This window comes from Bradyrhizobium sp. Ce-3 (assembly GCF_022835695.1).
Classification (GTDB): Bacteria; Pseudomonadota; Alphaproteobacteria; order Rhizobiales; family Xanthobacteraceae; genus Bradyrhizobium.
On record NZ_BQUV01000008.1, the window covers coordinates 391,300 to 438,573 of the forward strand.

The 47,274-nt window shown below is 65.2% G+C and carries 40 protein-coding genes (1 of these 40 only partly in view); 18 read left to right on the plus strand and 22 right to left on the minus strand.

Annotation, left to right across the window (positions count from 1 at the left end):
• From BRSPCE3_RS27410 to BRSPCE3_RS27420, 3 genes are all read left to right on the plus strand, one after another.
• Positions 1-1,784: the 3' portion of an exopolysaccharide transport family protein gene (locus tag BRSPCE3_RS27410; protein ID WP_244069441.1), read on the plus strand. The gene continues 535 nt to the left of window position 1, outside the view; 1,784 of the gene's 2,319 nt are visible here — the last part of the coding sequence; the start codon falls outside the window, past its left edge; its stop codon occupies positions 1,782-1,784.
• Between the two features lie 64 nt (positions 1,785-1,848).
• A complete protein-coding gene (locus BRSPCE3_RS27415; RefSeq protein ID WP_244069442.1) occupies positions 1,849-2,955 on the plus strand; it encodes a glycoside hydrolase family 5 protein in 1,107 nt (368 codons plus the stop codon).
• Between the two features lie 140 nt (positions 2,956-3,095).
• Positions 3,096-4,562 (plus strand): hypothetical protein, encoded by a 1,467-nt coding sequence (locus tag BRSPCE3_RS27420; RefSeq protein WP_244069443.1) that lies wholly within the window; start codon positions 3,096-3,098, stop codon positions 4,560-4,562.
• A gap of 52 nt (positions 4,563-4,614) precedes the next feature.
• Here the strand turns inward: BRSPCE3_RS27420 and BRSPCE3_RS27425 are convergent, their stop codons facing one another.
• A complete protein-coding gene (locus BRSPCE3_RS27425; RefSeq protein WP_244069444.1) occupies positions 4,615-5,730 on the minus strand; it encodes an acyltransferase in 1,116 nt (371 codons plus the stop codon).
• Positions 5,731-6,083: 353 nt separating this feature from the next.
• The gene (locus tag BRSPCE3_RS27430; RefSeq protein ID WP_375709966.1) at positions 6,084-6,683 is read right to left on the minus strand and encodes a DUF1080 domain-containing protein; all 600 of its coding nucleotides are present in this window, start codon (positions 6,681-6,683) and stop codon (positions 6,084-6,086) included.
• Positions 6,684-6,895: 212 nt separating this feature from the next.
• Between BRSPCE3_RS27430 and BRSPCE3_RS27435 the strand changes: the two genes are divergently transcribed.
• The 3 genes from BRSPCE3_RS27435 to BRSPCE3_RS27445 all read left to right on the plus strand — a co-directional run bounded on the left by BRSPCE3_RS27435 (position 6,896) and on the right by BRSPCE3_RS27445 (position 8,076).
• Positions 6,896-7,366: a cupin domain-containing protein gene (locus BRSPCE3_RS27435; RefSeq protein WP_244069446.1), complete on the plus strand. Its 471-nt coding sequence runs from the start codon at positions 6,896-6,898 to the stop codon at positions 7,364-7,366.
• A gap of 72 nt (positions 7,367-7,438) precedes the next feature.
• The gene (locus BRSPCE3_RS27440) at positions 7,439-7,678 is read left to right on the plus strand and encodes a DUF2171 domain-containing protein (RefSeq protein WP_244069447.1); all 240 of its coding nucleotides are present in this window, start codon (positions 7,439-7,441) and stop codon (positions 7,676-7,678) included.
• Between the two features lie 56 nt (positions 7,679-7,734).
• Complete coding sequence (locus BRSPCE3_RS27445; RefSeq protein WP_244069448.1) at positions 7,735-8,076, plus strand: hypothetical protein; 342 nt, start codon at positions 7,735-7,737, stop codon at positions 8,074-8,076.
• Here BRSPCE3_RS27445 and BRSPCE3_RS27450 read toward each other — a convergent pair.
• On the minus strand, positions 8,050-12,165 hold the full coding sequence (locus BRSPCE3_RS27450; protein ID WP_244069449.1) for a GAF domain-containing protein: 4,116 nt from the start codon (positions 12,163-12,165) through the stop codon (positions 8,050-8,052). The genes BRSPCE3_RS27445 and BRSPCE3_RS27450 overlap by 27 nt on opposite strands.
• A gap of 402 nt (positions 12,166-12,567) precedes the next feature.
• On the opposite strand from BRSPCE3_RS27450, the gene BRSPCE3_RS27455 reads away from it, so the two are divergent.
• The 3 genes from BRSPCE3_RS27455 to BRSPCE3_RS27465 are packed head-to-tail and all read left to right on the plus strand — an operon-like array spanning position 12,568 to position 15,807.
• Positions 12,568-13,620 carry an Ldh family oxidoreductase gene (locus tag BRSPCE3_RS27455; RefSeq protein WP_244069450.1) on the plus strand — a complete coding sequence of 351 codons (1,053 nt, stop codon included), beginning with the start codon at positions 12,568-12,570 and terminating at the stop codon, positions 13,618-13,620.
• 24 nt (positions 13,621-13,644) lie between these two features.
• Positions 13,645-15,009, plus strand: a complete 1,365-nt coding sequence (locus BRSPCE3_RS27460) for an LLM class flavin-dependent oxidoreductase (protein WP_244069451.1) — start codon at positions 13,645-13,647, stop codon at positions 15,007-15,009.
• Between the two features lie 12 nt (positions 15,010-15,021).
• Positions 15,022-15,807, plus strand: a complete 786-nt coding sequence (locus tag BRSPCE3_RS27465) for a fumarylacetoacetate hydrolase family protein (RefSeq protein WP_244069452.1) — start codon at positions 15,022-15,024, stop codon at positions 15,805-15,807.
• A 252-nt stretch (positions 15,808-16,059) separates the two neighbouring features.
• Here BRSPCE3_RS27465 and BRSPCE3_RS27470 read toward each other — a convergent pair whose 3' ends face one another.
• Positions 16,060-16,983 (minus strand): LysR family transcriptional regulator, encoded by a 924-nt coding sequence (locus BRSPCE3_RS27470; protein WP_244069453.1) that lies wholly within the window; start codon positions 16,981-16,983, stop codon positions 16,060-16,062.
• A gap of 192 nt (positions 16,984-17,175) precedes the next feature.
• Between BRSPCE3_RS27470 and BRSPCE3_RS27475 the strand changes: the two genes are divergently transcribed.
• Positions 17,176-17,523, plus strand: coding sequence for a hypothetical protein (locus BRSPCE3_RS27475; RefSeq protein ID WP_244069454.1), 348 nt, complete (start codon positions 17,176-17,178; stop codon positions 17,521-17,523).
• Positions 17,524-17,608: 85 nt separating this feature from the next.
• Positions 17,609-18,106 carry a hypothetical protein gene (locus BRSPCE3_RS27480; protein WP_244069455.1) on the plus strand — a complete coding sequence of 166 codons (498 nt, stop codon included), beginning with the start codon at positions 17,609-17,611 and terminating at the stop codon, positions 18,104-18,106.
• A gap of 140 nt (positions 18,107-18,246) precedes the next feature.
• Here the strand turns inward: BRSPCE3_RS27480 and BRSPCE3_RS27485 are convergent, their stop codons facing one another.
• Positions 18,247-18,702 (minus strand): Lrp/AsnC family transcriptional regulator, encoded by a 456-nt coding sequence (locus BRSPCE3_RS27485; protein ID WP_244069456.1) that lies wholly within the window; start codon positions 18,700-18,702, stop codon positions 18,247-18,249.
• A gap of 156 nt (positions 18,703-18,858) precedes the next feature.
• Between BRSPCE3_RS27485 and BRSPCE3_RS27490 the strand changes: the two genes are divergently transcribed.
• On the plus strand, positions 18,859-22,335 hold the full coding sequence (locus tag BRSPCE3_RS27490) for an indolepyruvate ferredoxin oxidoreductase family protein (protein WP_244069457.1): 3,477 nt from the start codon (positions 18,859-18,861) through the stop codon (positions 22,333-22,335).
• Here BRSPCE3_RS27490 and mctP read toward each other — a convergent pair.
• The 4 genes from mctP to BRSPCE3_RS27510 form a co-directional block, all read right to left on the minus strand.
• Positions 22,306-23,796, minus strand: a complete 1,491-nt coding sequence (mctP, locus tag BRSPCE3_RS27495) for a monocarboxylate uptake permease MctP (protein ID WP_244069458.1) — start codon at positions 23,794-23,796, stop codon at positions 22,306-22,308. The genes BRSPCE3_RS27490 and mctP overlap by 30 nt on opposite strands.
• Before the next feature lie 10 nt (positions 23,797-23,806).
• Positions 23,807-23,992, minus strand: coding sequence for a DUF3311 domain-containing protein (locus BRSPCE3_RS27500; protein ID WP_244069459.1), 186 nt, complete (start codon positions 23,990-23,992; stop codon positions 23,807-23,809).
• A gap of 146 nt (positions 23,993-24,138) precedes the next feature.
• On the minus strand, positions 24,139-25,110 hold the full coding sequence (locus BRSPCE3_RS27505; protein WP_244069460.1) for a tripartite tricarboxylate transporter substrate binding protein: 972 nt from the start codon (positions 25,108-25,110) through the stop codon (positions 24,139-24,141).
• A gap of 177 nt (positions 25,111-25,287) precedes the next feature.
• Positions 25,288-26,199 carry a LysR family transcriptional regulator gene (locus BRSPCE3_RS27510; RefSeq protein WP_244069461.1) on the minus strand — a complete coding sequence of 304 codons (912 nt, stop codon included), beginning with the start codon at positions 26,197-26,199 and terminating at the stop codon, positions 25,288-25,290.
• 143 nt (positions 26,200-26,342) lie between these two features.
• Here BRSPCE3_RS27510 and BRSPCE3_RS27515 point away from each other — a divergent pair, with 143 nt between their 5' ends.
• The 3 genes from BRSPCE3_RS27515 to BRSPCE3_RS27525 all read left to right on the plus strand — a co-directional run bounded on the left by BRSPCE3_RS27515 (position 26,343) and on the right by BRSPCE3_RS27525 (position 30,085).
• Positions 26,343-27,491 carry an HlyD family secretion protein gene (locus BRSPCE3_RS27515; protein ID WP_244069462.1) on the plus strand — a complete coding sequence of 383 codons (1,149 nt, stop codon included), beginning with the start codon at positions 26,343-26,345 and terminating at the stop codon, positions 27,489-27,491.
• A 495-nt stretch (positions 27,492-27,986) separates the two neighbouring features.
• The gene (locus BRSPCE3_RS27520; RefSeq protein WP_244069463.1) at positions 27,987-29,591 is read left to right on the plus strand and encodes an MDR family MFS transporter; all 1,605 of its coding nucleotides are present in this window, start codon (positions 27,987-27,989) and stop codon (positions 29,589-29,591) included.
• A gap of 35 nt (positions 29,592-29,626) precedes the next feature.
• Positions 29,627-30,085, plus strand: coding sequence for a carboxymuconolactone decarboxylase family protein (locus BRSPCE3_RS27525; RefSeq protein WP_244069464.1), 459 nt, complete (start codon positions 29,627-29,629; stop codon positions 30,083-30,085).
• 143 nt (positions 30,086-30,228) lie between these two features.
• Here BRSPCE3_RS27525 and BRSPCE3_RS27530 read toward each other — a convergent pair whose 3' ends face one another.
• The 7 genes from BRSPCE3_RS27530 to BRSPCE3_RS27560 form a co-directional block, all read right to left on the minus strand.
• Positions 30,229-31,089, minus strand: a complete 861-nt coding sequence (locus tag BRSPCE3_RS27530; protein ID WP_244069465.1) for a D-amino-acid transaminase — start codon at positions 31,087-31,089, stop codon at positions 30,229-30,231.
• 207 nt (positions 31,090-31,296) lie between these two features.
• The gene (locus BRSPCE3_RS27535) at positions 31,297-32,028 is read right to left on the minus strand and encodes an amino acid ABC transporter ATP-binding protein (RefSeq protein WP_244069466.1); all 732 of its coding nucleotides are present in this window, start codon (positions 32,026-32,028) and stop codon (positions 31,297-31,299) included.
• Positions 32,029-32,047: 19 nt separating this feature from the next.
• Positions 32,048-32,740: an amino acid ABC transporter permease gene (locus BRSPCE3_RS27540; RefSeq protein WP_244069467.1), complete on the minus strand. Its 693-nt coding sequence runs from the start codon at positions 32,738-32,740 to the stop codon at positions 32,048-32,050.
• A 2-nt stretch (positions 32,741-32,742) separates the two neighbouring features.
• Positions 32,743-33,474, minus strand: coding sequence for an amino acid ABC transporter permease (locus BRSPCE3_RS27545; protein WP_244069468.1), 732 nt, complete (start codon positions 33,472-33,474; stop codon positions 32,743-32,745).
• 149 nt (positions 33,475-33,623) lie between these two features.
• Positions 33,624-34,541: an amino acid ABC transporter substrate-binding protein gene (locus BRSPCE3_RS27550; protein ID WP_244069469.1), complete on the minus strand. Its 918-nt coding sequence runs from the start codon at positions 34,539-34,541 to the stop codon at positions 33,624-33,626.
• A gap of 28 nt (positions 34,542-34,569) precedes the next feature.
• Positions 34,570-35,433 carry an alpha/beta fold hydrolase gene (locus tag BRSPCE3_RS27555; RefSeq protein WP_244069470.1) on the minus strand — a complete coding sequence of 288 codons (864 nt, stop codon included), beginning with the start codon at positions 35,431-35,433 and terminating at the stop codon, positions 34,570-34,572.
• On the minus strand, positions 35,430-35,846 hold the full coding sequence (locus tag BRSPCE3_RS27560; RefSeq protein WP_244069471.1) for a hypothetical protein: 417 nt from the start codon (positions 35,844-35,846) through the stop codon (positions 35,430-35,432). Before BRSPCE3_RS27560 ends, BRSPCE3_RS27555 begins: the two co-directional genes overlap by 4 nt.
• A 230-nt stretch (positions 35,847-36,076) precedes the next feature.
• On the opposite strand from BRSPCE3_RS27560, the gene BRSPCE3_RS27565 reads away from it, so the two are divergent.
• Complete coding sequence (locus BRSPCE3_RS27565) at positions 36,077-36,973, plus strand: glutathione S-transferase family protein (protein ID WP_244069472.1); 897 nt, start codon at positions 36,077-36,079, stop codon at positions 36,971-36,973.
• 242 nt (positions 36,974-37,215) lie between these two features.
• Here BRSPCE3_RS27565 and BRSPCE3_RS27570 read toward each other — a convergent pair whose 3' ends face one another.
• From BRSPCE3_RS27570 to BRSPCE3_RS27580, 3 genes are all read right to left on the minus strand, one after another.
• Positions 37,216-38,061 (minus strand): IclR family transcriptional regulator, encoded by an 846-nt coding sequence (locus BRSPCE3_RS27570; protein WP_244069473.1) that lies wholly within the window; start codon positions 38,059-38,061, stop codon positions 37,216-37,218.
• A 188-nt stretch (positions 38,062-38,249) separates the two neighbouring features.
• A complete protein-coding gene (locus BRSPCE3_RS27575) occupies positions 38,250-39,539 on the minus strand; it encodes an MFS transporter (protein ID WP_244069474.1) in 1,290 nt (429 codons plus the stop codon).
• A gap of 208 nt (positions 39,540-39,747) precedes the next feature.
• Positions 39,748-41,127 carry a M20 family metallopeptidase gene (locus BRSPCE3_RS27580; protein WP_244069475.1) on the minus strand — a complete coding sequence of 460 codons (1,380 nt, stop codon included), beginning with the start codon at positions 41,125-41,127 and terminating at the stop codon, positions 39,748-39,750.
• Positions 41,128-41,366: 239 nt separating this feature from the next.
• Here BRSPCE3_RS27580 and BRSPCE3_RS27585 point away from each other — a divergent pair, with 239 nt between their 5' ends.
• Positions 41,367-42,749 (plus strand): LLM class flavin-dependent oxidoreductase, encoded by a 1,383-nt coding sequence (locus BRSPCE3_RS27585; RefSeq protein ID WP_244069476.1) that lies wholly within the window; start codon positions 41,367-41,369, stop codon positions 42,747-42,749.
• Between the two features lie 82 nt (positions 42,750-42,831).
• Here the strand turns inward: BRSPCE3_RS27585 and BRSPCE3_RS27590 are convergent, their stop codons facing one another.
• The 3 genes from BRSPCE3_RS27590 to BRSPCE3_RS27600 all read right to left on the minus strand — a co-directional run bounded on the left by BRSPCE3_RS27590 (position 42,832) and on the right by BRSPCE3_RS27600 (position 46,398).
• Positions 42,832-44,496 carry a thiamine pyrophosphate-binding protein gene (locus BRSPCE3_RS27590; RefSeq protein ID WP_244069477.1) on the minus strand — a complete coding sequence of 555 codons (1,665 nt, stop codon included), beginning with the start codon at positions 44,494-44,496 and terminating at the stop codon, positions 42,832-42,834.
• 126 nt (positions 44,497-44,622) lie between these two features.
• The gene (locus BRSPCE3_RS27595) at positions 44,623-45,138 is read right to left on the minus strand and encodes a GFA family protein (RefSeq protein WP_244069478.1); all 516 of its coding nucleotides are present in this window, start codon (positions 45,136-45,138) and stop codon (positions 44,623-44,625) included.
• Between the two features lie 132 nt (positions 45,139-45,270).
• Positions 45,271-46,398: an alkene reductase gene (locus tag BRSPCE3_RS27600; protein ID WP_244069479.1), complete on the minus strand. Its 1,128-nt coding sequence runs from the start codon at positions 46,396-46,398 to the stop codon at positions 45,271-45,273.
• 102 nt (positions 46,399-46,500) lie between these two features.
• Between BRSPCE3_RS27600 and BRSPCE3_RS27605 the strand changes: the two genes are divergently transcribed.
• Positions 46,501-46,884 carry a winged helix-turn-helix domain-containing protein gene (locus BRSPCE3_RS27605; RefSeq protein ID WP_244069480.1) on the plus strand — a complete coding sequence of 128 codons (384 nt, stop codon included), beginning with the start codon at positions 46,501-46,503 and terminating at the stop codon, positions 46,882-46,884.
• The last annotated feature ends 390 nt before the right edge of the window (positions 46,885-47,274 follow it).

Sequence of the window (47,274 nt, forward strand, 5' to 3'; positions counted from 1 at the left end):
ACATCGATGTGTGGTCGCACGATCCGGTCAAGGCGGCGATGCTCGCCAATGCGATCGCCAAGGCTTATCTCACCGAATCCAAGCAGTCGCAGGCCGAAGCGGCGCGGCGCGCCACCCGCGACCTGTCCGGCCGGCTGAAGGAGTTGCAGCAGCGCCTGCGCAACGCCGAGGAGACGCTCGCGACCTACAAGGCGCAAAACAATTTCGTCGGCTCGCAGGACAATCTGCTCACCGACCAGCAGCTCTCGGTCGGCAACCAGCGGCTCGCCGCGGCACGCGCGCTGACGCTCGATGCCCAGGCCAAGTACGACCAGATCGAGGCCAGCCGCAAAGGGGCGATGGACCCGGGCGCGATGTCCGAAGCGCTGCAGTCGCCGACCATCGCCAATCTGCGCTCGCAATACGCCGATGCGAAGAAGCGGCAGGCGGAATTGCAGGGCGAGCTCGGTCCCCGCCATCCGGCGTTGCGTCAGATCGAGCAGCAGGTCGAAGATCTGCGCCGCACCATCAAGGAAGAGATCGACCGTGTCGCGCTGTCGGCGAAGAACGATCTGACCCGGGCGCGCGACTATGAGACGTCGCTCAACAAGGCGCTGGACGTGCAGAAGCACCAGAGCGTGCAGATGAGCCAAGCCTCGGTGCGCTTGCGCGAGCTCGAGCGCGAGGTCGACGCCAGCCGCGACGTCTACCAGTCCTTCCTCAAGCGCTCGCGCGAGACCGAGGAGCAGGAGAGCCTCAACACCTCGAGCGCGCGGGTAATCGGCGATGCCACGATCCCGCAGCAGCGCACCTTCCCGCCGGCGATGAGCCTGCTCGCGATGATCGGCTTCATGTTCGGCGGGCTCGCCGCGGCGGGCTGGATCGTTGCCGCCAGCCAGCTGGCGCCGGGCGCGGGTCCAATCCGTCCGAATATCCAGCCGAAACAGGACGACACCGTGGAACGGCAGCCCGTGATCGCCAAGGCGAAGCCACCCGTGCAGCCGCCGCCTGCGATCCAGCCGGCCGCCGGCATCATCGACAGGCCAGTGATTGACAAGCCGCTGATCGCCGAGCTGCAGGAATCCGACGTCATGCGCACGCTGGGCGGAATCCTGACCGGCGACGGTCCCGCCGACGTCACGCGGTTCGGCTGGCCGACACTGCGCACCAGTTCGGCGCTCGGGCCGTTCTCCAACACGATGCGGCAGATCCATGCCGCGCTGGCGACGGGGGCCGCGGCCAAGGCCGTTCCCGTGCTGGCCGTGATCGGCACGGCGGACGATCCCGATCGCAGCATCGTCGCGCTCAACATCGCGCTGGTCGCCGCGCGCGATGGCGCCCGGGTCCTGCTGATCGACGCGGACCCCACCGTCCACGCCTTGACCGACAGGATCGGGCATCCGGTCCAGAGCAAGCCAAGCCGGCTCGACTGGCTCACCATCGGCAGCAAGGCATCCCGCGCCATCAATACGGCAAACGGCATCGCGATCCTGCCGGCGATCACCGGCAATCCGGCCAGGGCCAGTGAAGCGATCCAGAAGGCGGTCGCGCAGGCGCGCTCCGCCGGCGGTCATGACCTCGTGATCCTGGACGGGCCACCGATGCCGTGGAGTGCGGATGAACGCCGGCTGTTCGACGTGACTGACGGGCTGATCGCGGCGCTGCCGGTGGATCGCGACATCAACGCGTCGATGGAGGACATCATCACCGCACTCGGCGGCGCCGAACGCAAGCTCGCCGGTGTTGTTCTCAACGAACTCCGATCCACCGTCGCCAATCAGCGGCACGACAAGCAGTATGCCTGAGCGGCGCGCTGCCGCGCCGGCGCGTGCGCGGCTGACGGGACCGCACTCATGAATTGATCATCCAATGGCCCGGCTATCGATCCCCGCCGTCTTCGCCGCAGCTTCGATTCTGCTGTCGGGCACCGCACGGGCGTGCCCCGCCCTGATCGACGGCGTTGCCGCGGATCGGCTCAACGCGCTGTCACGCGGCGTCAATGCCGACGGCTGGATCGCCGATCCGCGGTCGGCACCGCCCCGCAGCCTGCTGCTCGAACTGCGCAAGGCCGGCTTGACCCACATCCGGCTGCCGGTACCCGCCGACTTCGTCATGCCGCGCTTCGCCACCAAGGCGGAGATCGACGGCCGCCTGCAAACCGTCGATACCGCGCTGAAGACCCTGCTCGCGCTCGGCTATGCCGTATCGATCGACCTGCATTCAGGCGAGCAATTCAACGCCCTGCACAAGGACGATCCGCCCGGCGCGATGATCGAAATGAAGAGCGCCTGGACCGGGCTCGCGCGAGTCATGCAGCGCCATCCCTCCGATCGCGTCTTTGCGGAACTTCTGAACGAGCCGGATGTCGACGCTGCGCAATGGCAGAGCGAGGTCCGGGAGCTGGCCGGCTTCATCCGCCGGCAGCTTCCGCAGACCACGCTGATCACGGGCCCGGTCAACTGGCAGCGCGCGGACTCGCTACCTGGCTTCACGCCGCTCGACGATCCCAACGTCGTCTATGCCATTCATTTCTACGATCCGATGGTGTTCACCCATCAGGCCCATTGGGATCCGAATGAGCCGCTGCACGACGTCACCGGATTGCCCTATCCGATCCGCGCCGACGATCCCGGGGTCTTGCAGTTGCGCGAGCAGCTCACCGCGCTCGACAAACGCAAGGCGCAGGCGATGGTCGACCGCGCCATCCCCGACCGCGGCATCGACAAATGGCTGGAACCCGCGGCCGTGTGGCAGCAACAATATTCGCGTCCGATCATCATCAATGAATTCGGCGTGCTGAAGGCCGGCGCCCCGCGCGACAGCCGGCTGCGCTGGCTCGGCGGCGTCACCGCCTACGCCCGGCAACAATGCTGGGGCTGGACCCATTGGGAGCTGTCGCAGGGCTTTGGCCTCACCGACGCCGTCACCGGCAAGGTCGACCGCGCGGCGCTGCGGGCGCTGCTCGGGACGCGCTAAGCCGACCTGCTTAACCCGTTCTTACACAATGAGCGGCTAGATCGGCGATGGGTGTGGTAGGCCCATACTTCCGGTCACTTAGGTCAGAGCCTGTGCGAGCAGACGCAGACATAGCCCCCCCGGCCCTGTTGCCTGGCGACTTGATCCCTGCACTCGCCATCGCGGTGGCATCGATCGCGTTCGCGCCGATCATGCAGGCAGCCAATGCCGGGGTCGCGGTCGCCGTCGAGAGCCTGATCGGCTGCGCCATCGTGCTCGCGGCGCCGGCCTATGCGCCGTCGATCGCCATCTTCATTATCTTCTTCCAGAATCTGTTCGTCTCGATCCTGTCGTCGTATGTGGCGGGCGAGCAGGAGATGGAGTTCGTCAAGGGCTACAACTTCCTCGTCTGCGCGGTGATGTGGCTGGTCACGCTGGCGCTCTATGCGCTGCGCGATCGCGCACATTCACCCGAGATCGACCGGATCATGAAGTGGGGGTTGATCACGCTCGCGGTCGTGACGGCGTACTTCCTGCTCGGCGCCACACAGGATGCGCGCCCGGCGCTCGTCTACCTGCGCAACATCGCGCTGCCGCTGTTCCTGTTTCAGCTGTCGCTGCTGACAGCGGCAACCTTCGAGATCCGCATCACGCCGTTTCTGGTGACCATTGCGGCGCTCCTGATCGTCTGCGGATATGTCGAACTGCTGTTCCGCGATTTCTGGCTCGATATCACCAACGGCTACACGTTCTGGGGGTTCGACGAACTCAAGGCGACGCGGACCGGAGCCTGGGAAGCCGACATGCGCGCGACCGGCAACGTGCCGGTAGATCTGATCGACCGCTTCCGCTTCAGCTTTCTCAACAGCCCGTTGTTCGAGGATCTCGGCCTGTCGTCGTTGCTGCGCATCTTCGGGCCAAACATGAGCCCGATCAGCTTCGGTTACGGCATTGCCTTCTCGATCCTGTTCCTGTTCTCGGTCGGCTATCGCTGGCTGGCCCTGGCTGCGATACCGCTGCTGGTTCTATGCAGCGTAAAGGGCGCGCTCATCCTGGTCATCTTCGTGGCGCTGGCCTGGACGTCGACCTGGCTGCTTGGCGCGGTCGTCACCCTCGTCGCCGGGCTCGTCGCGCTGGTGCTGTATGTCATCATCGCCATTCATATCGGGCTGCAGATCGGCGACTTTCACGTGATCGGCTTCATGGGGGGCTGGAACGGCTTCTTGCAGAACCCGCTCGGCCGCGGATTGGGCGTCGGCGGCAATTTCGGCGAAGGCTATTTTTCGATCGACTGGAGTGCCGCACAACAGGCCGGCACTGTCGAGGGCGCGGTGGAAAGCGCGGTCGGCGTCCTGCTCTACCAGATGGGCATCGGGTCACTGGTGCCGCTGGGCTTCTTCCTGGCGATGGCGCTGAAGGCATGGCGCCTCTACGCGTCCTCCGGAATACTCACCCAAGGGCTCGCCGCGTTCGGCACGATCGTCATCGTCGTCAACGGCATCTTCCAGGAGGAAGCCCTGTTCGCCCCGCCCGCGCTCGGACTGATGCTGTGCCTGACCGGGCTTGTGATCGGCCATCACCTGCGTACCCAGATCAACGATCGCGCCGTTGGCGATCGCGATCGCTAGCAGGTCGTCTCCGGCGGCAGGCAGGCGGCCGGCGTGGTTGTCGGGGCCGCCATTACGTTTCTGCAGTGTCTCGCCAAACTGTCGGGCGCACCGGCTGCATTCTAACGGCCGGCTCGGCCCGTGCTGCGGGGCGACGGACGAACCGCTTCGCTACCGTCCGGCCGACTTCAATCAGCGGCTTTTCGACGATGCGATGGAGCACATAGGCGACTGCGATCGCGGTCGGGTAGCACAGGACAAAATTTGTCAGCCAGGACGTCGGCAGGTGCAACTTCGCCAATGCCAGCAGAACCACATTCATGACCAGAACATGGGTGAGATAGACCGCATAGGTCAGGCGGCCCGCCGCAGTGAGCGGGGGCAAGGAAAGCATCCGGCTGAGCCAGCCCCCTTCTCCCAGCCACAGATTTCCGATCAGACCTGCCGCGAAGAAGGCGACGCCGACGTTCCACATGAACGGATGGGGCCAGGCCAGCGAACACAGATAGGCGCCCGCAATTCCAGCCAGCGCGAGGTAGGCCGTCCGCTTCGATCGGAGCAGGCTTGTCAGGCTGCCCGATTGCGAAGCGGCCACAGCCAAGGCTGCGCCAAAGCTCAGCCCGGCATAGCCGCGGATCAGAAGTTCCGGATTTTGCCCCAGCCAGATCAGCGACACAATGGCGCCCACCAGCGCGGCGCCGGCGATAGCGCGCGAATCCCACAACGCCACCATGATGAACGGCCAGATGATGTAGAATTTTTCCTCGATCCCCAGCGTCCAGGAATGGCCGAACAGCGTTCCGGTTTCCTGATGCATGTATTCGCCGTTGAACGTCGCGAGCCAGGGCAGGCCGTCACGAAAATTGACGACCTCCTCGCCATTTCCCATCAGGAGCTTGAGCGTCAGCGCCGCCAGGCCGTAGAGGATGACGGTGAGCGCATAGAGCGGTACGATGCGAAAGACACGGCGGGTATAGTATGAAGCGAGCTTCGACGCCTTGCCTTCAATGGTATCGTGAAGCAGCAACCAGGTAATCAGCCACCCGCTCAGGGCAAAGAAGATATCGACACCGACCGAGCCGTTGATGAACCACAGCGTACCCGGGACATGGTTCGCCACGGTGAACAGGATGCAGATCGCGCGAACCCCGTCGAGTTCCGGTCGATAGGACGTGCTTGTTTGGGGCATGGTTGTTGTTTAGCTCCGCCTCGGCGTTCGGATTGGCGGAGCCCGCTCGGCGAACCTGCAGTTCTTCAGGTTCCCGCGTCCGCAGCGCAATGCTTGTCGGCAGGTCGTTGAAGGCACGCAAATGCCGACCAGCTTCTCAACTGGAGAAGAATATTCGGGTCGGCATCTGGATGCGAAGAGAGCAGCATTTGACGCTGCACGCCATCCCCCGGCGCGGCAGACTTCCTGTTTACCTTAAGCGTTAATTGTATTGATCGTGGACCCGACGAAAGTCGGAGTGTCGCAACGAAAGCCGACGTCGTCTGGCCAGCCGGCGGCCCCATCGGCCGCCGGGCTCGTTCGCGAAGACGCCGTCAGAGCGGCTTGATCTGCACCTTGCGGAACTTGACCACGCCAGACCCATACTGGAGCGCGATATAGCCGTTGGCGTGCTTGGAGTCCTGGGCGTCGACGGTCTTCTGGCCGTTCAGTGTCACGACGAAATGGGGCCCGTGCGCCGTGATCTCGTAGACGTTCCACTTGCCGGCCGCCTTCGGCATCGGATCGACCTTGCCGACATCGACGATGGCGCCGGTGCCGTAGGTCGGGTCCGGCCGCTTGTCGAAGATGTTGACTTCGTAGCAGACCTTGGAGTCGATCACCTTGTTGCCTTCGCAGCGGATGAACACGCCGCTGTTGGCGTCCTCGTCGGTCCAGAACTCGGCGCGGATCTGGAAGTCCTTGTATTGGGTCTTGCTGACGAGATAGGAGAGGTCCTTGCCGTCGAGCTTGTCGGCGACCAGCGCGCCGTCCTTCATTTCCCAATTGGCCTTGCCGACCTCGTCCCAGTCGCCCTTCTTGGAGCTGTCGAGCAGCGTGACCCAGCCGTCATCGCTCGATGCGGCAGTGGGAAATTGCAGCGCGGCCGCACCGATCACGAGTCCGGCCGCCAGTATCGACAGATGCTTCTTCAAGGTCATCCTCCCGTTTTTGGTTGGCGCGCAACCTATCATCGTCTGCAGCGGCGTAAATCGTTTTTCATGTTGCAACTGCGTTGTGTCACGCACCGTTGTCGCAATCTTGAGGTCAGACATGCACGGAGGCGTCTTGCCCCGCGCAAGCGAGGGCGATTAGCATCGTGCGACATACGGGCGCTGCAGTCGCCCGAGCAATCCGGAGCATACCGATGACGGCGTCGAACCGACCTTGGCGATACCTGACGTTGGCGCTGGCCCTTGCCGGCATGCTGAGCGTCAGCTCCGCGGCCGAGCTCAATCCGGCCGCCGTCACCTACAAGCTACCGGACCAGATTCCCTGGAGCCCGGTCGACGCGCGCGGCGCGCAGAATGCGGTCGTGGTCGGCGATCCCTCGAAGCCGGGCTTCTACATGGTCTACACCAAATGGACCAAGGGCAATCACTTCAGCCGCCCGCACTTCCATCCCAACGACCGCTATATCGTCGTGCTCAAGGGCACCTGGTGGGTCGGCTCGGGGCCGAAGTTCGATCCCGATCACGGCACCGTGGCGATGCCGGCCGGAAGCTTCGTGACCCATTTCGGCAAGCAGGTGCATTGGGACGGCGCCAAGGACGAGGACGCCGTGCTGCTGATCATGGGCGAAGGCCCGGCCACCGCGACCGAGGTGGAGCAGAAGTAGCCGGAAGCGGCTAGCAACCTTTGCATCCACCCAGCGTTTCATCCCCTCATCATCATGACGAGGAGAGAACGCATGGCAACAGCAGCCGACATTCGGGAACATATGGACGTGATCTCGTCGGACAAGAAAACGGTCGGCAAGGTCGACCACATGGAAGGCGCCGACAAGATCAAGCTGACCAGGCAAAGCTCGCCCGACGGCCAGCACCACCATTTCATTCCGCTGTCCTGGGTCGACCATGTCGACCAGCATGTCCACCTCAACAAATCGGGCTCCGACGTCACGGCGCATTGGCAGCACGGCCGTCAATAGCCGCGTTGCGCGGGGTCCGGGCGATGCTATCATCTCGGCCTCGAGGAAGGCTTTCGATGCATCCCGCCGCCAAGCTGCAATTTGCCCGCATCGCCGACGAGTTCGCGCGCTGGCGCGCCATTCCCGAAGCGGAACGGCCGCCGGCGCCGGCGTGGTGGTGGGGGCCGGCCTTCGAGATGCGCGATGCCGCCGAGCTGCTGCCGTCGGCCTTGAGCCGTCAGCTCCGCCTGCCCGACGGCGCGAGCTTCGCCGAAGGCACCCGCGTGCTGCGCCGGACGCTGGCCGGCCAGACCACGCCGCCCTGGCCTTATGATTTCTCGCGCAAGGTCGCATCGACCGATTCAGACGTTCGCGACCTGCCGGTGCAGCCGTCAGACGACAGCGCGTTTCCGCCCTAGATCCGGCTCGGCCTCGCTGGTCGCCTCGTCGTCCAGCAACGGTTGCAAGGCGGGCGACGTCAGTTCCGGCGCCGTCCTCAGCAGCTCGGCGAGATCGCGCGGCGGCAACGGCCTCGAGAACAGGAAGCCCTGCATCTCGTCGCAGGCATGGGCGCGCAGGAACTCCTGCTGCTCGGAGGTCTCGACACCCTCGGCGACGATGGTCATGCCGAGCGCCTTGCCCATGCTGATGATCGCCTGTGCGATTGCGACATCCTCGGAATCATTGGGTAGATCGCGCACGAAGGAGCGATCGATCTTGATGGTGTCGATCGGAAACTGCTTCATCAGCGACATCGACGAATAGCCGGTGCCGAAATCGTCGATCGCCAGCCGAATGCCGCGGTTCTGGATCGCGTCGAGCACGCGGACCGCGCGCGTCACATTGCGCATCACCATGCTTTCGGTGACCTCGAGCTGGAGCAGCGCCGGTGACATGCCGCTCTGCTCGAGCGCTTCATCGATGTCGTCGAGCAGGTTCGGATCGCCGAATTGCCGCGGCGAGAGGTTGACCGCCATGGTCACCGCCTTGAGGCCGCGGCGCTGCCACGCCATGTTCTGCGCGCAGGCTTCCTTCAGCACCCAGCGGCCGATCGGCACGATCAGGCCGATTTCCTCGGCGAGCGGAATGAACTGCCCCGGCGATACCTTGCCGAGCTCGGGGTGGGTCCAGCGCAACAGCGCCTCGACGCCGCTGATCTGACCGGTCGCCATGTCGACCTTGGGCTGATATTCGAGCGAGAACTGGTCGCGCTCGAGCGCGCGGCGCAGCGCGCTCTCCATCGTCAGGCGTTCGATCGACTGCGCCCTGACCTCGTTGGAGAAGAAGCGGAAGCCGTTCTTGCCGTCCTCCTTGGCGAGATACATCGCCATGTCGGCGTTCTTGGTCAGCGTCTGCACGTCGGAGCCGTCGGCGGGATACACCGCGATGCCGATCGAGGCCGTGGTGTGGCACTCGTGCCCGCTGAGCTGCAGTGGCTGGCTGAGCGAGATCAGGAGATCGCCGGCGATGCGCTCGACGTCACAGCGTTCGGCGGTTTCCTCGAGGATGACGACGAACTCGTCGCCCCCGAGCCGTGCGACCACGTCGCTCGCGCGCAGCGATCCCCGCAGCCGCTCGGCGATCGCCACCAGCAGCATGTCGCCGGCGTCGTGACCGAGCGAGTCGTTGATCACCTTGAAGCGATCGAGATCGATGAACAGCACCGCGAGTTGCCGGCGATGGCGATCCGCCGCCGAGATCGCGTGACGCAGCATCTCGTTGAAGGTCTCGCGGTTCGGCAGGTTGGTCAGGCTGTCGTGTGAGGCAAGGTATTCGATGCGTTCGTCGGCCTTGTGTTTCTCGTCGGCACGATCGAAGCTTTCGAGCGCGAATGCCAGATTGTCGGCGAGCCGCTGCAGCAGCTCGGCGAACTCCGGCGTGAAGGTGTCCTTCTCGATCGCGACGAAGATCATGACGCCGACGACCCAGCCATTGACGATCAGCGGAAACGATGCGCCGGACTGCGTTCCATCGAGGCGAGCGCGCTCGTGGAAGGCGGTGGTCTCGGGATCGGCAAAATAGTCGTTGATGATGCAGGCTTTGCCGGACCGAAACGCCCGGCCGCAGGCGCCGCGCCCCTCGGGATGCGCCTCGCTGATCGAGAGCGTCACCTGGCTCGCGCCGGCCGCCGCCGGGCCGGCGATCGCGACGATCCGGAGATAATCGCTTGCGGGCTGCGCCAGCGCGATGGTGGTCGAGGTGAACTTACCGCCGGTCGCCGCCGCCTCGCAAACCAGCTGGTACAGTTCGGCGCGGGACTTCGCCCGCATGATCGCTTCATTGGTCGCGCTCAGCGCCGCGAACATCCGCGACAGCCGTTCCTTCTGCTCATCGGCCCGGGCCTTCTCGTCGGCACGATCGAAATTGGCGAGCGCAAACGACACGTTCTCGGCCAGCCGCTGCAGCAGCGCCATCATCTCCGGGCTGAACGTGCCGAATTCGCTGGAGAGAAACACCAGGGCGCCGATCGCCTCGCCGTTCTTGAGCAGAGGCAGCGCCGCGCCGGACTTGCTGCCGCTGTCGCGGACGACCGGATAGACATGCGACTCAGGGCCGAAGTCGCTGAGATAATCGTTGCTGATGCAGGACCTGCCGGTGCGGATCGCGACGCCGGTCAACGTCTGGCCCTCGGGGCGCGTCGCGTCGGCGGACAGCTGGACCTCGCGGGCGCGCACCCGGTCGGGGCCGGACGCCGCCACATTGTCCAGGAACACTTCTCCCGGACGCACCAGCCTGATCGTGGCCGAGATGAACTGGCCGCCGACCGCCGCGGCATCGCAGACCAGATCGAACAGTTCGCTGCGGGATTTCGCCCGCATGATCGCCTCATTGGTCGCGCTCAGCGCCGCGAACATCCGCCGCAGCCGCTCCTTCTGCTCCTCGGTCCGCGCCTTCTCGTCGGCGCGGTCGAAGCTGCCGAGCGCGTAGGAGACATTGTCGGCGAGCCGCTGCAACAGCTCGGCGAATTCGACCGAGAAGGTATTGCGCTTGGCCGAGATGAACAGCATCACGCCGACCGGCTCGTCGTCGACGATCAGCGGAAACGCGGCGCCCGAGCGCGCATCCTCGCGATCGATGACATCGCGAAACGGGTTGTTGGCGACGTCGCCCATGAAATCATTGTTGATGCAGGCGCGCCGGGAGCGGAACGCCCTGCCGCAGACACCGCGCCCTTCGGGCCGCGCCTCGCTGCGCGAGACGTTGAGACGGCGCGCGTTCTCCGCGGTGGGGCCCGCGACCGCCATCATCTCCAGGAAGTCGTCGCCGGGTTTCGCGATCAGGATGCTGGTCGAGTTGAACCCGCCGCCATGCGCGGCCGCGGCGCAGACCAATTCGAACATCTCGAGCCGCGACCGCGCGCGCATGATCGCTTCATTGGTGGCGCTCAACGCCGCGAACATCCGCGACAGCCGCTCGCGCTCGGCATCGGCCTTGGCCTTCTCGGTGGCGCGGCCGAAATTATCGAGCGCAACCGAGACGTTCTCGGCGATCCCCGCGAGCAGCGCGATGATCTCCTCGTCGCCGGCCCAGGAATTGCCGATGAAGAAGATCAGGACGCCGATGCTCCTGCCGAACCGGGTGAGCGGCAGCGCGACGCTGGCCATCATGCTGCCGCCACGCGCATCCGCCTGCGCCGGATCCGCAGACGTGGGGATATCGTGCTCGACGCACGGCCGCTGGGTCCGGAACGCCTCGCCGCAGATCCCCTTGCCGTAGACATTGTCCGGATCGGTCGAAAAGCGTGTCTGGGTGATCAGGTCGAGCGCCTCGCCGGTGCCGGCGACGGGCTCGAACCAGTGCGTATCGGGCTCGGCCAGCAGCACCACGGTGGCGAAGGATTTGCCGCTGAACACCGCGGCGTCGCAGACCCGCTGATAGAGATCGTGCTCGGTCTTGGCGCGAAGGATGGCCTCGTTGGTCGCGCTGATGGCGCCGAACATCCGGTTGAGCCGGCGCATCGCCCGCTCGCCGCTCTTGCGCGAAGCCTCATGGTCGAAATTGTCGAGCGCAAAGGACACGTTCGCGGCCATGCGCTCCAGCAGCGAAACGATCTCCTCGCCGAGCGAGTTGGCCTCGCGCCGGGTCACCATGAAGACGCCGACGCTGCGCCGGTTGCAGACCAACGGCAGCGCCGCTGCCGCGCCGACGCCGGCCGCCGCCGCGCCGCTGCGCCAGGCCGCCGAACGGGCATCGTTGACATAGTCGTTGCTGACGCAGGCTGTCTGGTCGCGGAAGGCCTGGCCGGCAACGCCTTCCCCTTCCGGCGTGTTGGCGAGCGCGGAAATGGTGATGCCGCGCAGACGCGTGACGTCGTCGCCGTAGCCAGCCGCGAACGTCAGGCGACCGGTATCCGGCTCCAGCAAAAACACGGTCGCGGCCAGGAAGCTCCCGCTCGAAAACGCGGCTTCGCAGACCTTTCCGTACAATTCTTCCGGTGATTTCGCGTACAGGATCGCTTCGTTGGTGGCACTCAACGCCGCGAATGTACGCCCGATGCTCGACTGCACGATTCCTGAAGGCCCCGGGGGCCACCCCCTCCAATCTGCCGGGGAACATTGCCCGCGATAGGCCTAAGTGGTGGTTAGCGTATCCGGCAAGTTGCGCGACAAAGTAAACGGCTGACGAACGCGAAAGGCCGTTTTCCGGGATATTACGGACCTCCGTGTGCCAGCCTGAGGCGGAGGCCCGCGAGGCGCAGATGGCCGCCGGGCGGGCGCCGTCGGAGCAGCCAAATTCCGCAGCGCGACCGCGCCCGTTCCACTCGGTGAAAACATCGCCGCGAGCACCCTGCTGGCGGTATGGCGGACCGGATTTTCTGCCCTTGCTCGCACCTCCGCGCTTTGAGAGCATGACGGCGACAACAGCAAGCAAGACCCGCGCAGCATGCGGGCCCACCGCGAGGAAACCCCATGCCGATCGTCCAGGCCGACCGTCTCACGCGCATCGGCGCGGCGCTGCTGCGCGGCGCCGGCGCCTCGGAGGAGGAGGCGAGCGCGGTCGCCTCCGGCTGCGTCAACGCCAACCTCGCCGGCCATGACTCCCACGGCGTGATCGCGATCCCGACCTATATCGACCGCATCAAGGCCGGCCACATCGTGCCCGGCGCGAAATGGACCGTCGTGCAGGAGACGCCGACCACGACCGTGATCGACGGTCATTGGGGTTTTGGCTTCCACGTCAACGCCAAGGCGATGGAGATGACCATCAACAAGGCGAAGACCGCCAACGTCGCGGCCTGCACCGTGTTCCGGCAGAGCCATGTCGGCCGGCTCGCGCATTACCCGCTGATGGCGATGCGCGAGGGCATGATCGGCATTGCCGCAGCCGATTCCGGCCGCTCGCCGAAACATGTCGCGCCGTTCGGCGGCCGCGAGGCCCGGCTCGGCACCAACCCGCTGTCGATCGCGGTGCCCTCCGATCTCGAAGCGCCGTTCTATCTGGACATGGCGACCTCGGCGGTCGCCGCCGGCAAGATCCAGCTCGCGGTGGCGCGCGGCGAGAGCATCCCGAAGGGCTGGATCATCGACGCCGAGGGGCGCGACACCACCGATCCGAAAGACTACCGCAAGGGCGGCGCGCTGCTGCCGCTCGGCGGCAGCGAAGGCTACAAGGGATCGGGCCTTGCCGCGATGGTCGAGGTGCTGTGCGGCCTGCTCACCGGCCTCGGCTTCGGCGTCGAGCCGACCGGCCGGCACAATGACGGCTGCTTCATGGCGGTGTTCAACGTCGCCGCGTTCCGTCCGCTGATGGATTTCAAGAAGGAGGTCGCCGATTTCGCCCGTTACCTGAAATCGACGCCGCCCTCGGAAGGCAGCCGCGGCGTGTTCTATCCCGGCGAGATCGAATTCATCCGCGAGCAGCAGCGGCGCAGGGACGGCATCGAGATCGAGGATGCGACCTGGGACAAGCTCAAGGCGCTCGCCGCCGACTACAAACTGACCGACCAGCTCGACCTTCGCTGACGCATCCGGACACAGGAGAACCACATGACACGGCAAATGGCGCTGGTTGGCTTCTTGCAGGCGCAGAACTGCACCAACCTGCCGAGTTCCTGGCGTCACCCGGAGTCGCGCGACGATTCGATGTCGGCGGATTACTATCAGGAGATCGCGCGCATCCTCGAGCGCGGCAAGTTCCACATGGCGTTCTTCGACGATCGCCTGGCAATGCCCGACCGCTACGGCAACGACCACGCCCACACCGTCGAATACGGCATCCGCTGCGTGAAGATGGACCCGATCGTGGTGCTGACCACGATGGGCATGGTCACCACCAGGCTCGGCCTCGCCTCCACCGCCTCCACCACCTATTTCGAGCCGTTCGACGTCGCTCGCCGCTTCGCCACGCTCGATTTGATGACGGGTGGCCGCGCCGCCTGGAACGTGGTGACGTCGGTGAATGACGGCGAAGCGCTCAACATGGGCCGCGCGCAGCATCTCGAACACGATCACCGCTATGATCGTGCCGACGAGTTCATGGAGGTGGTGCTCGGCCATTGGGACGCCTGGGAAGACGGCTCGCTGGTGATCGACAAAAAGAGCGGCCGCTTCGCCGATCCGACCAAGGTGAAGCGGCTCGATCACAAGGGCGAATTCTTCACCTCGCGCGGCCCGTTCACGGTGCCGCGCTCGGCGCAGGGCCATCCCGTCGTGATCCAGGCCGGCGCCTCCGGCCGCGGCCAGCGCTTTGCCGGGCGCTGGGGCGAGGTCATCTTCACCGCGGCGCGCAACCTCGCAAATGCCAAGCAGGGTTATGACGCGATCCGGGGCGAGGCTGCCAAGGCCGGGCGCGATCCCGATCAGATGTTGCTCTGCAATTTGATCACGCCGGTCACCGGCGCGACCAAGGCCGAGGCCGAGGACCGGATGGCGGTGATCCAGAAGCTGCCGCTCGAGATCGACGCGCTGTCGCTGCTCGCCGAAGGGCTCAACTTCGATTTCGGCGCCAAGGGGATCGACGAGCCGCTGACGACAGAGGAGTTGCAGGGCATGCAAGGCATGCTCGGCATCCGCGACGGCGTGCTGCGCACCTCGGGCAAGACCAATCCCTCGACCCGCGACTTCATCACCTTCTCCGGCCGCGGCCAGGTACAGGATGCGATGGTCGGCGGCCCGAAGGAAATCGCCGACCGGCTGGAGGAGATGTTCGTCAATCGCGGCTGTGACGGCTTCGTCGTCGCGGCGAGCTATGTGCCGGGCTCCTATGCCGACTTCGTCGACCATGTGGTGCCTGAGTTGCAGAAGCGCGGCCTGTTCCACAAGGACTACGCCGGCACGACGTTGCGCGAGAATCTCGGGCTCAAGCGCCCCGCCGCGGGTGCCTGGAAGACCCGCGCGCAGGCCGCGGAATAGAGGGACATCATCATGCGCTGGCTGAAATTCACCGCCGCGGGCACGACGTCTTGGGGCCTCGTCGAGGGCGGCACCGTCACCACCGTCACCGGCGATCCATTCGGTGAATGGAGCAAGACGGCGAAGACGCACGCCCTGAAGGACGTCAAGATCGAGCTGCCGCTGATCCCGCGCACCTTCTACTGCGTCGGGCTGAACTATCTGAAGCATCTCAAGGAGGCCGCCGACAAGGCCGGCACGGTGCCGAACGTGCCCGATCGACCCGAGATCGGCTACCGCGCGCAGAACGCGCTGATCGCCCATGACGAGAACGTCATGATCCCGGCGAGCGCAACCGAGAAGATCCATTACGAGGGCGAACTGGTCGTCGTGATCGGCAAGAGCGCCAAGCACCTGACCGATGCCAACGCGATGGACTCCGTATTCGGCTACACGATCGGCAACGACGTCTCCGAGCGCAACTGGCAGAAGGCCGACCGCGGGCTGTGGCGGTCCAAGAACGCCGATACGTTCAAACCAATGGGCCCGTGGATCGAGACCGATGTCGATCTCGACACCATGGAGACCGCGATCCGCGTCAACGGCAAGGAGACCGGCCGCTTCCGCACCAACGAGATGATCTTCGGCATCGTGCCCTTCCTGGTCGAGCTTTCGAAATACTTCACGCTGTCGCCCGGCGACGTGATCTGGATGGGCACCGACGGCGCATCGCCTGACCTGAAGGACGGCGACGTGGTGGAGATCGACATCACCGGCATCGGGACGTTGCGGAACAGGTTCGTGAGGGAGAAGGTGTGAGGGCTGGCGTTCTGTTGGACCCCGCGCGCGCCTCATCCTCGATGTCGTCCCGGCGAAGGCCGGGACCCATAACCACAGGCTTGAGTTGTTGAGGAAGGCTGTGGCCCCAGCGTCGCTCAGCAAATTGTATTCGTGGTAATGGGTCCCGGCCTTCGCCGGGACGACACTGAGAGTGTTGCACGGCTGCGACTCAAATGCCGCATTCTCGCGACGTGATGTGTCCGAGCTTTGCACCTCACCATCATTCCGGATTCAGCTAGCGCGCGCCGCCGACCTGCTCTTCACGTGATCGATGAACGCCCGCAGCTTCGGCATGATCTGGCGGTGGCCGGGATAGTACAGAAACACGCCGGGCGTTGTCGTCGCGAACGGCTCCAGCACGCGCACGAGCTTCTTCTCCTTCACGAGGCCCGATACCAGCGGCGCGGGGACTTGCGCGAGGCCCACACCTTCGACGGCCGCGCCGACCAGCGTGGGGAAGTCATGGCCGATGAAGGAGCCGGAGACGGCGAGCTCGATCGAACGGCCGTTGTCGTGCAGCGACCATGGCGCCAAGCCGCCGTTCGATCGCCGCAGCCTGAGGCAGGTGTGTTCGCGCAGATCGTCCGGACGCTTCGGCCGGCCACGCCGCGCGAGATAGTCCGGGCTGCCGACGATGGCGAACGGGAACGGCTTGGTCAGACGCACCGCGACCATGTCGGGGTTGATGAACTGGCCCATCCTTATGCCGGCATCAAAACCGCCGGCGGCGAGATCGACCAGCTCCTCGCTGGCGGCGAGTTCGACCTCGATCTCGGGATAGGCCTTGCAGAATGAGGCGATCAGCGGCTCCAGCAGGATCGGCACCACCGAGCGCGGCACGGTGAGGCGCAACAACCCTGCGGGCTTTTGCCCGAGCTCGCGCGCCGCGCCACTTGCGGCGACGAGCTCCTCGAATGCCGGCCTGGCACGCGCCAGGAAGCGATCGCCGGCCTCGGTCAACCCGACGCTGCGGGTGGTGCGGATGAACAGCACGGCGCCGAGCCGCGCTTCGAGTGCGCGCACCGCCTGGCTGATCGCCGATGGCGTCACCCCAAGCTCAGCGGCCGCGCGGCGGAAACTGCGGTGCTGGGCGACGGCCAGGAACGCCTCGACGCCGTCGAGTGCGCCCTGCCTGACTGTGAAGTTCTGCTTCATGGCCCGTCAACATTATCGCGAATAGTTGCGCACGGAAAGCCGCCCTACATCGAAGCCACAAGCAGCCGCACCGCAAGGCGCGCTGTTCCATGCGACATCACGACGGCAGTCGTGAACGGAGATCTGCGACCGATGAAAACGATCCGTCACACCCTCCTTGCCCTCACCCTCACTTTGACAGGCTCAACCGCCATGACCACCGCCTCCCTTGCCCAGGCCCAAACACAGGCCCCCTCCACCATCACCACCGGCGTGATGGTCATCCTCACCGCGAAAGCCGGCGTCACCCGCGACCAGGTGATGGCCGTGATGCCGGATGAGATCCGGCAGACCGTGCAGCTCTATCTCAATGGCCAGGTTCGCGAATGGTATTCGCGCTCCGACGGGCGCGGCGTCATCTTCCTGCTCGATGCCAAGGACACCACCGAGGCGCATGCGATCATGGAGGGCCTGCCGCTGTCCAAGCTCGATCTGATGAACCACGAGTACATCGCGGTCGGCCCGCTCCTGCCGCTCCGCCTGCTGGTCGCCAGGCCTTAAGCGTCAAGCCGTGAACCCTCCGAGGTCGAACCTGATCGACGGGTTCGACCTCTCCCTCCGCGTCGACAAACAGAGGAAGCCGGCCGTGCCAATCAGTCTCAACATTCCGTTCCTGCTCAGCGTCGCCGGAGCATTCCTGACCAGTGCAGTGGTGGCCACCACCTATGTCTGGCCAGCACTCCGCGCCTGGCCGCGCCATGAGGCACTTCGGCTGCTTGCGGCGTTCCATGCCTTCCGGTTTCTCGGCATGAACTTCCTGGTCACAGGCTTCGTGTCGCCCCAGGTGAACCCGGTGTTTGCCGGCGCGGTCGGCTGGGGCGATCTCACCGCCGCAGCGCTGGCGCTGCTTGCGATGGCCGCATTGTCGTGGCGCTGGCCGATCGCGATTCCGATCGTCTGGCTCTTCAACATCTGGGGCACGCTGGATCTTCTCAACGCCTACTATATGGGCGCGACGAAAAACGCGGATCCCGGCCTGTTCGGCGCCGGCATCTACATCCCGGCGCTCTACGTGCCGCTGCTGCTGGTCAGCCATGTCATGGTGTTCATGCTGTTGATGCAGGCCAAGGCGGTGGAAGCGTAGCCACTTCGTCATTCCGGGCTCGCGAAGCGAGAGCCGGAATCCATTAAGCCGCGTAGCTCGTCGAGGAATGGATTCCGGGCTCGCGCTTCGCACGCCCCGGAATGACGTCGGAGAGCGACGCGCGTACCCGGAATGACGAACTAAAACGGCAGCGCCACGCCGGTCTTGATTTCCTTCAGGATCACGTTGGTACGGACATGGCGGATGCCGGGAATCCGGAACATGAACTCGTCCAGGAATCTATTGTAGGCGTCCATGTCGCGGACGACGACGCGCAAATGATAGTCGGCGTCGCCCGTCGTCGCGAAGCATTCCAGCACCTCGCGCCGCTTCGTCACCCGCGCGACGAACTCGTCGACGAATTTGACGTCGTGCCGCTCCAGCGAGACGTGCAGGATCGCCGAGGTCGCAAAGCCGGCGCGCTCGCGCGCCACCAGCGCCGAATAGCCGGAGATGACGCCGGCCTCTTCCAGCGCACGAACCCGGCGCCAGCAGGCCGAGGTCGACATCCCGACGGTTTCCGCGAGTTGCTGGTTGGTGGCGCGGCCATCCCTTTGCAGCTCGGCAAGGATCTTTTCGTCCTGGTCTTCGACCATGGTGAAGCTCCAATTTGGTGGGTTCTACCAAAATGAGCAATCCTCAGCAACATTCTACCGATTCTTGCCAGCTACATGGGTAGATAGGTAAGACCTACCAGGCCCGCGGGCATAGCCTTGTCGCATCAGATATCGCGATTCCCGGAGGGGTCAGTCATGGGCCAGATGCCGTTGCTCGACGCCTACCAGCTGTCCGAACGCTACAGCCGCGAACATGGCCGCGTCTTCCTCACCGGCACCCAGGCGATCGTGCGCATCGCGCTCGATCAGGCGCGCCGCGACCGTGCGAGCGGCCTCAACACCGCGGGCTTCATTTCCGGCTATCGCGGCTCGCCGCTCGGCGGCGTCGATCTCGAACTGTGGAAGATCAAACAACAGCTGAAAGACAGCCGCATCGAATTCCTGCCCGCGGTCAACGAAGACCTCGCGGCGACCGCCGTGCTCGGCTCGCAGCAGGTCGAGACGCAGCGCGACCGCGAGGTCGATGGCGTGTTCGGGCTGTGGTACGGCAAGGGTCCCGGCGTCGATCGCTCGGGCGATGCGCTGAAGCACGGCAATGCCTATGGCTCCTCGCCGCATGGCGGCGTACTGGTCGTGGCCGGCGACGATCATGGCTGCGTGTCGTCGTCGATGCCGCATCAGTCCGACGTCGCCTTCATGAGCTGGTTCATGCCGACGCTGCATCCGGCCGATGTCGGCGAATATCTCGCGTTCGGCGAATATGGCTACGCGCTCAGCCGATTCTCCGGCATGTGGGTTGGTTTCAAGGCGATCTCGGAGATCGTGGAGTCCGGCGCGTCGGTCGAGCTGCGCGCGCCACGCCGCTTCATCCAGCCGGATTTCACGCCGCCGCCGGGCGGGCTGCATTATCGCTGGCCGGATCTGCCGGGCCCGCAGATCGAGGAGCGGCTGGAAGCCAAGAAGCACGCGGTCTACGCTTTCGCAAAAGCCAATCCGATCGACCGCCGCATCTACGACATCAAGGGCGCGAGCTACGGCATCGTCACGACAGGCAAGGCGCATCTCGATCTGATGGAGGCGCTGCGGCTGATCGGGCTCGACGAGGCCGCTTGCCGCCGCTTCGGCATCGACATCTACAAGGTCGGCATGGTGTGGCCGCTGGCGCTGCACGATGCAATGGAGTTCGTGAAGGGCAAGCGCGAGATCCTGGTGGTCGAGGAGAAGCGCGGCATCATCGAGAGCCAGTTCAAGGAGTACTTCTACGATTATCCCGGAGCCAAGCCGGAGCGGATGGTCGGCAAGCACGACGAGACGGGTGCGCGGCTGATCTCGTGGACCGGCGAATTGTCGCCGCGCATGCTCGCCGACGTGCTGGCGCGACGGCTCGATCCGATGTTCCCGGAGCTGAAATTGGCGCATCGCGTCGCCGCGCTCGCGCCCGAACGGGACCGCATGATCGCTGTCCCCGGCGCAACACGCACGCCGTATTTCTGCTCGGGCTGTCCGCACAACACCTCCACAAAGGTGCCCGAGGGCTCCAAAGCATTGGCCGGTATCGGCTGCCATTTCATGGCGAGCTGGATGGACCGCGAGACCTCGTCGCTGATCCAGATGGGCGGCGAAGGCGTCAACTGGGCGGCCTCGTCGAAGTTCACCGGCAACAGCCACGTGTTCCAGAATCTCGGCGAAGGTACTTACTACCACTCCGGCTCGATGGCGATCCGGCAGGCGATCGCGGCCAACGCCAACATCACCTACAAGATCCTGTTCAACGACGCGGTGGCGATGACCGGCGGCCAGCCGGTCGACGGTCCGGTCAGCGTGCAGGCGATTGCGCACTCTGTCCGCGCCGAAGGCGTCGCGCGGATCGCGCTGGTGTCGGATGACCCCGCGCATTTCTCGCCGGCGGATTTCCCCGTCGGCGTCACCATCCACCCGCGCGAGGAGATGGACGCCGTGCAGCGCGAGTTGCGCGAGATAGCGGGTGTCACCGTGCTGATCTATCAGCAGACTTGCGCCACCGAGAAGCGGCGGCGGCGCAAGCGCGGCACGATCAAGGGTCCGGCGCGCTTCGCCATGATCAACGACCTCGTCTGCGAAGGCTGCGGCGACTGCTCGGTGGAATCCAACTGCCTCAGCGTCGAGCCGAAGGAGACGCCGTTCGGCCGCAAGCGCAAGATCAACCTCTCGACCTGCAACAAGGATTTTTCCTGCCTCAACGGCTTCTGTCCGAGTTTCGTGACCATCGAAGGCGGCAAGCGGCGGGCGAAGAGTGCAAGCACGATCGATCCGCTGGCGCGCGCCGCGGCACTGCCGCTGCCGGAGCTTGCCGCATTCGACAAGCCCTATGATCTGCTGGTGACCGGCGTCGGCGGCACCGGCGTGATCACGGTCGGTGCGCTGATCGCAATGGCTGCGCATCTCGAGGGCCGCGGCGTCTCGGTGCTCGACTTCACCGGCTTCGCGCAGAAATTCGGCCCGGTGCTGAGCTATCTGCGACTGGCGGCTGCTCCTGATGCGCTGCATCAGGTGCGGATCGACCAGGGTGCGGCCGATGCACTGATCGGCTGCGATCTCGTGGTGAGTTCGTCGGCCAAGGCGTCCGGCACCTATCGCAAGGGAATGCGCGCCGCGGTCAACATCGCCGAGATGCCAACCGGCGACGTGGTTCGCTTCCGCGATGCCGACCTCGCCTCGCCGGCTCGCCTGCGCGCGATCGAGCGGGTGATCGGCGCAGGCAACCTCACCACCATCGACGCCAACGCGCTGGCCGAGCGGTTGCTCGGCGACAGCGTGTACGCCAACATCATGATGCTCGGCTTCGCCTGGCAGCAGGGCCTGGTGCCGGTGTCGCTGGACGCACTGACGCGCGCGATCGAATTGAATGGCGTCGCCATCGAGCGGAACAAGCAGGCGCTGGCCTGGGGCCGGCTCGCCTTTGCCGATCCGGATTTTCTGCCGGAGGCCGAGGACGCGGCGGCCAATGTGCCGGAAACACTCGATCAGGTCATCGCGCGGCGTGCCGACTTCCTTCGTGACTATCAGGATGAGGCCTATGCCGCCCGCTACCGGACCGCGGTCGGTCGCGTCCGCCGTGCCGAGGCGGCGCTCGGCAGCGAGACGTTAACCGACGCCGTCGCCCGCTCGCTGTTCAAGCTGATGGCCTACAAGGACGAATACGAGGTGGCGCGGCTGCAGATGCAAACCGGCTTCCTCGACCAGCTGAAGCGCGAATTCGATGGCGACTTCACGGTGCAGTACCATCTCGCGCCGCCCTTCCTGCCGGCGCAACTTGATGCACGCGGCCGGCCACGCAAGCGCGCGTTCGGCCAGTGGATACAAACCCCACTCCGCTTGCTGGCACGGCTCAAGGGCCTGCGCGGCACGCCGTTCGACGTGTTCGGCTACACCGCGGAGCGCCGCGCCGAGCGCGAGCTGATCGCCTGGTATGAGGCGCTGATCGAGACCATGCTCGGCAAGCTCGAAGCCGCGCGGCTGCCCGACCTCACAGCGGTCGCAAAGGCACCGATGGAGATCCGCGGCTATGGGCCGGTGAAGGATGCCGCGATCGAGAAGACCAAGGCGGAGGTGGCGCGGCTGACCGCGCAACTCACCTCCGCCCCGTCAGATACGGGCGACGGCTCAGGCCGCCGCGCCGCGCTTGGCGGGTGAGATCAGGCCGACCACGACGGTCGCAACCACCGCCACCACGATGTTGAGCAGCAGCGCGCCGAGCCCGACATAGAAGCTGTAGCTGGTATCGCCGAGCGAGAGGCTGGCCAGCGGCTTCAGCCCGTTGCTCCACGCCGTCCAGGTGCCCCAGCCGATGCCGGCGGCCCAACCGAGCAGCAGGCCTTCGGCGCGGAACCAGACCGTGAACAGGCCGAACACCAGCGCCGGCAGCGTCTGCACGATCCACAGGCCGCCGAGCAGTTGCAGGTCGAGCGCATATTGCGTCGGCAGGAACAGGATGAAGGCGAGCGCGCCGACCTTGACCACCAGCGAGGTGATCTTCGCCACCGAGGCCTCGCCGGCATGCGAGATATCCGGATTGACGTAGGACTTCCAGACGTTGCGGGTGAACAGATTGGCGGCGCCGATGCTCATCACCGCCGCCGGCACCAGCGCGCCGATCGCGATCGCGGAGAACGCGAAGCCCGCGAACCATTCCGGGAACAAGGTCTTGAACAGCATCGGCACCACGTCATTGGGCGACGCCACCTTGATATGCGCGGCATAGGCCATGTAGCCGAGCAGCGCGATCAGGCCGAGCAGCAGCGTATAGGCCGGCAGCAGGATTGCGTTCTTGCGGATCGTATCCGCCGACTTCGAGGCGAAGATGCCGGTCAGCGTGTGCGGATACATGAAGGCGGCGAGCGCCGAGCCGAGCGCCAGCGTCGCATAGGGCAGATACTGCGAAGGCTTCAGCGTCAGTCCGGTGGCGCCGCCCTTGGCCGTGAAGGCGTCGTTGGCCGCCGAGAACACCGCGGCATAGCCGCCGAGTTTTGCCGGCACCACGACCACCGCCGTCAGCACCACGATGTAGATCATGATGTCCTTGACGAAGGCGATCAGCGCCGGCGCACGCAGGCCCGAGCTATAGGTATAGAGCGCGAGGATCACGAAGGCGGCGATGATCGGCAGCTCGCCGGTGAGGCCCATCGCCTTGATCACGACCTCCATGCCGATCAGCTGCAGCGCGATATAGGGCATGGTCGCGACCAGGCCGGTCAGCGCCACCGCGAGTTCGAGCGCGCGCGAGCCATAGGCGCCGTGGACGACGTCGGCGGCGGTGACGTAGCCGTTGGCATGCGCCTTCTTCCACAGCACCGGCATCACCGCGAACACGAAGGGATAGACGATGATGGTGTAGGGCAGCGCGAAGAAGCCGTAGGCGCCGACCGCATAGACCAGCGCCGGCACCGCGATCACGGTGTAGGCGGTGTAGAAATCGCCGCCGACCAGGAACCAGGTGATCCAGGTGCCGAACTGGCGGCCGCCGAGACCCCATTCGTCGAGATGCTCGCTCACCGGGCCGGATTTCCAGCGCGCGGCGAAGAAGCCCATCACGGTGACGAGGGCGAAGAAGAAGATGAAGACGGAGAGCGCCACCCAGGCGATATGATCGGTCATGGCTCTCCCCTCACCGCTGCTCGTCGGCGTCGGGCTGGTGGCTGCGATAGACCAGCCAGATCAGGAGCGAGGAGATCGGCACCCAGGCGAGCTGGTACCAGTAGAAGAAAGGAAAGCCGAACAGCGAGGGTTCGAGGAAGTTATAGAACGGCACCCACAGCAAGCCGATGAACGGCAGCAGCAACAGAATCCACATGGCTCTCTCCCAGCCCGGGGGCGATCCAAACCGGCGGGGTGCCGGTGTCCCGTCATCAACGACCCCAGGAACCATTCGTTGCGTCTAGAATCACAGTTACGGCATGGCGATGCAAAAAGATGTGATCGCCGGACCGGGCTGGCGGCCTATTCGGCCTTGATGCCGGCATCCCCGATCACCTGGCGCCAGCGCGCCTCCTCGGCCGTGAAGTAGCGGTCGAGCTCGGCCGGGGGCTGTGCCACCATCACGAGGCCCTCATTGACGCCGAGCTTCCTGAAGGCCTCGGCCTGCACCGCCTTGGCCGCCGATCTGTTGAGGCGGTCGATGATGTCGGGCGCCGTGTTCGCAGGCGCGTAAAGCCCGTACCAGGATTCCGCGACATAACCGGTGACGCCGGCTTCCGACACCGTCGGCAATTGCGGGAACGCGGGCGAGCGCTCAGCCGAGGTCACGCCGATGGCGCGCAGCTGCCCGGCCTCGACCAGCGACGCGCAGCTTGCCACCGTCGTGAACATCACCTGGATCTGGCCGCCCATCAGGTCGGTGATGGCGGGCGCCGCGCCCTTGTAGGGAACGGTCGTGAGATTGACGGACGCCATGTGCTTGAACAGCTCGCCGGCAAGATGCGCCGAGGTGCCGGTGCCGTAGGTCCCGTAGGACAATTTTTCCGGATCGGCCTTCGCGGCCGCGATCAGATCGGCGATCGACTTGATCGGCGAGGCTGGATTGACCACGACGACGTTGAACGAGCGCGCCACCAGCGCCACCGGCGCAAAATCCTTGTGCGCGTCATAGGGCAGCTTGCGGTAGAGGCTCGGATTGACCGCGTTGGCGAAGGTCGCCATCAGCAGCGTGTAGCCATCGGGCGGACTGGCCGCGACGCTCTGCGTGCCGATGATGGTGCCCGCCCCCGGCTTGTTCTCGATGATGACGGTGACGCCGAGATCCTTCTGCATTTCCTGCGCCAGCGTCCGCGCCACCACATCGGTGCCGCCGCCCGGCGCGAACGGCACCACGATCTTCACGATGTGATCGGGATAGCCGGCGCGCGCCGGCGCCTGCTGCAGCATGTTTGCTGCGATCGCGAACAGGATGGCGGTCAGGACGCGAAGCGGCATGGCAGGCTCCGGCGGCAGGTGAGACGACCTTCATACACGGGAGCGCCATGCAAGGGATGCCGGGTGGTCATGACGCGGAAGAGCGCTGCGCTGCCAATCCCGTCACCCTGAGGAGCGCGAAGCGCGTCTCGAAGGATGACGGGCATAGACCTGTGCGTGCGGTTCTCTCCACGTCCCTCACGAATACGGATTGATCAGCTTCTGCTGCTCGGTGGCGTGATGCACCAGGAGGTCGATGAAGACGCGCACCTTGGCCGAGAGGTGATGGCGATGCGGATAGATCGCGTTCATGGTCAGCTCGACCGGCCGGTATTCGGGCAGCAGCCGAACCAGCTTGCCCGATTCGAGTTCGTCCCGGACCAGGAAGCCCGCCGCGAGGAACACGCCGACGCCGGCGAGCGCCGCAAGTTTCAGCGTCTCGCCGCTGTTGGAGACCAGATTGCCCGCCACCTTCACCGCGGCCGGCGCGCCCTTGCGGTCGACGAAGTGCCACTCGTCGCCGAACGGGTAGTTGATATGGCGAACGCAATTGCGGGTCGTGAGATCGGCGAGCAGCGTTGGCTTGCCATGCGCTTCGACGTAGTCGTGCGAGCAGCACAGCACGTGGCGCCAGGTGGCGATGCGGCGCACGATCAGCGCGGAATCGCGCGGCTGGATCATCTGCACCGCGAGATCGAAATTTTCATCGAGCAGGTCGGCCGAGCGTTCGCCGATCATCAGGTCGATCTTGACCTCGGGATAGGTGGCGAGGAACTCGGTCACCGTCGACGACAGGAACTGGACCAGATGGGTGTTGGTGAAGATGCGCAGCGTACCGCGCGGCACCGATTGCTGCGCACCGGCCACCTCGTCGGCCTGCTCGATGTCGGCAAGGATCTGGACGCAGCGGTCGTAATAGGCCTGGCCAATCTCGGTCAGGCTGACCTTGCGCGTGGTGCGGTTGAGCAGCCGGGCGCCAAGCCGGTCCTCCAGCGACTGCACGTGGTTGCTCACCATGGTGGTGGACATGTTGAGCTTGCGGCCGGCTGCGGAAAAGCCGCCGGAATCCACGACCCGGACGAAAGCGGTCAGACTGGTCAGGCGATCCATTTCGGCGAGGTCCGGATTATCAGCGCTGGCTTGATAATGCTTCCAGTTTTATCGGGATTATCACAGCGGACAGGACATTGCATCTAAGGGGCGCACTGGGCGCCCTTTATGGAAGGACGCAAATGTTCGACCCGGAGGATGCCATGTCGACCACCACTTATGTCCCTGAAGAATCAGCAAAAATCGGCCTGCGCCCGTCGCGGACGATGATCAAGCGGGCAGCCCTCGGGCTTGCCGCGATCATCGGTGTCGGCGTGGCCGGCGATTTTGGCTACGACTACCTCACCACCGGCCGCTACCTCGAATCCACCGACGACGCCTATGTGAAGGCTGACTCCACGATCATCGCACCGAAGGTGTCGGGCTATATCGCCCGGGTGCTGGTGTCAGACAACCAGCCGGTGAAGGCCGGACAATTGCTGGCCCAGATCGACGACCGCGATTACCGCACCGCGCTCGGCCAGGCCAAGGCCGATGTCGACGCCGCTAGGGCCTCGGTGCGCAACCTCGATGCCCAGCTCGAATTGCAGCAGCCGATCATCGACCAGAGTACCGCCGATGTCGACGCCGCCGAGGCCAATCTGAAATTCGCCCAGGAGGAGCAGAGCCGCTACGACGGGCTGATGAAATCAGGCTCCGGCACCATTCAGCGCGCGCAACAGACCGACGCGGCGCTGCGCGCCAACACCGCGCAATTGCAGCACGCGAAGTCGGCGCTGTCGGCCGCGCAGCGCAAGGTCGACGTGCTGACCACGCAACGTGCCCAGGCTGTTGCCCAGGTCGACCGCGCCGGCGCCGTCGAGCAGCAGGCCGAGCTGAACCTGTCCTATGCGCGGATCACCGCGCCGGTCGACGGCACGGTCGGCGCCCGCACGCTGCGCGTCGGCCAATATGTGCAGGCCGGCACCCAGCTGATGGCCGTGGTGCCGCTCGACGCGGTTTATGTGGTCGCCAATTTCAAGGAGACGCAACTCACCAACGTGCGCAATGGCCAGCCGGTCGAACTCACTGTCGATAGTTTTCATGGCACCACGCTGAAGGGCCATGTCGACAGCCTGTCGCCGGCCAGCGGCCTCGAATTCGCGCTGCTGCCGCCCGACAACGCCACCGGCAATTTCACCAAGATCGTGCAGCGGGTGCCGGTCAAGATCGTGCTCGACGATCGCAGCCTCACCGGCCTCTTGCGGCCGGGTATGTCGGCGATCCCGACCGTCAACACCAAGGCGACGGTGCTGGCCGAACGTGAAGAGAAGCGGCGGCTGGCCTCGGCGGCGCGGCCGAGCGGCGGCTAGCACCCAACGACCATCGACCTGCCACGCGATCGATCACCCGCTCGGTGGTCGGTCGCGTTTTGCTGCGCCTCTCTGCTGGGTCACTTCTTCGTGCCGCGCGCACGAGCCGCAGGGCTCCCTCCCCCCTTGCGGGGGAGGGTCGAGGAGAGGGGTGCCGCTTGCTCTGAAGTTCGTTGGTTTGCGAGACGCCTTCGAGTGACGCGTCCGACAGAATTGAACGGCGCGCGTGAATCTCCGACGTCAGCGCCCGGGGCCACCCCTCTCCCCACCCTCCCCCGCAAGGGGGGAGGGAGCCTGCGAGACGTGCTCACCTCACTGGTCGACACCACGCGGACCATGCGCTGCCCCGTGCCGCTGGCTCCTGCGCATCCTTGGCCGCAGTCGCTCCCTCAGCGGCCGATTATCAAGCTCTGCCGGACAATCCTTTCCGCTTTTCCCGGATTATCGAAACCGGCCGCCTAATACATGTTGTGCGGGTCAGCAAGGACGACTCCGATGACCGCACTCCAGCCCACAGCCAATGCCGCCCTTCCCGCCCCCGCCACGCCGGCGGCGCCGGCGATCCCGACCAAGACCTGGATCGCGGTGATCGGCGCCACGCTCGGCGCGTTCATGGCGGTGCTCAACATCCAGATCGTCAACGCCTCGCTCGCCGACGTGCAGGGCGCGATCGGCGCCGGGATCGACGACGGCGGCTGGATCTCGACCTCCTATCTGATCGCCGAGATCGTGGTGATCCCGCTGTCCGGCTGGCTCGCGCAGGTGTTCTCGGTGCGGATCTATCTGCTCACCAATGCCGCACTGTTCCTGGTGTTCTCGGCGGCGTGCGCGCTGGCGCAGGACCTGCCGCAGATGATCGTGCTGCGCGCCATCCAGGGCTTCACCGGCGGCGTGCTGATCCCGATGGCATTCACGCTGATCATCACGCTGCTGCCCAAGGCCAAGCAGCCGATCGGGCTGGCGCTGTTCGCGCTGTCGGCGACGTTCGCGCCGGCGATCGGCCCGACCATCGGCGGCTATCTCACCGAGAACTGGGGCTGGCAGTACATCTTCTACGTCAATCTGGTGCCCGGCGCCGTGATGATCGCGATGCTCTACGTCTCGCTCGATCCGAGCCCGATGAAGCTGTCGCTGATCCGCCAGGGCGACTGGCTTGGCATCATCACCATGGCGATCGGGCTCGCCGCGCTGCAGACGGTGCTGGAAGAAGGCAACAAGGACGACTGGTTCGGCTCGCCCTTCATCGTCCGCCTGTCGGTCATCGCCGCCGTCGCGCTGACAGCCTTCCTGATCGTCGAATTCACCGTCGAGAAGCCGCTGCTCAATCTGCGCCTGCTCGCCCGCCGCAATTTCGGCTTCGGCATGCTGGCCAACTTCCTGCTCGGCATCGCGCTGTACGGTTCGGTGTTCATCCTGCCGCAATATCTGGCGCGCATCCAGGGCTACAATGCCGAGCAGATCGGCATGGTGCTGGCCTGGACCGGCCTGCCGCAGCTGCTGCTGATCCCGCTGGTGCCGCGGATGATGGCGCGCTTCGATCCGCGCATCATCATCGGCGTCGGATTCGCATTGTTCGCCGGCTCCAACTTCATGAACATCTTCATGACCAACGACTACGCCACCGACCAGCTGTTCTGGCCCAATATCGTCCGCGCGCTCGGCCAGGCCCTGGTGATGGCGCCGCTGTCGGCGGTCGCGACCGCGGGCATCGAGCTTGAGAACGCCGGCTCCGCCTCCGCGCTGTTCAACATGATGCGGAACCTGGGCGGCGCGGTCGGCATCGCGGTGCTGCAAACGCTCTTGACCAAGCGCGAGCAATATCACTCCAATGTCCTGATGCAGTCCGTCTCGCTGCTGGAGCAAGCGACCCGCAGCCGGATCGAGCAGATGACGCAGTATTTCATGAATCACGGCGTCGCCGACCAGGCCGCCGCGGCCCACCGCGCGATCGCCGCGATCGGCAACGTCGTGCAGAAGCAGGCCTACATACTCGCCTTCAGCGACACCTTCTATCTGCTCGGCGTGGCGCTGATCATCGCACTGGCGGCGACATTGTTCCTGAAGAAGCCCGGCCAGCTCGCTGGCGGCGGCGCCCACTAACCCTCATTTGCAACGACCAACCACGGAGAACGACCATGAAACCCCGGATGAATTTCTACCAAGCCGCCCCCGAAACCATCAAGGCGCTGGTGGCGGTCGAAAGCCAGATCACCGCAAGCGGCCTCGAGCAGTCGCTGATCGAACTGGTCAAGACCCGCGCCTCGCAGATCAACGGCTGCGCCTACTGCATCAACATGCACACCGAGGACGCCCGCAAACATGGCGAGACCGAGCAGCGGCTCTATCTGCTCAACGCCTGGCGCGAGTCGCCGCTCTACAGCGAGCGCGAGCGCGCGGCGCTGGCCTGGACCGAAGCGCTGACGCTGGTAGCGGAGACGCACGCACCCGACGCCGACTATGAGGCGGTGCGCGCGCAGTTCACGGACAGCGAGCTGGTCAACCTGACCACGCTGATCGGCGCCATCAACGCCTGGAACCGGATCGCGATCGGCTTCCGCGCGGTGCATCCGGTGAAGGTGAAGGTCGCGGCGTGAGGGCGATACTGTCCGCCATACATTCGACTGTCATGCCCCACTTCATGCGGGGCATCCAGTACGCCGCGGTCTCTCGGCTCAAGCACCGCGGGAATACTGGATCGCCCGGTCGAGCCGGGCGATGACAGCACGAATGGGACGGATCAAACCGCCGTCGCCTTCGCGAACTCGACATAGATCTCGCGCAGGCGGTCGGTGATCGGGCCGACCTTGCCGTTGCCGACGGTCTTGCCGTCGATCGCGACCACGCCCTGCACGAACACCGAGGCGCTGGTGATGAAGGCTTCCTTGGCGGCGAGCGCTTCCTCGACCGTGAAGGCGCGCTCCTCGATGCGCAGCTGGCGCTCTTCGGCGAGCTTGACCACCGCCTTGCGGGTACAGCCGGGCAGGATCTCGTTGCCGTTCTGCCGGGTCACGATGACGTCGTCCTTGGTCACGATGAAGGACGAGGACGAGCCGCCTTCGGTGACCTTGCCGTCCTCGATCATCCAGGCTTCGCCGGCGCCGGCCGCAGCCGCGGCCTGCTTGGCCAGCACCTGCGCGAGCAGCGCCACGCTCTTGATGTCGCGCCGCTCCCAGCGGATGTCGGGCACCGTGATGACGTTGATGCCGGTCTTGGCCGACGGCGCGTTAATGATGTCCTTTTCCGAGGTGAACATCACCAGCGTCGGCTTGACGTCGGCCTTCGGGAAGGCGAAGTCGCGCCCCTTGTCGGCGCCGCGGGTGACCTCGAGATAGACCATGCCGTTGACGAGGTCGTTGCGCTTGACCAGATCCTTCTGGATCTCCTCGATCCGCTCCAGCGTCTCCGGCAGCGCCAGCTCGATCTCGCCGACCGAGCGCTTGAGCCGCGCCAGGTGCGAGGCGTTGTCGATCAGCTTGCCCTCGAGCACCGCCGCCACCTCATAGATGCCGTCGGCGAACAGAAAGCCGCGGTCGAACACCGAGACCTTGGCCTCGGAGTGCGGCACGAACGAGCCGTTGACGTAAGCGATCTTTTCCACGCGAGTTCTCCTGCGGACGAAGGGGAGTTTCAGGCCTTCGTATACGCAAATTGTTAACGGGGGAAAACCCCACTCCCGTCATTCCGGGGCACGTCGAAGGCGTGAGCCCGGAATCCATTTCGCAGCTGAAGATGCGGCCCGATGGATTCCGGGCTCGCGCTACGCGCGCCCCGGAATGACGACGGGGAGAGGCCGCCGCCCCCAGCCTCAGTGCTGCAGGATCTTCGACAAAAACTTCTGCGCGCGGTCGCTGCGGGGCGTGCCGAAGAAGTCGGCCTTCTTGGCGTCCTCGACGATCTCGCCGCGGTCCATGAAGATGACGCGATCGGCGACCTTGTTGGCAAAGCCCATTTCGTGGGTCACCACCATCATGGTCATGCCTTCGCGGGCGAGGTCGACCATCACGTCGAGCACCTCGCTGATCATCTCGGGATCGAGCGCCGAGGTCGGCTCGTCGAACAGCATCGCGATCGGGTCCATCGCCAGCGCGCGGGCGATCGCGACGCGCTGCTGCTGGCCGCCGGACAATTCGGCGGGAAACTTCTTGGCGTGATCCTTCAGCCCGACGCGCTCCAGCAGCTTCATGGCCTTGGTGGTGGCGTCGTCATGCTTGCGGCCCAGCACCTTCTCCTGCGCCAGGCGGAGATTGTCGATGATCCGCAGATGCGGGAACAGCTCGAAATGCTGGAACACCATGCCGACGCGGGAGCGCAGCTTCGGCAAATTGGTCTTGGGATCGTTGACCTTGACGCCGTCGAGCGTGATGTCGCCGCCCTGGATCGGCTCCAGCGCGTTGACGCACTTGATCAGGGTCGACTTGCCCGAGCCGGACGGGCCGCAGACCACCACCACCTCGCCCTTGGCGACGCTGGTGGTGCAGTCCTTCAGCACCTGGAAGGTCGGCCCGTACCATTTATTGACGTGACTGATCTCGATCATGATGGCTCGACTTGTTGGTTCAGCGAACAATGGCGATCCGCGCCTGCAGGCGGCGCACGCCAAAGGACGCGACACAGGAAATGACGAAGTAGACCAGCGCGGCGAACAGGTACATTTCGACCAGACGGCCGTCGCGCTGCGCGACCTTGCTGGCGGCGCCGAGGAAATCCGGGATCGACAGCACGTAGACCAGCGAGGTGTCCTGGAACAGTACGATGGTCTGCGTCAGCAGCACCGGCAGCATGTTGCGGAACGCCTGCGGCAGCACGACGTAGCGCATCGACTGCGCGTAGTTCAGGCCGAGCGCGCTGGCCGCGGCCGGCTGGCCCTTCGAGATCGACTGGATGCCGGCGCGCATGATCTCGGAGAAGTACGCCGCCTCGAATGCGATGAAGGTGATCAGCGAGGAGGCGAAGGCGCCGACCGTGATCGGCCGCGACGCGCCGGTCAGCCACTGCCCGATGTAAGGCACCAGGAAGTAGAACCAGAAGATCACCAGCACCAGCGGCAGCGAGCGGATGAAGTCGACATAGAAGCCGGCGATGCGCCCGAGCACCTTGTAGCTCGACAGCCGCATCAGGGCGATCAGGGTGCCGAACACGAGGCCGCCGAACGCCGCGAGCGCCGTCAGGGTCAGCGTGAAGCGCATGCCCTCGAAGAACAGATAGGGCAGCGCGCGGCGGATGACGTCGAAATCGAAATTGCCGAGCATCGTTATTTGCCCGTGATGTAGCCGGGGATCGCGACATAGCGCTCGAGGAAGCGCATCGCGGTGACCACGACGAAATTGAGGAGAAGGTAAAGCACGGTTGCCGCCGTGAAGGCCTCGAACACCTGGAACGAGAATTCCTGCATCGAGCGGGCCTCGCCGGTCAATTCGATCAGGCCGATGGTGATGGCGACCGCGCTGTTCTTGATGGTGTTGAGGAATTCGGAGGTCAGCGGCGGCAGGATGATGCGGAACGCCATCGGCAGCAATACGTAGCGATAGGTCTGCACCGTGGTGAGGCCAAGCGCGGTCGAAGCCTGCTTCTGGCCGCGCGGCAGCGAGCCGATGCCGGCCTGCAATTGCACGGCGACGCGCGCCGACATGAACAGACCGACGCCGATCGCGGCGGTCCAGAACGGCGCATTGGGCATTTGCTTCAGCCACAGCCCGATCGATTTCGGCAGCAACTCGGGCAGCACGAAGAACCACAGGAACAGCTGCACCAGCAGCGGCATGTTGCGGAAGAACTCGACCCAGCCGAAGCCGATCCACGACGCCGTCCGCGACGGCAGCGTGCGCAGCACGCCGATCACCGAGCCGGTGACCAGCGCGATGATCCAGGCGAGCACCGATACCTTGACGGTGACCACCAGTCCCGACAGCAACAGGTCGAGATAGGTGCCGGTCCCCATCGGGTTCGGCTCGAGAAAGATGTGCCAGTTCCAGTTGTAGTTCACGGGTCCCCCGCGCTCTCGCGCCGATCACGCATTACGCCGACATCACGCGCCGCGTCTATGCAAATGTCCGGCCATTCTCCTCAAAAATGGCCGGACACGTTCTTTTCGGGACCCGCCACCGAACGGTGACGGGTCATGCGCAACCGCGATCAGTTCACCAGATACGCATCCGGATCCGGCGAGTCCGACGGCTTTGCAAACTGCTTCTTCATCTCAGGTCCAGCCGGCGAGTTGAGATTGAGGCCCTTCGGCGGGATCTTCTGGGTGAACCACTTGTCGTAGATCTTCTGGCCCTCGCCGCTGGTGTAGAGCGCCGCGGTGGCGGCGTCGACGACCTTCTTGAACGGCGCGTCATCCTTGCGCAGCATGATGCCGTAGGGCTCCGGCTTGGAGAACGCGTCCTTGGAGATCACGTAGTCGTCCGGCGACTTCGAGCCGGCGACGAGGCTCGCGAGCAGGATGTCGTCCATCACGAAGGCGACCGCGCGGTCGGTCTCGACCATCAGGAAGGCCTCGGCGTGATCCTTGGCCGGGATGATGTTGACGCTCAGGCCGCGCGCGAGGTTGGCCTCGGTCAGCTGCTTGATGTTGGTGGTGCCGGCGGTCGAAACCACCGTCTTGCCCTTCAGGTCGTCGATCGAGTTGATCTTGTTCGCCTTCTTGGTGACGTAGCGGCTCGCGGTCAGGAAGTGCGAATTGGTGAAGGAGACCTGCTTCTGACGCTCGGCATTGTTGGTGGTCGAGCCGCATTCGAGGTCGACGGTGCCGTTGGCCATCAGCGGAATACGCGTCGCCGAGGTCACCGGGTTGAGCTTGACCTCGAGCTTGTCGAGCTTCAGCTCCTTCTTCACGGCATCGACGATCTTGTAGCAGATGTCCATCGCGTAGCCGACGGGCTTCTGGTTGTCGTCGAGATAGGAGAACGGGATCGAGGAATCGCGATAGCCGAGCGTGATTGCGCCGGTGTCCTTGATGTTCTTCAGGGTGCCCGTCAGCTCCTCGGCCTGCGCCTGGCTCACGCCGAGCGCGGCGGCGAGCGCGAAGCCGATCAGATATTTGGATGTCATACGTCTACTCCTTCGTGGAAACGTCGATTTACTGCGTGAGAATGTCGGCGAGGACGGGTGCGATGTAGCGGCGAAACTGGTCCGGATTCTCGCTCATCGGAAAATGACCGAGCTTTTCCATGATCGTGACGCTGGCGCCCCCTATTGCCGCTGCCGTCCGCCTCGTGTCCTCAGGCGTGCAGGAGAAATCATACTCGCCCGTGAGGAGATAGAGCCTGCATACTTTAGTATCGATTGACGCGACCCGACCGCGCAGGTCGCCGTCGACACGATAGAAATAGAGGTCGCCCTTGAACACGCCGGGGCCGCCCTGCTTGTAGGCCCACAGCGTTTCCATCCGTGCCGGCGCCGGGCTTTGCGGCGCGATCAGCCCCGACACCAGCGCGGCGCAGACCTCGCCGCCGTGGACGTCGGGGCGGTTCAGCCAGTCGGTGTCATACCACGGCGCCTGGAAATCGGCGGCCTCGAGCCCGATCAGCGCGCCGAACTCGGCGGCATGTTCGATCGCAAGGTTGAGCACGATGCGGCCGCCGATCGAGCAGCCCATCACCACAGGCTTCTCCAGCCGCAATGCACGGCAGAAGGCGCGGATGGTCTCGGTGTAGCGGTTGGTGGTGAGTTGGTATTCATCGCCGGTCCAGCTCATCGGCGGATTCGATTTACCATGCCAGGGCATATCGAAGGCAATGATGCGGAAATTTTCGGCAAATTGCGCGTCAGCGAGCAGATGCCGCCACTGCCGCGCGTCGGCGCCCGCGGTGTGCAGGCAGACCAGCGGAATGCCCTTGCCGTTCTCCTCGAAATAGATGCGGTGCAGCTCGCCGCCGATCTCGACATGCACGTAGCGGCCGACCATCGGCTCGATATGACCGTTCGCGATCGCGCCGCTCATGATACGGCCGCCGCGAAATGCTGCCGCGGCAGCGCCAGCAGGTCCTTGAAGTATTGCAGATGCGCCATGAAGGGATGCAGGTCGCCTTCCAGCACCGCCTCGCCGCGCTTGGTCAGCGCCAGCAAATCGTGCCAGCCGGGCCTCGGCTCGGCCTGCCAATAGGCGGCCCAGGCTTGCGGCGTCGCGCGATAGGCAAAGCGCCACGAGCGCATCAGGCGAGGGGCCGCCGTGAATTCGACGATGCGCCCGGCACGGATCGCGGCATGAAACGGCCGCGCCGTCGGCCCGAGCAGGCAGTCGCAATCGAGCAGCCGCCCGCGCGCGACCAGGCGCGGCGCCTGGTCGAGCAATGCGGGAATGCCGGCAAACGCCGTCGTCACAGCGTCGTCGGTGGCGTCGAGCGAGAGCGTCATCAGTCGGGGAGTTTTCCTGCGGCGGACAAGCCCATGATGACCGGAAGGGCGCCGTCCCGCAAGGCACCGATGCCCTTGGGTTCCCTGGATAATTCGCTTGACCAAAGGCGTCCCGCGTTCATTGCGCGGACCTCCGCGCCCTCCCCGCACGCTTGTTCGCCGCCGTCCGGGCAGCATAGAATGGCTGTGCCCGCGCGGCCCGACAAAATGATCCTGGATCAGCATCCGCTATGACGGCAGATCAAAACGCCCTGATTCTTCACCAATACGACATCTCGCCGTACTCCGAGAAAGTCCGCGGCGCGTTCGGCCTCAAGGGCCTCGCTTGGTGGGCCTGCAACCAGCCGTCGATCATGCCCAAGCCGGACCTGATTGCGCTGACCGGAGGATACCGTCGTATCCCGGTGCTTCAGATCGGCCGCGACATCTATTGTGACAGCGAGCTCATTCTGGACGAGATCGAGCGCCGCTTTCCCGCTCCGTCGATCTTTGCATGCGGCCGGGCCACCGCCGAGACCTACCGTCTGTGGGCGGACGAGAAGCTGTTTCCAACGGTCGTGGGCCTGTTGTTCTCAGGAGATTGGGACGTCAGCGAGGCCTTCATCGCCGACCGCTCGGCTCTACGAGGCCGGCCGTTCGATCCCGAGGCGTTCCGCGCAGCAATCCCCGGCCTGACCGACGCGCTGCATCGGCATTTGGGGCTGCTGGAGATGCAGCTCGCGAACGGCATCGCCTTTCTGGCGGGCGAGCAGCCGAGTGCAGCCGATCTTCAGGTCTTCCACAATGTCGCATTCATCCGCTGGGGCAAGGGACGGACGACGGCGTTGCTGGACCAGCATCCGGGCCTGCGCGCCTGGGAGGCGAGAATGCGCGCGATCGGACACGGAATCCGCCATGACATCGGCAAGACCGACGCACTCAGAGTAGCCCGCGAGGCGCCGGTGTCTGCGGCCATTGGAGGCGCGCGCGTGAGCTACCAGATCAACGACGCCAATTCGTCGCCGATCGCGGGCAGATTGGTTGCAGCGGACGCGCAGCGGGTTTCGATCCTGCTGGAAAATCCGCTTGTCGGCAGCGTCGTGGTCCACCTGCCGACGACCGGCGGCCGGCTGCATCGCCTCGACTGAACTGTTTGTGTTCCTGACAAGGCGCGACGTCGACCGTGCGCGGGCTTGCTTGGTGCTTACCGCATCGGCAGTGCGCCCCCTCGCCCCGTTCTTACGGGGAGAGGGTTGGGGTGAGGGGCCGCCTCCGCAAACACTGTGATAGCAGTATCTGCGGAAACTCCCCCTCACCCGCAACGCATCTGGCGATGCGTTGCGGCCTCTCCCCGCGCGCGGGGAGAGGCGAAGCAGAGCGCAGCGCCATCTCAGCCTGCCTTCACCACACGCCCGTTCTTCGGCGCCTGGGCCATCGCGCGCGCCAGCACCTGGGCTTCCTTCTTCAGCATGTCGGCGAGCTCGCTTTCGCGGCGGCGGATGCGGTCGGTCGCGGCGCCGATCGAGAGCGCGGCGACCACCTCGCCGGCATCGTCGCGGACGGGAACGCCGACGCCGCCCATGCCGGGAAACGCGGCATCGAGCAGCACGGTGTGGCCGGCCTTGCGCGCCACGGCAATCCGCTCGCGCAGGAACTTTGGCGTGATGCGCGGCGATTTCGCCAGCCGCGGCACGATCACCTCGATCACGGCCTCGATCTCCGCATCCGGCAGCCAGACCAACAGCGCCAGCGCGCCGGCGCCGACGCCGAGCGGGCGGCGGCTGCCGATCTGCAGATAGTTCGGCTGCAGCGGATGGCTGCCGACCGAGCGCGCCAGATAAAGCGCCTCGACGCCGGACCGCACCGACAGCAGCGCCGTATCGGCCGAGCGCTCCGACAGCCGCAGCAGGCTCGGCTGCGCCAGCTCGGCGATGTCGACCGAGCGGCGCGCACCGACCGCCATCACCCGCGCCTCCTGGCCGAGCTCATAGGTCTTGGCGCCCGCGACGCGGCTGACGAAACCCTCCTCGATCAGCGAGTTGAGGATGCGCAGCGCGGTCGCCTTGTTCAGCGAAGTGGAGTCGGCGATATCGGTCAGCCGCAGCGGCGAGCGCTGCGCCAGCACGCGCAGGATCGCGCATACCTTCTGGATCGCGTTGAACTTGTCGGGTTGGCCCGGCTCCGGCGGTGGCCTCTTGCGGCTGGTCCGTGCGGTCGCAGTCGTGGAGGCGTTCATGCCCTGGTCTTCCTTGCCGTCAATTCCAGATCCCGAGCCGGACACGATCAATGACCGCGCCCGGCGAACAACATCCTAGGACGGATGATGTGCACCGGACACCGTATACTTTCGTCAGATGAAACTATGATTTCAACTATCTACGCTGCTATGCAACAACAAGGATATTTGAATTTCGCATCACGAAATCATGCCAACTGCATCCTGCGGATCGTAAACAGCGCGGCAAGGCTGAGGATGCAGACCGCGGTGAGATAGTAACCCGGCGCGAGTTCGCCGATCAGCGCAAAGCCGCCCATCCAGGTCATGATCGCCGGCCCCATGCCGCCGAACACCGTGACGCCGATATTGTAGCTGAGACCGAGCCCGGTCGCACGCGTCGCCGGCGGAAACAGCTCCGACATCAGCGCGGCCAGCGGCCCGTAATACAGCGACTTGAGTACCCCGAGCCACAATACGCCGAGCAGGATGATGGTCGGCGTCGGCTTCCCGGTAAGCAGCAGGAGGGCCGGGAAGACCGACACCAGCAGCAGCAGCGCGAACAGGATCATGTGCGTGGTGCGTCCGATCTTGTCGGAGACGAGGCCTGCGATCGGCGCCAGCAGCGCGACGGCGGTCTGCGCGACCAGCGCCGCCATGAATCCGACCGTCGGCGGCAGGTTGAGCGTCTTCACCACATAGGTCGGCATGTAGACGATCAGGTAGTTGACGGCGGTCGACACCGCGAGCGCGCCGATCGCAAGGACCGTGGCAAGCTTCTGCCGCGTGAACACCTCCCTGACCGGCGAGTCCTGCTTTCCGGCCGCGGGCGGCGGCGTGGCGTCCTCGACATGGTTGCGGATGTAGATGCCGACCGGGCCGATCAGCACGCCGAACAGGAACGGCAGCCGCCAGCCCCAGGATTGCAGATCGTCGGGGCTCATCAGCGAGGTCAGGAGTGCGCCGAAGCCCGCCCCCAGCAGGCCGCTGACGCCCTGGCTGGCGAACTGCCAGCTCGCCACGAAGCCGCGCCGCTCCGGCATGTGCTCGACCAGGAACGCGGTCGAGGAGCCGAACTCGCCGCCGGCGGAGAAGCCCTGCACCAGCCGCGCCGCCATCACCGCAACAGGCGCCAGGATGCCGATGGTCTCGAAGGTCGGCATCAGCGCCAGCACCAGCGTGCCGAACGTCATCAACACGATCGACAGCATCAGCGAAGCCTTGCGGCCGTGCCGGTCGGCATAGGCGCCGAGCACGATGCCGCCGATCGGTCGGATCAGGAACGACAGGCCGAAGCTGCCGAAGGTCAGCAGCAGCGAGGTGGTCGGATCACTGGCCGGAAAGAACGCCTTGGAGAGGTAGACCGCGAAATAGGCGTAGACCGAGATGTCGTACCATTCGAGCGCATTGCCGATCGAGGTCGCGACGATCAGGCGGGTGATGTTTTTCTTCGTGGTGGCGTCGTGGCCGGACATTGCGGTCGGCGTCGATAACGTCATCAGGTTTCCTTTGCCGGAGCAGGCATTCGTCTTTCAACACGTGGTGGTCAGGCTTGATCCGAGCATCCACGCCTCCCCGTCACCCTGAGGTGCGAGCTCTTGCGAGCCTCGAAGGATGCACGGCCCCGCTGGTGGCCGATTCATCCTTCGAGGCTCGCTCCGCTCGCTCCTCAAGATGACGGGGAAAAAGCGAGCCCGTCCTTCAACCTTAACGCGCTGCCTCGCCGAGATCCCAGAACAGACCGGCCATGATGGTCAGCGCCTCCTCGGTCACCGGCAGCAGGATGTGCTCGTCGGGGGCGTGCTGCGAGCAGCCCGGATAGGAATGCGGCACCCAGATCGTCGGCAGGCCGAGGCCTTCGGAGAACACGTCGTTCGGCAGCGAGCCGCCGAAGTTCGGCAGCACGGCCGGCGCCTTGCCCGTGGTGGTGCGGATCGAGTTCGCCGCCCAGTCGATCCACGGGCTGTCCATGTCGGTGCGCGAGGCGCCGAAGCGCTGCGCGCCCGAGACCTCGACCATTGGAAAACCGTTCTTGTGCAGATAGTCGCGCACCCCGTCGATCACTTCGAGATATTTGGTGCCGACCACGAAGCGGAGCTGCAGCACCGCGTTGGCCTTGCCCGGAATGGCATTGGCGGGCTTGTCGATGTTGCCCGCCGACATCGCCAGCACTTCCAGCGTATTCCAGGCATAGAGCCGCTCGGCCGCGGTCAGGCCCTCCTCGCCCCAATCCTCCGCCAGCTGAGGTTCGTCCGCCGTCGGCTTGATCTCGACATCGGCGAGCGCGGCGCGAACGCGGTTGGAGATCGGCGGCGGTTTCAGGATCTCGAGCTTCATGCGGCCCTTGCCGTCGACCAGGCTCGCGATCGCGTTGCAAAGGATCGTCGCCGGATTGGCCAGTACGCCGCCCCAATTGCCGGAATGGTTGCCGCCCTCGCGCAGATTGACGTCGAGATGGATGCGGTTGCCGCCGCGGCAGCCGAGGAAGATGGTCGGCCGCTCCACCGACAACCGCGGCCCGTCGGAGGCGATGAACAGATCGGCCTTCAGCTCCTCGCGATGCGCCTCGCAGACCTCGCGCAGATCGGGCGAGCCGATCTCCTCGCCGGTCTCGATGATGAACTTGGCGTTGAAGCCGAGCTTGCCGCCACGCGCCTGCTTCACCGCGCGCAGCGCCGCCATGTTGATCGAATGCTGGCCCTTGTTGTCGGCGGTGCCGCGGCCATAGACGCGATCGCCCTTGACTGTGGTCTGCCAGGGATTGAGCCCGTCGCGCCATTCGCCGACCATGCCGTCGACGACGTCGCCGTGGCCATAGGTCAGCACGGTCGGCCGCGCGGGGTCTTCCTGGTAGTCGGCGATCAGATAGGGCCCGCGGCCGGTCGGCGACTCGATCAGCCGGGTCTTGAAATCGAGCTCGGCGAAGGCCGGCTGCAGATTCTCCACCAGATAGGCGCGCAGGGCATCGGCCTTGTCGGCATTCAGGCTCTCGGTCTGGTAGCCGACCCTGCGGTCCAGTTCCTTCAAAAACTGTCCCGATTGAAAATGCTCTCGCACGTTTGCGATTGCGTCGGCCCGTGTCGCCATGATTGTTCCTTCGTCAGGTCGCGTCTTGGCATGATCCCACCGGAACGCGACGCCTTGCGCCCCGATCATGCTTCTGGAGGCCGGCAACCTATCGGGATCGGACCGCCACCGGAAGGGTGTGAATCGCGAAGGGGGCCTTGCCAAAACGTGGGAAGTCGCAACAAGTTGCTGCGGGACGCCCGGCATCCGACCGGGCCGCATTCGAAGCGGCGTTCAAGGTTTCGGCCAAGGTTTCGACAATGACAAAACAAATCCGGCTCAACGCCTTTGCCATGAACTGCGTGGCGCATCAGTCGCCGGGGCTATGGACCCATCCGCGCGACCGCACCAAGGACTACAACAGACTGTCCTACTGGACCGACCTGGCGAAGACGCTGGAGCGCGGCCGGTTCGACGGCCTGTTCCTCGCCGACGTGCTCGGCGTCTACGACGTCTATGCCGGCAATCCGGATGCGGCGCTGCGCAACGCGGCGCAGACCCCGGCCAACGAGCCGCTGATGCTGATCCCGGCGATGGCCGCGGTGACCGAACATCTCGGCTTCGGCGTCACCAGCAATCTCTCCTTCGAGCCGCCCTACCCGTTCGCGCGGCGGATGTCGACGCTCGACCATCTGACAGGCGGCCGGGTCGGCTGGAACGTAGTGACGGGCTATCTCGATAGCGCCGCGCGCGGTGCCGGCAAGGACAAGCAAACCGCGCATGACGACCGCTACGAGCTCGCCGACGAATATATGGAGCTGGTCTACAAGCTGTGGGAAGGCAGCTGGGAGGACGACGCCGCGATCCGCGACGTCGCACGCGGCATCTTCACGGATCCAAGGAAAGTGCATCGCGTGCAGCACGAGGGAGCCAACTACCGGCTCAACGCGATCCATCTGTCGGAGCCATCGCCGCAACGCACGCCGGTGCTCTACCAGGCCGGCACTTCGCCGCGCGGCCGGCAGTTCGCTGCCGAGCACGCCGAATGCGTCTTCATGTCCGGGCCTTCGGCAAAAGTGATCGGCCCGCGGGTGTCGGCGATCCGCGAGCTCGCCGCTGCGAAAGGCCGCAACGCAGCCGAGATCCTGATGTTCTCGATGATGTGCATCGTGGTCGCGCCGACCGAGGCCGAGGCCAAGGCGAAGTATGCCGAGTATCGCAGCCATATCAGCCATGAGGGCGCACTGGCGCTGATGTCGGGCTGGACCGGCGTCGACTTCTCGACCTATTCGCTCGACCAGGAGGTGCGTCACGTGCAGAACGATGCCGGCCGTTCCGCGATGGACAACGTCACCCGCGCCGATCCTGACCGGGTCTGGACCGTGCGAGAGGTCGCCGAGCATGTCGGCATCGGCGGCGCCGGCCCCGTGGTGGTCGGCACGCCAGAGCAGGTCGCCGACAAGATCGAGCAATGGTTCGAGGACACCGACGTCGACGGCCTCAACATCGCGTTCGCGATCTCGCCGGGCGATTTCGAGGACATCGCCGACATGCTGGTGCCCGAGCTCGTCAAACGCGGCCGCTACAAGAAAGAGTACGCCAAGGGCACACTGCGCGAGAAGCTGTTCGGTGTGGGCCGCGCAAGGCTCGACGCGACGCATCCGGCGGGGCGATATCGGGTGAAGGGCGCGGCGGCGGAGTAGATGGCACTCGGTCCCGTCATCCTGAGGTGCGAGCGGAGCGAGCCTCAGGGTGACGGGGATGGATTGAGCACGCGTCGTACGCTCAATTCACCGCATTGCTCACCATCACCTCGATCAGCTTCGCGCCCGGGCGGCTGAATGCCGACTGCATCACGCCCTTCAGCTCCTGCGGATCGGTGACCTTGATCGCCTCCAGCCCGAGCGAACGCGCGACGCCGGTGAAATCGACCGGCGGGTCGACGAAATCCATGCCGACATAATTGTCATCGCCGTGGAAGGCGAGCAGGCGTTGCTTGATGATGCGGTAACCGCCATTGTTGACGATGACGAAGGTCAGCGGGAGCTTGTGGTTGGCCGCGGTCCACAGCGACTGGATCGAATACATCGAGGAGCCGTCGCCGGAATAGCACACCACCGGGCGCTGCGGATTGGCGAGGCTGACGCCGACCGCGGCCGGCAGGCCCCAGCCGATGCCGCCGGAGGCCAGCGCGTGATAGCCGTAGCGGTCGCGATGAGGTCGCAAGCCGATGATCTGGCGCGACGAGGTCAGGCCCTCGTCGACCAGGATCGCGTTGTCGGGCATCGCCTCGACGACCTGCAGCGCCAGCCAGTCCGGATCGATCGGCGAGGTCCGGCTCGCTGTCGATATCTGTTCGACCAGCGCCTTGCGCTTCGCCGTCCAGTTCTTCGTCGATAGCGCCGCGAGCCCCTGCTTCGCACGCGTCTCCAGAGCGCTGCCGCCGAGCTCCTTCAACGCCGGAACCAACGCGCGCAGCGTTTCCCTGACGTCGGCCTTCACCGCGATCTCGGCGCCATAGTTCCTGGCGAGATCGCTGTCGACCAGGCCGATCTGCACGATCGAGAGCCCATCCGGCAGCGGATCGACCTCGCTATAGACCGACATCCGCAGCGGGTCGCCGCCGAGCGCAATCAAAAGGTCATGCGGTGCCAGCACGTCGCGCGCGACCTTCTGCAGCCGCGCGATCGCGCCCATGAAGCTCGGGCTTTCGGACAGGAAGTGCGAGCCATAGGGCGTCGACGATTGCCAGGCCGGGCAGCCCAGCGTCTCCGCAAGGTCCGCGGCCTCGCGCAGCGCGTCGCTCTTCACGATCTCGTCGCCGACGATGATCACCGGGCGCTCGGCCTTGAGGATGCGCGCGGCCAATGCCTTCAGCGACTCCTCCGACGGCCGGACGCGGCTGTCGACGCGGGTGGAGCGGCCGAGCTCGATGCCGGCCTCAGCATTGAGGATGTCGCCGGGCAGCGAGATGAACACCGGCCCGGTCGGCGGCGTGGTCGCGATCTTGGCGGCGCGGCGGACGATGCGCGGCAAATCTTCGAGGCGCGTCACCTCGACCGCCCATTTCACCAGGGGAGTAGCCATCTGCACCAGCGGGCCATACAGCACCGGCTCGGTCAGGCCGTGGCCCTGTTCCTGCTGCCCGGCGGTGAGGATCAGCGGCGTGCCGGTGAAGCTCGCGTTGTAGAGCGAGCCCATCGCATTGCCGAGACCGGGCGCGACATGCACGTTGCAGGCGACCAGCTTGCCGGAGGCGCGGCTGAAACCGTCGGCCATCGCGACCACCAGGCTCTCCTGCATCGCCATCACATAGGTGAGATCGGGATGATCCTTCAGCGCATGCATGATCGGCAGTTCGGTGGTGCCGGGATTGCCGAACAGATGGGTGACGCCCTCATCCTTCAGCAGCGCCAGAAATGCCGAGCGGCCGGTAATGCGATTCTTCATGTTCCCTCCAGGCCTGCCGGCGCGTTGGCCGACGGAATTGAGGCAGATGACCAAACTTGTGCTTGGTGAGCAATCGAGCGGCCGGTCATGGCCGCATTCCGCAGGCGCGCGCCTGGAATACGGCCGCTAGAACATCCCCTCGCGTTCGCTGCGCTTCTTCTTTTTCGAGCGCTGCCAGACCACGCCGGGATAGCCTGTCAGCGGCACCAAGGGCTCGCCGGTGTAGGCCCATTCCTGCAGTTCCTCGATCGCGATGTGATAGAGCGGCTGGCGGCCGGTGCGCCCCGAGAACAGCGCGCGCGGGATGTTGACCATGTGCGGCGAGCGCGCGCGTTCGTAGACAATTGGCGTGCCGCAATTGGCGCAGAAGCTGCGCGCGGTCTTGCTCGCCGCGTCCTCGTAGCGCGACAGCTCGCTTTCGCCTTGGGTGATGCGGAAGCGCTTCTTCCAACTGCCGACATAGGTCGCATAAACCGCGCCATGGGCGCGGCGGCTGGCGGCGGTGTGATCGTGCCAGGCCCAGCGCGCCGGCACGTCGATCTCGAACCGGATCTTGCCGCACAGGCATTGCCCGGCCGCGGGCTTTGCCAGCGCCACCGGCTTGGGCTTTTTGGTCGGCTCGAACTCGTCGTCCGGAAACATCGCAGGTGCTCCACCTCTCACCGAAGGTGGAGCTATTGTAGCCCGGATGCAGCGAAGCGTAATCCGGGAACGGCGTATCCGCCGATGCAGGGGCCCCGGATTTCGCTGCGCTCCATCCGGGCTACGAGATCTCTACGCCTGCGCCAGCTCGTCGTGCATCGGATAGTCCGTGTAGCCCTTCTCCTCGCCGGCGTAGAAGGTGGCGCGGTTGTATTTGGTCAAGGGATAGCCGCGCTGCAGGCGGTGCGGCAGGTCCGGGTTGGAGATGAAATAGCGGCCGAACGCGATCGCATCGGCGTGACCTTCGGCGACCGCGCTCTGCGCGCTCTCGCTGACGAAATTTCCCGCCGTGATCAGCACGCCGCTCCACATCGGACGGTACAGCACCATCGCCGACGGCACGTTCTGCCAGTCGACCTCGGCACGGCCGGTGCCCGAGGCGCGCGGCTCGATGAAATGCAGATAGGCGAGCCCGAATTTGTCGAGCGCCTTGATGGCGTGGCTGTAGAGCGGCATCGGATCGGCCTCGCCGCTGCCGTTGGCAATTCCGTAGGGCGAAAGCCGCACGCCGACACGGTCGGCGCCCCACACTTCGGTCACCGCCTGCGTCACCTCCAGCAGGAAGCGGACGCGGTTCTCGATCGAACCGCCATACTGGTCGGTGCGCTGATTGCTGCGCGACTGCAGGAACTGCTCGATCAGATAGCCATTGGCACCGTGGATCTCGACGCCGTCGAAGCCGGCGGCAAGCGCGTTCTTCGCGCCCTGCCGGTAGGCCTCGACCATCAGCGCGACCTCATGGGTCTCGAGCGCCCGCGGCGTCTCGTAGTCGACCACCTTGCCGTCCGCGGTCATGCACCTGAACTCGGCGGGGATCGCGACCGCCGACGGCGCCACCGGCAGCGCGCCATCCGGCTGGAACGAGGAGTGCGAGACCCGGCCGACGTGCCAGAGTTGCAGGAAGATCAAGCCGCCCTTGGCGTGCACACCATCCACCACCTCGCGCCAGCCCGCGATCTGGGCCTCGCTGTAGATGCCGGGGACGCCGGGATTGCCGAAGCCGGTCGCGACCACCGGCGAGGCTTCCGCGATCAAGAGGCCGCCCGGCGTGGCGCGCTGCGCGTAATATTCCGCGTTCATCGGCCGCGGCGCGAGGCTCGGCCGCGCCGCCCGCATCCGCGTCAGCGGCGCCATCACGACGCGATGCTTCAGCTCATAGGGACCGACCTTGAGCGGCGAAAACAGCGATGGAGAACTCATGCCTACCCCGATTATTCTTTGTGATGTCCCGTTATCTCACGGGTTCATCTTGTTCGCAAAAGCAGGTAGTGGCAATCTAGCGAACAGACAAGCAGGCTTGCCATGTCGAAAACGAGCGCCACATCGCTCCCCTCATTGAGCGTCCGCATCGATCTCGATGCCGAAGACCGCATCGGACCGGGCAAGATCCTGCTGCTCGAGCAGATCAAGGAATGCGGCTCGATCTCGGCCGCCGGCCGCGCCATGGACATGAGCTACAAGCGCGCCTGGGACCTCGTCGACGAGATCAACCGGATCTGCCGCCAGGCGGCGGTGGAACGCCAGACCGGCGGCAAGAACGGCGGCGGCGCGGTGCTGACCCCGTTCGGCCTCTCCCTGGTTGCGCGCTACCGCAAGATCGAGCGCGATGCCGCGACCGCCGTGCGCAAGGACCTCGAAGCGCTGCGCAGCGACATCGGCAAGCCGAAGAAGGCCGCCGGGCGATAAACGCCGAACCGGCGGCTGTCGCAGGGGCGCTTTGCGAAAATATCGAAAACAACCCCATGCACAGTAGCCGGCGTTCGACACGGCAGCTTGACACGTCGGGCAACTCAGGGGTACTATTCTAATATTCCGAAATGGTCCAGGCGTTGAGGTGAGGAGAGGCTATTCCCTCTCGCACCACCGTCATCGCCCGGCCTGTGCGCGATTGCGCACATCGACCGGGCGATCCAGTACGCCGCGGCCCTTCGGCTCAAGCACGACCGTCTCTGGAATACTGGATCACCCGCATGCTGTTTAGTCCGGAGACATGGCTGACACTTGTTCGGACACATCACTGACAGGTTGGCGGTTGGTCAAGTCGATTGATGCGACCTGCCAGCTGGCGAAGAAGAC

Excerpts from the sequence above, each read along its gene's own strand:
- BRSPCE3_RS27415 (WP_244069442.1), top strand. The coding sequence starts at position 1,849 with ATGGCCCGGCTATCGATCCCCGCCGTCTTCGCCGCAGCTTCGATTCTG.
- BRSPCE3_RS27425 (WP_244069444.1), bottom strand. The coding sequence starts at position 5,730 with ATGCCCCAAACAAGCACGTCCTATCGACCGGAACTCGACGGGGTTCGC.
- BRSPCE3_RS27435 (WP_244069446.1), top strand. The coding sequence starts at position 6,896 with ATGACGGCGTCGAACCGACCTTGGCGATACCTGACGTTGGCGCTGGCC.
- BRSPCE3_RS27440 (WP_244069447.1), top strand. The coding sequence starts at position 7,439 with ATGGCAACAGCAGCCGACATTCGGGAACATATGGACGTGATCTCGTCG.
- BRSPCE3_RS27445 (WP_244069448.1), top strand. The coding sequence starts at position 7,735 with ATGCATCCCGCCGCCAAGCTGCAATTTGCCCGCATCGCCGACGAGTTC.
- BRSPCE3_RS27455 (WP_244069450.1), top strand. The coding sequence starts at position 12,568 with ATGCCGATCGTCCAGGCCGACCGTCTCACGCGCATCGGCGCGGCGCTG.
- BRSPCE3_RS27460 (WP_244069451.1), top strand. The coding sequence starts at position 13,645 with ATGACACGGCAAATGGCGCTGGTTGGCTTCTTGCAGGCGCAGAACTGC.
- BRSPCE3_RS27465 (WP_244069452.1), top strand. The coding sequence starts at position 15,022 with ATGCGCTGGCTGAAATTCACCGCCGCGGGCACGACGTCTTGGGGCCTC.
- BRSPCE3_RS27470 (WP_244069453.1), bottom strand. The coding sequence starts at position 16,983 with ATGAAGCAGAACTTCACAGTCAGGCAGGGCGCACTCGACGGCGTCGAG.
- BRSPCE3_RS27475 (WP_244069454.1), top strand. The coding sequence starts at position 17,176 with ATGACCACCGCCTCCCTTGCCCAGGCCCAAACACAGGCCCCCTCCACC.
- BRSPCE3_RS27485 (WP_244069456.1), bottom strand. The coding sequence starts at position 18,702 with ATGGTCGAAGACCAGGACGAAAAGATCCTTGCCGAGCTGCAAAGGGAT.
- BRSPCE3_RS27490 (WP_244069457.1), top strand. The coding sequence starts at position 18,859 with ATGGGCCAGATGCCGTTGCTCGACGCCTACCAGCTGTCCGAACGCTAC.
- mctP (WP_244069458.1), bottom strand. The coding sequence starts at position 23,796 with ATGACCGATCATATCGCCTGGGTGGCGCTCTCCGTCTTCATCTTCTTC.
- BRSPCE3_RS27500 (WP_244069459.1), bottom strand. The coding sequence starts at position 23,992 with ATGTGGATTCTGTTGCTGCTGCCGTTCATCGGCTTGCTGTGGGTGCCG.
- BRSPCE3_RS27505 (WP_244069460.1), bottom strand. The coding sequence starts at position 25,110 with ATGCCGCTTCGCGTCCTGACCGCCATCCTGTTCGCGATCGCAGCAAAC.
- BRSPCE3_RS27510 (WP_244069461.1), bottom strand. The coding sequence starts at position 26,199 with ATGGATCGCCTGACCAGTCTGACCGCTTTCGTCCGGGTCGTGGATTCC.
- BRSPCE3_RS27515 (WP_244069462.1), top strand. The coding sequence starts at position 26,343 with ATGTCGACCACCACTTATGTCCCTGAAGAATCAGCAAAAATCGGCCTG.
- BRSPCE3_RS27520 (WP_244069463.1), top strand. The coding sequence starts at position 27,987 with ATGACCGCACTCCAGCCCACAGCCAATGCCGCCCTTCCCGCCCCCGCC.
- BRSPCE3_RS27525 (WP_244069464.1), top strand. The coding sequence starts at position 29,627 with ATGAAACCCCGGATGAATTTCTACCAAGCCGCCCCCGAAACCATCAAG.
- BRSPCE3_RS27535 (WP_244069466.1), bottom strand. The coding sequence starts at position 32,028 with ATGATCGAGATCAGTCACGTCAATAAATGGTACGGGCCGACCTTCCAG.
- BRSPCE3_RS27540 (WP_244069467.1), bottom strand. The coding sequence starts at position 32,740 with ATGCTCGGCAATTTCGATTTCGACGTCATCCGCCGCGCGCTGCCCTAT.
- BRSPCE3_RS27550 (WP_244069469.1), bottom strand. The coding sequence starts at position 34,541 with ATGACATCCAAATATCTGATCGGCTTCGCGCTCGCCGCCGCGCTCGGC.
- BRSPCE3_RS27555 (WP_244069470.1), bottom strand. The coding sequence starts at position 35,433 with ATGAGCGGCGCGATCGCGAACGGTCATATCGAGCCGATGGTCGGCCGC.
- BRSPCE3_RS27560 (WP_244069471.1), bottom strand. The coding sequence starts at position 35,846 with ATGACGCTCTCGCTCGACGCCACCGACGACGCTGTGACGACGGCGTTT.
- BRSPCE3_RS27565 (WP_244069472.1), top strand. The coding sequence starts at position 36,077 with ATGACGGCAGATCAAAACGCCCTGATTCTTCACCAATACGACATCTCG.
- BRSPCE3_RS27570 (WP_244069473.1), bottom strand. The coding sequence starts at position 38,061 with ATGAACGCCTCCACGACTGCGACCGCACGGACCAGCCGCAAGAGGCCA.
- BRSPCE3_RS27575 (WP_244069474.1), bottom strand. The coding sequence starts at position 39,539 with ATGACGTTATCGACGCCGACCGCAATGTCCGGCCACGACGCCACCACG.
- BRSPCE3_RS27580 (WP_244069475.1), bottom strand. The coding sequence starts at position 41,127 with ATGGCGACACGGGCCGACGCAATCGCAAACGTGCGAGAGCATTTTCAA.
- BRSPCE3_RS27585 (WP_244069476.1), top strand. The coding sequence starts at position 41,367 with ATGACAAAACAAATCCGGCTCAACGCCTTTGCCATGAACTGCGTGGCG.
- BRSPCE3_RS27590 (WP_244069477.1), bottom strand. The coding sequence starts at position 44,496 with ATGAAGAATCGCATTACCGGCCGCTCGGCATTTCTGGCGCTGCTGAAG.
- BRSPCE3_RS27595 (WP_244069478.1), bottom strand. The coding sequence starts at position 45,138 with ATGTTTCCGGACGACGAGTTCGAGCCGACCAAAAAGCCCAAGCCGGTG.
- BRSPCE3_RS27600 (WP_244069479.1), bottom strand. The coding sequence starts at position 46,398 with ATGAGTTCTCCATCGCTGTTTTCGCCGCTCAAGGTCGGTCCCTATGAG.
- BRSPCE3_RS27605 (WP_244069480.1), top strand. The coding sequence starts at position 46,501 with ATGTCGAAAACGAGCGCCACATCGCTCCCCTCATTGAGCGTCCGCATC.